50 protein-coding genes, 1 tRNA gene, 2 pseudogenes and 1 other annotated feature (1 of these 54 only partly in view) are annotated in these 57,204 nt (G+C 67.3%); of the genes and pseudogenes, 27 read left to right on the top strand and 26 right to left on the bottom strand.

Annotated elements, in window-relative coordinates; all coding sequences use genetic code 11:
* The 11 genes from murD to S2M10_RS20130 all read right to left on the bottom strand — a co-directional run.
* Positions 1-412, bottom strand: the 5' portion of a protein-coding gene (gene murD / locus S2M10_RS20180) for a UDP-N-acetylmuramoyl-L-alanine--D-glutamate ligase (RefSeq protein ID WP_168847670.1). 1,001 nt of this gene lie to the left of the window's left edge; the window shows 412 of its 1,413 coding nt (coding positions 1-412); its start codon is at positions 410-412; its stop codon lies off the left edge, out of view.
* Positions 409-1,482, bottom strand: coding sequence for a phospho-N-acetylmuramoyl-pentapeptide-transferase (gene mraY, locus S2M10_RS20175; RefSeq protein WP_168847669.1), 1,074 nt, complete (start codon positions 1,480-1,482; stop codon positions 409-411). The genes murD and mraY overlap by 4 nt, the downstream gene beginning before the upstream one ends.
* The gene (murF, locus tag S2M10_RS20170) at positions 1,470-2,855 is read right to left on the bottom strand and encodes a UDP-N-acetylmuramoyl-tripeptide--D-alanyl-D-alanine ligase (RefSeq protein ID WP_168847668.1); all 1,386 of its coding nucleotides are present in this window, start codon (positions 2,853-2,855) and stop codon (positions 1,470-1,472) included. The genes mraY and murF overlap by 13 nt, the downstream gene beginning before the upstream one ends.
* Before the next feature lie 262 nt (positions 2,856-3,117).
* Positions 3,118-4,533 carry a UDP-N-acetylmuramoyl-L-alanyl-D-glutamate--2,6-diaminopimelate ligase gene (locus S2M10_RS20165; protein ID WP_168847667.1) on the bottom strand — a complete coding sequence of 472 codons (1,416 nt, stop codon included), beginning with the start codon at positions 4,531-4,533 and terminating at the stop codon, positions 3,118-3,120.
* Complete coding sequence (locus tag S2M10_RS20160) at positions 4,530-6,233, bottom strand: penicillin-binding protein 2 (protein ID WP_168847666.1); 1,704 nt, start codon at positions 6,231-6,233, stop codon at positions 4,530-4,532. Before S2M10_RS20160 ends, S2M10_RS20165 begins: the two co-directional genes overlap by 4 nt.
* Positions 6,230-6,877, bottom strand: coding sequence for a hypothetical protein (locus tag S2M10_RS20155; protein WP_168847665.1), 648 nt, complete (start codon positions 6,875-6,877; stop codon positions 6,230-6,232). Before S2M10_RS20155 ends, S2M10_RS20160 begins: the two co-directional genes overlap by 4 nt.
* Positions 6,877-7,824 carry a 16S rRNA (cytosine(1402)-N(4))-methyltransferase RsmH gene (rsmH, locus tag S2M10_RS20150; RefSeq protein ID WP_168847664.1) on the bottom strand — a complete coding sequence of 316 codons (948 nt, stop codon included), beginning with the start codon at positions 7,822-7,824 and terminating at the stop codon, positions 6,877-6,879. Before rsmH ends, S2M10_RS20155 begins: the two co-directional genes overlap by 1 nt.
* Positions 7,821-8,303: a division/cell wall cluster transcriptional repressor MraZ gene (locus tag S2M10_RS20145; protein ID WP_168847663.1), complete on the bottom strand. Its 483-nt coding sequence runs from the start codon at positions 8,301-8,303 to the stop codon at positions 7,821-7,823. The genes rsmH and S2M10_RS20145 overlap by 4 nt, the downstream gene beginning before the upstream one ends.
* A gap of 488 nt (positions 8,304-8,791) precedes the next feature.
* Positions 8,792-9,112 carry a hypothetical protein gene (locus tag S2M10_RS20140; RefSeq protein WP_247650930.1) on the bottom strand — a complete coding sequence of 107 codons (321 nt, stop codon included), beginning with the start codon at positions 9,110-9,112 and terminating at the stop codon, positions 8,792-8,794.
* 61 nt (positions 9,113-9,173) lie between these two features.
* Positions 9,174-10,154 (bottom strand): cysteine synthase A, encoded by a 981-nt coding sequence (locus S2M10_RS20135; protein WP_168847662.1) that lies wholly within the window; start codon positions 10,152-10,154, stop codon positions 9,174-9,176.
* A 46-nt stretch (positions 10,155-10,200) separates the two neighbouring features.
* On the bottom strand, positions 10,201-10,530 hold the full coding sequence (locus S2M10_RS20130; protein ID WP_168847661.1) for a DUF962 domain-containing protein: 330 nt from the start codon (positions 10,528-10,530) through the stop codon (positions 10,201-10,203).
* Positions 10,531-11,276: 746 nt separating this feature from the next.
* Here S2M10_RS20130 and S2M10_RS20125 point away from each other — a divergent pair.
* Positions 11,277-11,795 (top strand): DNA-deoxyinosine glycosylase, encoded by a 519-nt coding sequence (locus S2M10_RS20125; protein ID WP_168847660.1) that lies wholly within the window; start codon positions 11,277-11,279, stop codon positions 11,793-11,795.
* Between the two features lie 109 nt (positions 11,796-11,904).
* On the top strand, positions 11,905-13,230 hold the full coding sequence (locus S2M10_RS20120) for an ATP-binding protein (RefSeq protein WP_168847659.1): 1,326 nt from the start codon (positions 11,905-11,907) through the stop codon (positions 13,228-13,230).
* A 30-nt stretch (positions 13,231-13,260) separates the two neighbouring features.
* Here the strand turns inward: S2M10_RS20120 and S2M10_RS20115 are convergent, their stop codons facing one another.
* Both S2M10_RS20115 and S2M10_RS20110 read right to left on the bottom strand, forming a co-directional pair.
* Positions 13,261-14,757, bottom strand: a complete 1,497-nt coding sequence (locus tag S2M10_RS20115) for a SulP family inorganic anion transporter (RefSeq protein ID WP_168847658.1) — start codon at positions 14,755-14,757, stop codon at positions 13,261-13,263.
* A gap of 57 nt (positions 14,758-14,814) precedes the next feature.
* Positions 14,815-14,870: a sequence feature (sul1 is cis-regulatory element that is thought to sense ions involved in sulfur or methionine metabolism; They are found in Alphaproteobacteria), on the bottom strand.
* Between the two features lie 87 nt (positions 14,871-14,957).
* Positions 14,958-15,467, bottom strand: a complete 510-nt coding sequence (locus tag S2M10_RS20110; protein ID WP_168847657.1) for a hypothetical protein — start codon at positions 15,465-15,467, stop codon at positions 14,958-14,960.
* A 220-nt stretch (positions 15,468-15,687) separates the two neighbouring features.
* Here S2M10_RS20110 and S2M10_RS20105 point away from each other — a divergent pair, with 220 nt between their 5' ends.
* The 3 genes from S2M10_RS20105 (at position 15,688) to aat (ending at position 17,643) form a co-directional block, all read left to right on the top strand.
* Positions 15,688-16,077, top strand: coding sequence for a hypothetical protein (locus S2M10_RS20105; protein WP_168847656.1), 390 nt, complete (start codon positions 15,688-15,690; stop codon positions 16,075-16,077).
* Positions 16,078-16,156: 79 nt separating this feature from the next.
* On the top strand, positions 16,157-16,897 hold the full coding sequence (locus tag S2M10_RS20100; protein ID WP_168847655.1) for a ParA family protein: 741 nt from the start codon (positions 16,157-16,159) through the stop codon (positions 16,895-16,897).
* Entirely contained in the window at positions 16,897-17,643 is a 747-nt protein-coding gene (gene aat / locus S2M10_RS22835; RefSeq protein WP_168847654.1) for a leucyl/phenylalanyl-tRNA--protein transferase, read from the top strand. The genes S2M10_RS20100 and aat overlap by 1 nt, the downstream gene beginning before the upstream one ends.
* Here the strand turns inward: aat and S2M10_RS22830 are convergent.
* The 4 genes and pseudogenes from S2M10_RS22830 to S2M10_RS20075 all read right to left on the bottom strand — a co-directional run.
* Positions 17,577-17,915 (bottom strand): annotated as a pseudogene (locus S2M10_RS22830) (DUF2155 domain-containing protein); the annotation flags it as partial. The gene aat and the pseudogene S2M10_RS22830 overlap by 67 nt on opposite strands.
* A gap of 182 nt (positions 17,916-18,097) precedes the next feature.
* The gene (locus S2M10_RS20085) at positions 18,098-18,490 is read right to left on the bottom strand and encodes an NADH:ubiquinone oxidoreductase subunit NDUFA12 (protein ID WP_168847653.1); all 393 of its coding nucleotides are present in this window, start codon (positions 18,488-18,490) and stop codon (positions 18,098-18,100) included.
* A gap of 81 nt (positions 18,491-18,571) precedes the next feature.
* Positions 18,572-19,075 (bottom strand): cold shock protein, encoded by a 504-nt coding sequence (locus S2M10_RS20080; protein WP_247650929.1) that lies wholly within the window; start codon positions 19,073-19,075, stop codon positions 18,572-18,574.
* A 147-nt stretch (positions 19,076-19,222) separates the two neighbouring features.
* Positions 19,223-19,765, bottom strand: coding sequence for a RecX family transcriptional regulator (locus tag S2M10_RS20075; RefSeq protein ID WP_168847651.1), 543 nt, complete (start codon positions 19,763-19,765; stop codon positions 19,223-19,225).
* A 122-nt stretch (positions 19,766-19,887) separates the two neighbouring features.
* On the opposite strand from S2M10_RS20075, the gene S2M10_RS20070 reads away from it, so the two are divergent.
* From S2M10_RS20070 to S2M10_RS20030, 9 genes are all read left to right on the top strand, one after another.
* A complete protein-coding gene (locus tag S2M10_RS20070; protein ID WP_168847650.1) occupies positions 19,888-21,654 on the top strand; it encodes a fatty acyl-AMP ligase in 1,767 nt (588 codons plus the stop codon).
* A 169-nt stretch (positions 21,655-21,823) separates the two neighbouring features.
* Positions 21,824-24,160 (top strand): EAL domain-containing protein, encoded by a 2,337-nt coding sequence (locus tag S2M10_RS20065; RefSeq protein WP_168847649.1) that lies wholly within the window; start codon positions 21,824-21,826, stop codon positions 24,158-24,160.
* A gap of 121 nt (positions 24,161-24,281) precedes the next feature.
* Entirely contained in the window at positions 24,282-24,830 is a 549-nt protein-coding gene (locus S2M10_RS20060; protein WP_168847648.1) for an FxDxF family PEP-CTERM protein, read from the top strand.
* A 143-nt stretch (positions 24,831-24,973) separates the two neighbouring features.
* A tRNA-Trp gene (locus tag S2M10_RS20055) sits at positions 24,974-25,050 on the top strand.
* Between the two features lie 141 nt (positions 25,051-25,191).
* The gene (locus S2M10_RS20050; RefSeq protein ID WP_168847647.1) at positions 25,192-26,010 is read left to right on the top strand and encodes a GDSL-type esterase/lipase family protein; all 819 of its coding nucleotides are present in this window, start codon (positions 25,192-25,194) and stop codon (positions 26,008-26,010) included.
* A 214-nt stretch (positions 26,011-26,224) separates the two neighbouring features.
* Positions 26,225-29,305: a TonB-dependent receptor gene (locus S2M10_RS20045; protein WP_348770643.1), complete on the top strand. Its 3,081-nt coding sequence runs from the start codon at positions 26,225-26,227 to the stop codon at positions 29,303-29,305.
* 110 nt (positions 29,306-29,415) lie between these two features.
* On the top strand, positions 29,416-30,915 hold the full coding sequence (locus tag S2M10_RS20040; protein WP_168847645.1) for a tryptophan halogenase family protein: 1,500 nt from the start codon (positions 29,416-29,418) through the stop codon (positions 30,913-30,915).
* A 79-nt stretch (positions 30,916-30,994) separates the two neighbouring features.
* Positions 30,995-32,530, top strand: coding sequence for a beta-xylosidase (locus tag S2M10_RS20035; protein ID WP_247650935.1), 1,536 nt, complete (start codon positions 30,995-30,997; stop codon positions 32,528-32,530).
* A gap of 254 nt (positions 32,531-32,784) precedes the next feature.
* Positions 32,785-32,952, top strand: coding sequence for a hypothetical protein (locus S2M10_RS20030; RefSeq protein WP_168847644.1), 168 nt, complete (start codon positions 32,785-32,787; stop codon positions 32,950-32,952).
* A gap of 21 nt (positions 32,953-32,973) precedes the next feature.
* Here S2M10_RS20030 and S2M10_RS20025 read toward each other — a convergent pair whose 3' ends face one another.
* Positions 32,974-34,911, bottom strand: a complete 1,938-nt coding sequence (locus tag S2M10_RS20025) for a glycoside hydrolase family 127 protein (protein ID WP_168847643.1) — start codon at positions 34,909-34,911, stop codon at positions 32,974-32,976.
* Positions 34,912-35,047: 136 nt separating this feature from the next.
* On the opposite strand from S2M10_RS20025, the gene S2M10_RS20020 reads away from it, so the two are divergent.
* From S2M10_RS20020 to S2M10_RS20005, 4 genes are all read left to right on the top strand, one after another.
* Complete coding sequence (locus S2M10_RS20020; protein WP_168847642.1) at positions 35,048-35,677, top strand: DedA family protein; 630 nt, start codon at positions 35,048-35,050, stop codon at positions 35,675-35,677.
* Positions 35,678-35,829: 152 nt separating this feature from the next.
* A complete protein-coding gene (secE, locus tag S2M10_RS20015) occupies positions 35,830-36,027 on the top strand; it encodes a preprotein translocase subunit SecE (RefSeq protein ID WP_168847641.1) in 198 nt (65 codons plus the stop codon).
* A 17-nt stretch (positions 36,028-36,044) separates the two neighbouring features.
* The gene (gene nusG / locus S2M10_RS20010) at positions 36,045-36,584 is read left to right on the top strand and encodes a transcription termination/antitermination protein NusG (RefSeq protein WP_121078389.1); all 540 of its coding nucleotides are present in this window, start codon (positions 36,045-36,047) and stop codon (positions 36,582-36,584) included.
* Between the two features lie 145 nt (positions 36,585-36,729).
* Positions 36,730-39,135: an ATP-binding protein gene (locus S2M10_RS20005; RefSeq protein WP_168847640.1), complete on the top strand. Its 2,406-nt coding sequence runs from the start codon at positions 36,730-36,732 to the stop codon at positions 39,133-39,135.
* Between the two features lie 65 nt (positions 39,136-39,200).
* Here S2M10_RS20005 and S2M10_RS20000 read toward each other — a convergent pair whose 3' ends face one another.
* The 3 genes from S2M10_RS20000 to S2M10_RS19990 all read right to left on the bottom strand — a co-directional run bounded on the left by S2M10_RS20000 (position 39,201) and on the right by S2M10_RS19990 (position 41,363).
* Entirely contained in the window at positions 39,201-39,809 is a 609-nt protein-coding gene (locus tag S2M10_RS20000) for a general stress protein (protein ID WP_168847639.1), read from the bottom strand.
* Between the two features lie 26 nt (positions 39,810-39,835).
* Positions 39,836-40,147, bottom strand: a complete 312-nt coding sequence (locus S2M10_RS19995; RefSeq protein WP_247650928.1) for a hypothetical protein — start codon at positions 40,145-40,147, stop codon at positions 39,836-39,838.
* Positions 40,148-40,331: 184 nt separating this feature from the next.
* A complete protein-coding gene (locus S2M10_RS19990; protein ID WP_168847637.1) occupies positions 40,332-41,363 on the bottom strand; it encodes a hypothetical protein in 1,032 nt (343 codons plus the stop codon).
* Between the two features lie 136 nt (positions 41,364-41,499).
* Between S2M10_RS19990 and S2M10_RS19985 the strand changes: the two genes are divergently transcribed.
* The 6 genes from S2M10_RS19985 to S2M10_RS19960 all read left to right on the top strand — a co-directional run bounded on the left by S2M10_RS19985 (position 41,500) and on the right by S2M10_RS19960 (position 49,964).
* Positions 41,500-42,585 (top strand): AI-2E family transporter, encoded by a 1,086-nt coding sequence (locus S2M10_RS19985; RefSeq protein WP_168847636.1) that lies wholly within the window; start codon positions 41,500-41,502, stop codon positions 42,583-42,585.
* A 163-nt stretch (positions 42,586-42,748) separates the two neighbouring features.
* On the top strand, positions 42,749-43,180 hold the full coding sequence (gene rplK / locus S2M10_RS19980) for a 50S ribosomal protein L11 (RefSeq protein ID WP_168847635.1): 432 nt from the start codon (positions 42,749-42,751) through the stop codon (positions 43,178-43,180).
* Between the two features lie 4 nt (positions 43,181-43,184).
* The gene (gene rplA / locus S2M10_RS19975) at positions 43,185-43,877 is read left to right on the top strand and encodes a 50S ribosomal protein L1 (protein ID WP_168847634.1); all 693 of its coding nucleotides are present in this window, start codon (positions 43,185-43,187) and stop codon (positions 43,875-43,877) included.
* A 266-nt stretch (positions 43,878-44,143) separates the two neighbouring features.
* Positions 44,144-46,774, top strand: coding sequence for a TonB-dependent receptor (locus tag S2M10_RS19970; protein ID WP_168847633.1), 2,631 nt, complete (start codon positions 44,144-44,146; stop codon positions 46,772-46,774).
* A 339-nt stretch (positions 46,775-47,113) separates the two neighbouring features.
* On the top strand, positions 47,114-49,612 hold the full coding sequence (locus S2M10_RS19965; protein ID WP_168847632.1) for a TonB-dependent receptor: 2,499 nt from the start codon (positions 47,114-47,116) through the stop codon (positions 49,610-49,612).
* 118 nt (positions 49,613-49,730) lie between these two features.
* The gene (locus S2M10_RS19960) at positions 49,731-49,964 is read left to right on the top strand and encodes a hypothetical protein (protein WP_168847631.1); all 234 of its coding nucleotides are present in this window, start codon (positions 49,731-49,733) and stop codon (positions 49,962-49,964) included.
* 103 nt (positions 49,965-50,067) lie between these two features.
* Here S2M10_RS19960 and S2M10_RS19955 read toward each other — a convergent pair whose 3' ends face one another.
* Together S2M10_RS19955 and S2M10_RS19950 are read right to left on the bottom strand one after the other, a co-directional pair.
* A complete protein-coding gene (locus S2M10_RS19955; RefSeq protein ID WP_168847630.1) occupies positions 50,068-51,759 on the bottom strand; it encodes a hypothetical protein in 1,692 nt (563 codons plus the stop codon).
* A gap of 274 nt (positions 51,760-52,033) precedes the next feature.
* Entirely contained in the window at positions 52,034-52,792 is a 759-nt protein-coding gene (locus tag S2M10_RS19950; protein ID WP_168847629.1) for a hypothetical protein, read from the bottom strand.
* Between the two features lie 592 nt (positions 52,793-53,384).
* On the opposite strand from S2M10_RS19950, the gene rplJ reads away from it, so the two are divergent.
* The 3 genes from rplJ to S2M10_RS19935 are packed head-to-tail and all read left to right on the top strand — an operon-like array spanning position 53,385 to position 54,576.
* Entirely contained in the window at positions 53,385-53,900 is a 516-nt protein-coding gene (rplJ, locus tag S2M10_RS19945; protein ID WP_168847628.1) for a 50S ribosomal protein L10, read from the top strand.
* 60 nt (positions 53,901-53,960) lie between these two features.
* On the top strand, positions 53,961-54,338 hold the full coding sequence (rplL, locus tag S2M10_RS19940) for a 50S ribosomal protein L7/L12 (protein ID WP_064313924.1): 378 nt from the start codon (positions 53,961-53,963) through the stop codon (positions 54,336-54,338).
* Between the two features lie 49 nt (positions 54,339-54,387).
* Entirely contained in the window at positions 54,388-54,576 is a 189-nt protein-coding gene (locus tag S2M10_RS19935; protein WP_168847627.1) for a hypothetical protein, read from the top strand.
* 18 nt (positions 54,577-54,594) lie between these two features.
* On the opposite strand, the gene S2M10_RS19930 is transcribed toward S2M10_RS19935, so the two are convergent.
* The 3 genes and pseudogenes from S2M10_RS19930 to S2M10_RS19920 all read right to left on the bottom strand — a co-directional run.
* Positions 54,595-55,113 carry a hypothetical protein gene (locus S2M10_RS19930; protein ID WP_168847626.1) on the bottom strand — a complete coding sequence of 173 codons (519 nt, stop codon included), beginning with the start codon at positions 55,111-55,113 and terminating at the stop codon, positions 54,595-54,597.
* 117 nt (positions 55,114-55,230) lie between these two features.
* On the bottom strand, positions 55,231-55,785 hold the full coding sequence (locus S2M10_RS19925; protein WP_168847625.1) for a hypothetical protein: 555 nt from the start codon (positions 55,783-55,785) through the stop codon (positions 55,231-55,233).
* Positions 55,786-55,951: 166 nt separating this feature from the next.
* Positions 55,952-57,079: pseudogene (locus tag S2M10_RS19920) on the bottom strand (CocE/NonD family hydrolase); the annotation flags it as partial.
* Between the last annotated feature and the right edge of the window lie 125 nt (positions 57,080-57,204).

Here is a 57,204-nt window from a genome sequence, read left to right as displayed (position 1 = left end):
GCTCGATGTCGCCGATCAACGGCACGCCGGCAGCACGGGCGTGCGCTGCGATCGGATGCCGGTTCAGCGGCACGCCGGGGGAGACGACCATGCCGGCATAGCCGGTGAGGTCGGAGTCCAGCGGGTCGGCAAGCACAAGATCCTCCCCGGAACGGGGAGGGGGACCAGCCGCAGGCTGGTGGAGGGGGGCCGCAGCAAGGGACGTCGCTTGTGGAGATTCCCCTCCACCACCGCCTGCGGCGGCGGTCCCCCTCCCCGTTCCGGGGAGGATCTGGAGCCGCGCCGCCTCGCTCGAATCCCACGCCAGCACCTCCGCCCCGCTGGCCAGCAGCGTACGCACGGTCGCCGCGCCCGAGCGTGCGAGCCCGAGCACCGCGAAGCGTTTGCCGCGCCAGGCGGGGCTGGTGATCACCGCAGCTTGAGCGTCGCCAGACCGGCCAGCGCCAGCACGAAGGCGATGATCCAGAAGCGGATCACCACCGTCGGCTCGGACCAGCCGAGCTGTTCGAAATGATGGTGGATCGGCGCCATGCGGAACACGCGCTTGCCGGTGCGCTTGAAGAAGAACACCTGGATGATGACGCTCAGCGCCTCCATCACGAACAGGCCGCCGATGATGCCGAGCACCAGCTCATGGTGGGTGGTGACGGCGATGGTGCCGATCGCCCCGCCCAGCGCGAGGCTGCCGGTATCGCCCATGAACACCGCCGCCGGCGGCGCATTGAACCACAGAAAGGCCAGCCCCGCCCCGATCATCGCGCCGCAGAAGATGGCGAGGTCGCCCGCCCCCGGCACGTGCGGAATGCCCAGATAGGTCGCGTAGATCTTGTTGCCCGCCAGGTAGGCGATCAGCATGAACGCCATGCTCGCGATCACCACCGGCATCGTCGCGAGGCCATCGAGCCCGTCGGTCAGGTTCACCGCATTGCCGAACGCCACGATCGTGAACGCCGCGAAGGCGATGTAGAAATAGCCGAGATCCGGATGCACCCAGCTGAGGAACGGCACGTAGAGCTGGGTATTGCCCTCGGAAAAGATGATGATCGCGCTCGCGATGCCGGCGATCAGGAACTCGCCGAGCAGCCGCACCTTGCCCGAGACGCCCGCAGTCTTCTGTTTCCGCACCTTGTCGTAATCGTCGAGGAAGCCGATCATGCCGAAGCCGAGCGTCACGAACATGCACGCCCAGACATAGGCGTTGCGCAGGTCCATCCAGATCAGCAGCGCCAGCGTGAGGCTGGTCAGGATCATCAGCCCGCCCATCGTCGGCGTGCCGCGCTTGGCGAGGTGGCTCTGCGGTCCGTCGGTGCGGATCGGCTGGCCCTTGCCCTGGCGCAGCCGCAGCCAGCCGATGAACCTCGGCCCGATCAGCAGCCCGATCAGCAGCGCGGTCGCCACCGCCCCGCCGGTGCGGAACGAGAGATACCGGAACAGATTGAGCACGCCGGGGAAGCCCAGCTGCTCCGCGATCAGATAGAGCATGTTTGCCTTTCCGCCAGCGCCGCGACGATCGTCGCCAGCCGCACGCCGTTCGACCCTTTGACGAGAACCGCATCGCCCGGCGCGAGCGTCGATTCGAGCTCGGCCTTCGCAGCTGCGGCATCGGCCACATGGACGAAATCCACCCGCCCCTCAAGCGCAGCGGCCAGTGGTGCCATCGCTTCGCCCACCAAAATGGCACGGCTCACCCGCGCCCCGGCGATCGGATCGGCGAGTTCGGCGTGGAGGCCATCGGAATGGGCGCCCAGCTCGCGCATCTCGCCCAGCACGGCGATGCGGCGGCCGGGCTCGGCGGCGAGCACCTTCAGCGTGGCGCGCATCGAGCTGGGATTGGCGTTGTAGCTTTCGTCGATCACCAGCGCGCTGCCGTCGCCCACCGGCACGGTCATCCGCGCGCCGCGCCCCGCGAGCCCGCCCAGATCGGCGAGCGCCAGGCCCGCGACTTCGAGGTCACCGCCCACCGCATCGACCGCGGCGAGGATGGCCATCGCGTTCGACACCCAATGCTCGCCCGGCTGGGAAAGGGTGAAGCTCAGCTCGCGGTCGCCGAAGCGCGCCATCACGAAGGTGCCGCCGCTGCGCGCGCGCATCGTCTCCACCGCGCGCACCCCGGCGCCCTCGCCCAGGCCGAAGGTGACGATCCTGGCGGCATGCGGCCGCGCGGCCGCGATCAGCCGGTCGCGATAGGGGCTGTCGAACGGCACGATCGCGGTGCCGCCGGGCTCCAGGCCCTGGAAGATCTCGCCCTTGGCGTCGGCGATCTTCTCGACGCTGTCGAAAAAGCCGAGATGTGCCGGCGCGATCGCGGTGACGATGGCGACATGCGGGCGCACCAATCGGGTCAGCTGCGCCAGCTCGCCGGCATGGTTCATGCCCATCTCGAACACGCCGAAGCGGGCGTCGCGCGGCATGCGGGCGAGGCTCAGCGGCACACCGGTATGGTTGTTGTAGCTCTTCACCGATCGGTGGGCGCAGCCCGGATCGCTCCGGTCGAGCGCGGCGAACAGCGCCTCCTTGGTGCCGGTCTTGCCGACCGAGCCGGTGACGCCGATGATCTTCGCCGAGGAGCGCTTGCGGGAGGCGGCGCCGAGCGCGTTCAGCGCGTCGGTGGTATCGGCGACGCGGACGCTGGGATGGTCGGTAGCATCGGACACCACGGCGCCGGCCGCACCCTGCGCAAAGGCCTGGTCGAGGAAGCGATGCCCGTCGGTGCTCTCGCCCTTGAGCGCGAGGAACAGGTCGCCGGGGCCGACTTCGCGGGAGTCGAAGGCGACGCCGGAAACGGCGAAGTCCGCCGAGGCGGTGCCGTGCGTGGCGGCGGCGATTTCTTCGGAGGTCCAAAGTGCGTTGGCCATCTTCACATCCTCCCCTGCAAGGGGAGTAGAAACGCATTCGAAATCTGCTGCCCTTCAGCGACCGATCCTCCCCCTTGACGGGGGAGGATAGCGTAGCTTGGCGCATTAGCGCCTAGCGAAGCTTGGAGAGGGTGAGCGGCTGCGCAGCAGCCGCGCGATTTGCGCCACGCAAATCGCCCCCCTCTCCCTCCCCCGCAAGGGGGGAGGGGCATAACGCAGCTGCGATCGCACTGCTTTGCAGGGGAGAGCCGAAGAAGCCCCCTCATGCCGCGCACTCCCGCGCCACGGCGACGTCGTCGAACGGCAGCACCATCTCGCCGACGATCTGCCCCTGTTCATGGCCCTTGCCGGCGACCAGCACGATATCGTGCGGCTCGGCCATCGCGATCGCCGCGCCGATCGCCGCGCGGCGGTCGCCGATCTCGGTCGCGTCCGGCGCGCCCTTCAGGATCGCACGGCGGATCTCGGCCGGGTCCTCGGTGCGCGGATTGTCGTCGGTGACGATCGCCACATCGGCGCCCGAAGCCGCCACCCGCCCCATCAGCTCGCGCTTGCCCGGATCGCGATCGCCGCCGGCGCCGAACACCAGGATCAGCCGACCCTCGGTATGCGGCTTCAGCGCCGCGATCGCCGCCTCCAGCGCATCGGGGGTATGCGCATAATCGACATAGACCGGCGCGCCATTGGCGGCGATCACCGCCCGCTCCAGCCGCCCGCGCACCGGCTGCAGCCGCGCGCAGTTCGCCAGCGTATCGCCCACGTCCCCGCCGGTCGCGATTACCAGCCCCGCGGCGGTCAGCGCATTGGCCGCCTGATAGGCACCGATCAGCGGCAGCCGCACGGTGTGGACCTTGTCCTCCGCCTCGATCTCCAGCGTCTGGCCGAGCAGCGAAGGCGTGCGGCCGACCAGCCGCAGCGTCTTGCCATGCTCGCCGACGGTGATCAGCCGGTTGCCGCGCATGCGCGCCAGATCCTCGACCTGCGGCGCATGGGGGTCGTCCGCCCACACCACCGCCGTGCCGTCCTCGGCCAGCACCTCGGCGAAGAGGCGCATCTTGGCGGTGAAATAGGTCGCCATGTCGCCATGATAGTCGAGATGATCGCGGCTGAGATTGGTGAATGCCGCCGCGCGCACCGGCAGCCCCTCGGTGCGATATTGCGCCAGCCCGTGCGACGAGGCCTCGAAGGCAACATGCGTCACCCCCTCGCGCGCCAGCCCGGCGACGTTGGAGAGGAAGGTGACGATGTCCGGCGTGGTCAGCCCGGTCGAGACGCGCTCGTCCGCCGTCGTCACCCCCAGCGTGCCGATCGAGGCGGCATGGAAGCCGGCCATCCGCCACAGCTGGCGGGTCATCTCGACGGTCGAGGTCTTGCCGTTGGTACCGGTCACCGCCGCCGTCACCGCCGGGAACGGCGCGAAGAATCGCGAGGCGAGGTTGGCGAAGCGTGCCCGGGCATTGGCATCGGCGATATGCACCGCGCCATCCACCCGCGCCTCGGGCCGCGCCACCACGGCGATCGCGCCGGCCTGCACCGCCGCCTCGATATAGTCCTCGCCGTTCACCCGCGCGCCCTCGAACGCGCCGAAGATCGTGCCCGGCGCCACCTTGCGATGGTCGATCGCGAAGCCGGTGACGACCGCGTCGTCCGCAGTGCCGATCAATGGTCCCAATTTCATTCGGCGGTCGCTTTCGGCTCCGGCGAGCGATCGACGAGCGGCAGCAGGTCGCTCTCGTCGATGTCGCGGGCATTGTCGGGCGCGATGCCCAGAAGGGCGCCGGTCCGCGCGATCAGGCGCGAGACGACTGGCGCGACGGTCCAGGCCGCGGTGGTCCGCGGCGTCGTGGCATTGGCCTTGGGCGAGTCGAGCATGGCGACCACCACATAACGCGGCGCGTCGATCGGGAAAGCCGCCGCGAAGGTGGAGACGTTGCGGTGCTTGTCATAGCCGCCCTCGCTCGCCGCCTCGGCGGTGCCGGTCTTGCCCGCCACGCGGTAGCCCGGCGCATCGCCCTTGCGGCCGGTGCCCTTGAGCACGATCAGCCGCAGCAGCTGGCGCATCCGCGCGCTGGTCGCTTCCTGCAGCACCCGGCGCCCCTGCACCGGATGCTCGGCATCCACCTTCATCAGCGTCGCGGGGTGCCACATGCCGCCATTGACCAGCGCGGCATAGGCGGCGGCGAGGTGCAGCGGCGTCACCGCGATGCCGTGCCCATAGGCGGTGGTCATCACCGTGATCCGCCCCCAGTTCGCCGGCCAGAGCGGACGCACCGCACCGATCTCGATGCTCGGCCGCTGGTCGAAGCCGAGGCGGCGGAACATGTCCTGCATCTTCTCCGCGCCCAGCTCGTCTGCGATCCGCGCGGTGGCGATGTTGGACGAATAGATCAGCGTCTCGGGGATGTTGAGCCAGCGAAACTGCTCGTCGCCCGGATCGTCATGGATGGTGAAGCGGCCGACCTTCATCGGCACGGTGGCGTCGAACCGCCGCGACATCGAAGTGATCGTGCCCGAATCGATCGCGGCGGCCACCGCGATCGGCTTGAAGGTGGAGCCCAGCTCGTAGACGCTCTGGGTCACGTTATTGCGCGGCGGCGGGCCGCCCAGCTGGTTGGGGTTGAAGCTCGGCAGCGAGGTCATCGCGACGACTTCGCCGGTATGCACGTCGAGCACCACCGCAGCGGCGCCGCGCGCCTGCAGATCGGTCATCGCGCGACCCAGCTCGCTTTCCAGCGCCGCCTGCACGCGCGCGTCGAGCGACAGCGTCACCGGCTTGCCGCGCCGCGCCGGATCGGTCAGCCGCGCCTCCAGCACCTTCTCCATGCCGGTGACGCCGCGCCCCTTGTCGTCGAGATAGCCGAGCACATGCGCGGCCATGTCCGACTGCGGATAGAGCCGGTCGGTCTCGCGCTGGAACTCGATCGCCGGCTCGCCCAGCGCGTTGACCTGATTGACCAGTTCGGGAAGCGCGCGGCGCTTGAGGAAGGCGAAGCTGCCGCCGCCATGGAGCAGCGCATAATATTGCGCCTGGCTGCGCTCGGGCATCAGCTCGGCCAGCTTCTGCGCCAGCGCCGCCTTGTCGCCGATCACCTGGTTGGGGTGGATCGCGATCGTCCAGGCATCGATGCTGCGGGCGAGCGGCGTACCATTGCGATCGACGATGTCCCCGCGCGCGGGCACCAGCGCGTCGGACAGGTCGCGCGGGCTCGCCGGCCCGGCCGACAAGGCGAGAAAGGCCAGCTTGCCGAGGATCGCCAGCACGCCCGCCCCGAACAGGATCGAGAGGATCATCAGCCGCAGTTGCGCGACGGCGACGAGCGCCTCGCGCCCGCCGCCCGAACCGCGCGCCCGCGCCGGGGGGGCGACGACGACGATCATCGCTGCGCCGTTTGCTCGCGCTTCGCCACCCGGCGCAGATCGCTGATCGTCGCGGCGCTGAGCAGCGGCCGATCCGGCTGGGCCAGTCGCGCCTTGTCGATCTTGCGGATCAGCCGGTCGAGATCCTGCACGGGCTTGGCATCCGCCTGTGCCACGCGCACGACGGTGGAAGGCGCCGGCTTGGCAGGCGCCAGCGACGCGGTCGCCACCGGCTTCGACGCCACCGCCTTGACTGGCGCCGCCGAGGCGGTCGCGACGGGCTGTGCGGCCGCCGCCGTCTCTACCGGACGCTGGCCGGTCGGGATCACGAGCGCAGCGGTTTCCACCTTGGCGTCGCCCGGCACGGCCGCCGCCGGCTGGTCGAGCGCCGCCAGCCCGCTGGCGCTGGCGAGATATTGCTGCGGCTGCGGCGCGTTCATCGCCAGCACGTCGCCGTTCCAGCGCTCGATCTGCGCCATGTTCGCGCGGGTGTCGAACTCGGTTTCCAGGCCACGGATGTCCTTGTGCGCCTGGACGATGGCGGAGTCCATCGCGCGCAGCTTCGCCCGTTCCGCCGCACCGTGCGACGTCACCATGTAGCAGGTCGGCGCGACGATGACGCCGCACAGGAACCAGCCAAGCCCCCTGAAGCCATGCACTGCCATCACACCTTGTCCTCACCCGACCACGGCGCCGCCCCGGTCCGCCGCGCGGCGCGCAGCGTGGCCGATCGGGCGCGTGGGTTACGCACCAACTCCGCCTCGCCCGGGCGCACGGCCTTGGCGGGCGTCTCGAAACTCGGTTCCGCCCGCGGACCCACCGCCGGGCGATGCCGCGACCCCGCCGGCGTGCTGCCGCTGCGTTCGCGGAAGAAGCGCTTGACCAGCCGGTCCTCCAGGCTGTGGAAGCTCACCACCACCAGCCGCCCGCCGGGCTTGAGCACGCGCTCGGCGGCGACCAGCACGTCGGTCAGTTCGTCCAGCTCGCGGTTGATGTGGATGCGCACCGCCTGGAAGGTCCGCGTCGCGGGATCCTTCTTGTCGTGCGGGCGATGGCCGAGCGCGCGGCGCACCACCGCCGCCAGCTCGGACGTGCGGGTCAGCGGCCGCGCCTCGACGATGAACTTGGCCACGCGCCGCGCACGCGGTTCCTCGCCGAAGTGGAACAGCACATCGGCGATCTCGCCCTCGTCGGCGCTGTTGAGCCAGTCGGCCGCACTCATCCCCTCGCCCGCCATCCGCATGTCGAGCGGCCCGTCCTGCTGGAACGAGAAGCCGCGCTCGGCCTGGTCGAGCTGCATCGAGGAGACGCCGATATCGAGCACCACGCCGTCCACGGGCGCCAGCCCGCGTGCGTCCAGCTCTTCGGCCAGACGGCTGAACGGCGCATGGATCAGCGTGAGCTTGCCGTCGCTCTCCGCGACCAGCCGCGCGCCATTGGCGATCGCGGTCGGGTCGCGGTCGAACGCCGCAACCTTCGCACCGGCGCCGAGCATGGCGCGCGTATAGCCGCCGGCGCCGAAGGTGCCGTCGACATGGGTTTCGCCGGGCGCAATCGCGAGCGCGTCCAGCACCTCGTCGAGCAGCACGGGGATATGGGGCGCGTCGGTCACATCGCCCCCTTTTGCTGCATCAGGTACAGGCAGATTTCCTTGAGTTCGGGATCGGCGGTTTCGCTCGCGAGCAGCTCGTCGGGCGCCCAGATGTCGAACGTGTCGCCGCTGCCGACGAAGAAGGCCCATTTCTGGATCTTGGCCTTGGCGCGGAAGAAGGGCGGCAGCACGAACCGCCCGCTGTCGTCGTACGGCGCCTTTTCGACGAGACCGAAGGCGCGGCGCTTGGGGCGCACGCTGGGCTGCTCGCCCCGATCGAGCGCCTGCTGGTCCAGCTTGTCGATGCGGTCATACTTGGTCCGCGACCAGCCGGTATCGTGCGCGGAGAGGCACGGATCCTCCGCATGCACGCCGACAACGATCTGGCGGACCTCCGAATTGCGCTCGGCGGCAGCGCGCAGGTCTGCGGGTATGGCGACGCGACCTTTCTGGTCGACCGCCTGGAGCGCAAATCCTTCGAAGAGCTCCCTGTCTGCCACGCCAAACCCCAAGCCGGGCACGACTCTCCCGCCGCCGGAATCGCGCGGATCGCGTTCCAGCTGGTGATGTTCGGGAGAAAGGGTTCGTGCCCCCCTTTAGTGTGCCCTTTTAATCACATTATAGCGCGGGAGACAACGGGACAGTTGGGGATAGCGCGGGAATTTCAGCCACTCATCGCCACCACCTGGCGCTTTTCTTGGAATGAACCTGTTTTGTTCTACATTCACCCCTGCCGATGCGGTTGCGGAGACGGTTAATCGCTGAAGGATGGCCCCAGCCGGCCTGCGACGCGCCGCAGCCCCGCCGCAGGTCGAAGCGCGCAAGGACTGCTCGCAAGATACTAAGATAGCAGCTTTTTTACCACATACACGCGAACGGCGGCATGGCCCGCCCCGTGGCATCCCGCAACGGTGGGGCAATTTCCCCGGCGCTCCCCGCAGCGTGATTCCGGTGGGACCATCTCCCCGATCGCGCCCGAGTCCCGGGGTTACTTGCCGGCGGCGTCCTGCTGATGCGCCTGTTCGCGCGCCTGCGCGGCGGCGGCGGGATCGTCGGTGCTGGGCGCGACGCCCAGCTCGGCAAGCGGCTCGTCATGGGTGCGATCCGCCGCGGCATTGTCGATGCCGGTCAGGTTGGCGACGACCGCGGCGTTGGAAGCCCCCGCCGCGCTTACCGGCGCTTCGCGGTTCGCCGAGGAAAAGATCGCGAAGGACAGCACCATCAACAGGATGACAGCCGCGAGTCCGGTCATGCCGACGCGGATGCGCTGCATGGCCTGGGCGTGGTCCTGGTGCGAGCCGATTTTCATGACTGTGGCATAAATGTAACGCACAAGCGCACGCTTGTCGAGCGAAGCCTCGACGTGCCGATCACGCTACCGGTGCCGCAAGCCCCTTCGCTTCCAGCCACGCCGGATTGTACAGCGTGGAGAGATAGCGGAAGCCGGTGTCGCACAGGATCGTCGCCACCCGCTTGCCCGGCCCCAGGGCACGGGCCAGCCGCACCGCGCCGGCGACGTTGATGCCCGAGGACAGGCCGAGGCACAGCCCCTCCTCCTTGAGCAGCCGCCGCACCCAGGCCATGCCCTCCGCGTCGGAGATGCGGAACTGGGTGTCGATCGGCGCGCCTTCGAGGTTGCCGGTGATCCGCCCCTGGCCGATCCCCTCGGCAACCGACGAGCCCTTGGACCGCAGCTCGCCACAGGCATAATATTCGTAGAGCGCCGCGCCATGCGGGTCGCTGAGCGCGATGGTCACCGTCTCGTCCTTGGCCTTCAATCCCAGCCCCACGCCCGCGATCGTGCCGCCGGTGCCCGCCGCGCAGGTGAAGCCGTCGATCCGGCCCTCCATCTGCGTCCAGATCTCCTCGGCGGTGCCGCAGATATGCGCCTTGCGGTTGGCGATATTGTCGAACTGGTTCGCCCAGATCGCGTTGGGCGTCTCCTCGGCGATCCGGCGGCTGGTATGAACGAAATGGCCGGGGTTCGAATAGGGCGCGGCCGGCACCAGCACCAGCTCGGCGCCGAGCGCGCGCAGCGTGTCCATCTTCTCGCGCGACTGGGTCTCGGGCATCACGATGATCGTGCGATAGCCCTTGGCATTGGCGACCAGCGCGAGGCCGATACCCGTGTTCCCCGCCGTGCCCTCGACGATCGTGCCGCCGGGCGCGAGCAGGCCGCGCTCCTCGGCATCGTTGACGATGTAGAGCGCCGCGCGGTCCTTCACCGAGGCGCCGGGATTGGCGAATTCGCACTTGGCGAAGATGTCGCAGCCGGTTTCGTCGCTGGGACCCTTCAGGCGGACGAGCGGGGTGTTGCCGATCAGCGCGAGCGTGTTCTGGGAAACGTGCATGGGCGCTAGATAGGAGGGCGCCCCCGCCGCACGCAAGCAACGCAATCTATTGGCCGACCCCGGCCTGCTTCAGATGCGGCCCCAGCCGCCCGCCGATCCACAGGAAGAACATCCGATAGTCCGAGAGGAGCGACCAGAGCGGATAGGTGAAGGTGGCGGGCCGGTTGCGCTCCACCCCGAAATGCGCGCCCCAGGCGAAGCCATAGCCGGCGAGCGGGATGGCGATCAGCCACCAGGCGTTCAGCAACAGGCCGGCGGCGAGCGCGGCGAAGGTCAGCGCGGTGCCGACATAATGCAGCCGGCGCGTTGCCGGCTTGGCATGCTCGCGCAGATAATGGGGCCAGAAGTCCCGGTAGCGGGTGATCGTGCGTACCATGGGCGCAGGATACGCCGTTTCCATCCGGGCGGAAAGCCGCACGATGCGGGAATCGCGTCCGGCGCTTTCCGCCCACTAGCGGAGGCACGTCATGCTGCTAGTCTGTCGCCATGAGACGCCCCCTAGCCCTCTTGATCGCCATAACCGCAGGCGGACTTCTAGCGTTGCTTTGCGAGCACTTAACCTCCGCTCCGCCGGAGGTTGGCGCAGGCCTTGCGGGTGTTTTAACGGTGGGCTTCTACGATCTAGCGCGACGCCGCTTGCGATGGGAAGCGTGAGACCAATAACGCCCCAGTATCCGACATACCGAATACGGCGTAAAGCACCGGTTATGTTCGGCTGGTTACGAAAATGGCTCGTGGGAACGTCGCCTCTGGCGGTGTGGATGGTCGATTTGGCTGGTGAGGACATCGTGACTAGCGATGGTCAGGGTGATGAACGAAGGTTGGCCATTCGTGATTTGCGTCGGGTTGTGGTGGCCACAGATGATAGTGGCCCTTGGGGCGCTGATGTAGTTTTCCTGCTGTACTCAGATCACTCTGATCCCGCTGCTATCTTCCCTCTCGAGGCGGCTGGTCGAGACAGGTTCGTCGATTGGCTAGTCGTCCAGCCAGGCTACCGAGACCGTGAGCTTGCCAGAGCGATGAGCTCTACGCAGGTCGCAAGCTTTGAGGTCTTGGTTGTCGAGCCGAACGGCAGCTAACCACCACTTCCCGCCCCGCGCCACCCGGTCTACCCCCAACCCCATGCCCGAACGCAAGCACAGCTTCCCGCACGTCGTCGCGCCCGACACCCGCGTCCTCGTCCTAGGCTCGCTGCCCGGCGAGCGGTCGCTGGCGGCGGCGCGCTATTATGCGCATCCGCAGAACCAGTTCTGGCAGCTGATCTCCCCCGCCGCCGGGCGCGACCTCGTGCCGCTGCCCTATGACGAGCGCCTCGCCGCGCTGCGTGCCGCGCGCATCGGGCTGTGGGACGTCGTCGCCAGCGCCACCCGCCCCGGCAGCACCGACGCCGCGCTGCGCGACATCGAGCCGCACGACATCGCCGCGCTCGCCGCCACGCTGCCGCAGCTGCGCGCAATCGCCTTCAACGGCGCCACGGCGTCCCGCCACGGCCTGCGCAACCTGGGCGCAGCGGCGGCGCGTTACACCATCCTCAACCTGCCGTCCTCCAGTCCGCTGCACACCGTCGGCCTTGCCGCGAAGGCGCCGAAATGGGCGGAACTCTCCATCTTCGCTGGGGCGATGGGCGATGATACTGATTAGCAGTAGCGTACATAATCGCGAGTGTCTCGCAACCCGCTGAGAGTCAGTAGCAATACGGAGTGGTGGCCGACACGGCCGAGGCATAGCCCTTTTTGCCAAGAGCTTAGCCATGCTGAACCGCCGTAGCGCCCTTTTCCGCCCCAGCGGCCAGGCCCCTAGCGCGGCGGCAGCGGACGCGCCGCCCTATCGCTTTCTCGAACTGCTCGCGGTCAGCGCCAGCGATCTGCTCCAGGCCGAGGACCTCGCGCCCGCGCTCGACCGCATCTTCGGTCTGATCCGCAGCGAAGTCGAGCTCGACGTCTTCTTCCATTACGCGTTCGATGGCGAGGGCCTCGATCTCAGCGCCTGGGCCGGTATCACGCCCGACGAGATCGCCGACAGGCAGCATGTGCCGCTCGGCATCGCGATCTGCGGCGGCGTGGCGGAGAGCCTGCAGCCGATGATCGCCCGCGATATCCAGCAGTCCGACGATCCCCGGCTCGCCTATGCGCGCGGCATGGGGCTGGACGCCTGTTTCTGCACGCCGCTGCTTCACAAGGACGTGCTGCTGGGCACGCTCGCCTTCGGCCGCCGCGGCCGCGGCGGCTTCACCGAGACCGAACTGCAGTTCCTCCAGACGCTGGCGAGCTATGTCACGCTGGCCAAGCATCGCATCGGCGTCGATCGGGAGTTGCGCGCCCGGCTGCAGGAGCGGGATCGCATGCTTGCCGAGCGGGTGACGATCGAGCGTCAGATGCTCGAGCTCACCCGCGCCAGCGCGCTCGGCTCGATCGCCGCGACGGTGGCGCACGAACTGAACCAGCCCCTGTCGGCCGCAGCCAACTACATGGCGGCGATCCGGCTATCGCCGGACAGCGACGAACGCACGCGCGACCTCACCACCGCCGCCGAACAGCAGTTGCAGCGCGCCGGCGAGATCATCCGCCGCATTCGCCGCATGGTGCGGCACGACGATCTGGTAATGGAGAACCGCTCGGTCGCGACCAGCATCGAGGAGGCGCTGCACCTCGTCCGTGCCGCCGCGCCGCTGCTGCTGCCGCCGGTGACGATCCGTGTCGCGCCAGAGGCCCAGTGCGCCCGGTTCGACAATGTCCAGATCGTCCAGGTCCTCGCCAACCTGCTGCGCAATGCCGGCGAGGCCTGCCAGCACCATGGCGGAGCGGCTATTCTCGTGACCGCGGAGAAGCAGGACCCCGCCGAAGTCACCATCCGGGTGATCGACAACGGCCCGGGCGTGGCGCCGGAACAGCGCGACATCCTCTTCCATCCCGGGCTCGGCAACGGTCGCTGCGACACGGGCAGCGGGCTCGGCCTGGGCCTCGCCATTTCCCTCCACCTGATCGAGGGGCATGACGGCCGCATCTGGGCCGAGGAGACACCCGGCGGCGGCGCCACCTTCGCGTTCACGATACCGGCGGCGACCGTCCTGCCCTAGCGCGGCGCGCGTCGCGGGGTGCCGCCGAACTCAATGCGGCGCCAACCCCATCTCGACCCCGGTCTTGTCGTGCAGCGCGAAGCGATCGACCAAGTCGGCGCTGGCGCGGTTATACCCGACCACGTCCACCGCCCGCCCCTCGCGGCGCAGTCTCGCGACGATCTTGTCGAGCGCGCCCACGCCCGAAATGTCCCAGAAGTGCGCCGCCGACACGTCGATCCGCACCGCGGGGGCGCGTTCCTCCACCTGGAAGGCGCGGGTGAAGCGATCGACGGAGGCGAAGAAGATCTCGCCGCTCACCCAGTAGATCGCGCGTGCGCCATCGTCGGAAAGGCTGCGTTCCACCGCGAACAGGCGCTGCACCTTGCCCGCGAAGAAGATGCCGGAGAGCAGGACGCCCGCCAGCACGCCCAGCGACAGATCGCGCGTGGCGACCACGACGATCACCGTCGTCAGCATCACGACGGACGACGGCAGCGGATGGCGGCGCAGATTGGGGATGGAATTCCAGCTGAACGTGCCGATCGACACCATGATCATCACCGCGACCAGCGCGGGCATCGGCACGCGCCCCACATAGGGCCCCAGCACGGCGAGCAGAAACAGCAGGAACGCCCCCGCGACGAAGGTCGACAGTCGCCCACGCCCGCCCGAGGTGACGTTGATGACCGACTGGCCGATCATCGCGCAGCCGCCCATGCCGCCGAACAGCGCGGCCACGATGTTCGCGCCGCCCTGGCCGGCGCACTCCACGCGCTTGTCGCTGTCGCTATCGGTCATGTCGTCGACGATTTGGGCGGTGAGCAGCGATTCCAGCAGCCCTACCGCCGCCATGGTCAGCGCATAGGGGAAGAGGATGCGCAGCGTCTCCAGGGTGAGCGGCACGTGCGGCAGCGCGAGGCTCGGCAGCCCCTCCGGCAGCTTCCCCATGTCGCCCACCATCTGAACCGGCGGCGCCGCGCTCAGGCTGATCGCGCTCAGCACCAGAATCGCGACCAGCGGTGAGGGCACCGCGGTGGTGATGCGCGGAAGCCCGTAGATGATGGCAAGTCCGGCGGCCACCATTGCATAGGTCTCCCAGCCGACTCCGATCAGTTGCGGCAGCTGCGCCAGGAAGATGAGGATCGCCAGCGCGTTGACGAACCCGGTGATGACCGAGCGCGAGACGAACTGCATGACAAGGTCGAGCCGCAGCAGTCCGGCGGCGATCTGGATCACGCCCATCAGGATGGTCGCGGCGAAGAGATACTCGACGCCGTGCTCGCGAACCAGCGGACCGACGACGACGGCGACCGCTGCCGTCGCGGCCGAGATCATGCCGGGCCTGCCGCCGATCAGCGCGATCGTCATCGCGATCGCGACCGAGGCGTACAGCCCGACGCGGGGATCGACCCCGGAGATCAGCGAGAAGCCGATCGCCTCGGGGATCAGGGCCAAGGCGACGACGATGCCGGCGAGGATGTCGCGGCGGGCGGCGGTACCGCCCGTGAACCACTGACGGCGGTATGCAGCAAAATGGAAGGTCATTGATGTTCCACAACAAGGCACCTGGCGCGGAGGCGCGCTTTGGAAGCTGGTGCGTGTTGTTGTCCGGCGGATCGGCGGCCGGAATAGCCACCCGGAATTGCACCGGGTCCATGCGAATGGCAGGCCCCTACGCGCTTTGTCGCGCGCAGGCAAGCCGCGGGGCCGGATGTCGCCGGCCCGCGCGCGACCGGCGCCGACGCTCAGTCCGCGCTGCTGTTGTTGCCCCCGTCATAGGGCACGGCGAGCGCCTCGTTATACATTTCGCGGTGGATCTGCTGGACGGTCATCCCATGCGCGCAGCCCTTGAGCAGCGTCGCGCCGATCCGCACCTCGGCGGCAAGCGTGGCGCCCTCGGCGCAGGCGGCGGGGCGCAGCGTGATCGTCACCGCGGTGCCCTCGGGGGTCTCGGTCGGATAGGTCGCCACGCCCGCGGCCAGTCGCGGCGAGACCGGGTAGAAGGGCATCTCCTTGGCGCCCTCCTGCTGGAACTGGATGCGGCCCGGCGCCAGGTCCAGCGCCCAGTCGCGTCCCGCGATCGGGCGGATCTGCAGCGGGGTGGAAAGGTCCACGCCGCCCAGCATCGGCCCCGGTGCTACCGCGGCATTGGCCGGATCCTCGGCGACATTCTCCGTCGTCGCGCCGCCGCACGCCGCGAGCAGCGCCGGCGCCACCAGGGCCGCGCCCCGTTTCCAGCAGATCCTCGGCTTCATGCACACTCTCCTCGGCCGTCCTCCTTCGCCCAGCTGCGCGCTTCGGGTCAAGCACGGTAAACGCCCCCTTTCCGTTCGCCTCTGCAACCTCCACGACTGTCGCGCATGTCTGGTTCCGCGCAGGATTGCGTCTGCTCCGTTGCGCCGCACCATTTCGTGTGACTCTATACCCCCTTTTCGCTTGACGATGATTACCGCCTAAGGAAAAGCACCTCACGCTATGAAAAACCCCTCCCCGATCGCATTTTCCGCCGCGGCGCTGCTTTCGCTCGCCGCTTGCAACAACAAGCCCGAAGTGGTCGACAGCCGCGCTCCGGATCCCATGGCTTCGCAGCTTGCGAACGCCGCGCCGGTGGAAACCCCGCCGTCGATCGAGAGCTCGGTGAGCTTCCGCTGCCAGCCGGGCAACACCCTGCTGTTCGTCGACTTCTTCTCCGGCGGCAAGATGGCCGCGCTGCGCGAGAAGAAGGATTCGATGAAGTCCACGCTGCTCAACGCGCCGGAAGCGGGCCAGCCCTTCACCGCCGAAGGCGGCTACAAGATCGACGGCAACGCCAAGGCTGCCAAGATCACGCTGGCCGACGGCTCGGTCCACACTTGCAAGGCGTAAGCCTGCTTTCCGTTACGAAAACAAAGCCCGGCGGGTATTTCCGCCGGGCTTTTTTCATGCCAGCTTGGCGCAGGAGGTGATGCGCGTGGCGACGATTGCGGTGTACAGCCTGAAGGGCGGCGTCGGGAAAACCACCCTGGCGATCAACCTCGCCTGGGCCTCGGCGATGCGCTCGGCCCGCCGCACGCTGCTGTGGGACCTCGATCCGCAGGCCGCCTCCACCTTCCTGCTCGGCGGGGACGAGGCCGGGCGCCATCCCGCGCAGGCGATCTTTTCCAAGGACATCGCCGCCGAGAAGCTGATCCGCACCACCGCCGTGGATCGGCTGGCGCTGCTGCCCGCGGACACTTCGCTGCGCACGCTGGACCACCTGTTCCACGCGCTCGACAAGAAGAAGCGGCTGAGCAGGCTGCTGGACGACCTCTCCGAAGATTTCGATCGCATCCTGCTCGATTGCCCGCCCGGCCTCACCGAGACGAGCGAGCAGGTGATGCGCGCGGCGGACCTGATCGTCGTGCCCGTCGTCCCCTCGCCGCTGTCGCAGCGCGCCTTTGCCGAGGTCGCCGCGCACCTTGCGCAGCGCGGCGCCCGCGTGCCGCTGATGCCGGTGCACGCGATGGTCGATCGCCGCCGCAAGCTGCACGTGGAGGCGCTGGAACGCCACCCCGACTGGCCGGTGATCCCGATGGCCAGCATCGTCGAATCCGTCGCGGTACGGCGGGCGCCGGTCGGTGCCTTCGCTCCCCGCAGCGCGGGCGCGCGCGCCTTCAACGATCTGTGGCAAGCGATCGAGCGCGCGCTTGCCGAGCGCCATCGCTGATGGTGGCGCATCGCCGCCAGCCGCCCAAGGAACTCGATCCCGCACTGATCCTGCGCGCCTATGCCATGGGCGTCTTTCCGATGGCCGATGCGCGCGACGCAGGCTCGGTCTATTGGGTGGAGCCCAAGCTGCGCGGCGTGCTGCCGCTCGACGGCTTCCACCTCTCCCGGTCGCTGCGCAAGGTGGTGCTGTCGGATCGCTTCCGCGTTACCGTGAACCGCGATTTCCCCGCGATGATCCGGCTCTGCGCGGAGTCCGCGCAGGACCGGCCGGACACGTGGATCAACGGCGTGATCGAACGCGCCTTCATCCAGCTGCACCACCGCGGCCATGCCCATTCGATCGAATGCTGGGACGGGGATCGGCTTGCCGGCGGGCTCTATGGATTGGCGCTGGGCCGCGCCTTTTTCGGGGAATCCATGGTCACCCGCGTCCGCGATGCCTCGAAGGTGGCGCTCGTCCATCTTGTCGCGCGGCTGCAGGCGGGTGGCTTCCGCCTGCTCGACTGCCAGTTCATCACCGATCACCTCGCCTCGCTGGGCGCGATCGAGATCCCGCGCGACGACTATGTCGCGTTGCTTGCCGCGGCGCTGGGCGATTCCACCGGGTCCACCGGGGCGACTGCATTGCCGTCCTCGGCCTCGGGCGATCTCTTCGCGCTCGATGCGCCGGGCGAGGAGGCCGGGACCGTATCCGGCCCGCTCTCGCGGAAGGTCATCGCGCAGCTCTTGGGCCAGACGTCGTAGATCGGCTGCTGGACGACGTTTAGCGCCGGCTGTTCCTTGTAGAGCCAGCCGGAAAAGACGCGGTGCCAGCGCCGGTCCTCGCGGCGCACGTCCATCTGCACGAAGGCGCCGGTCAGCCGGTCCTGCTCCCAGGGAGCCGTGCGTTCGCAGGCGCGCAGGCGGACGGTCACCTGCCCGTCGATGCGGGCTGCCTGGCCGGGCTTGAGGGTGATCTCGCGCTCCACGCCGTTGCGCTTGTTGAGCACGCCCAGCACCGCGACGCGCTCGCGCATCGGGGTCGCCGCAGCGTCGACGGTGGCGGCATCCGGACCGACGGAGACGGTATCGACACCCTGCGCCTCGTTGGCGCCGGTGATCACCAGCTCGTCCCCGGCATTGTCGCCGCCGGCAGCGTTGCCGCCCCCGCTACCCGAACAACCGGCCAGCGCGAGCGCGAGCAGCGCCGCCGCAGCCCTCATGCGTCGGGCGTCCACGCCTCGTAATCGCCGGTGGCCTTCACGCGGCGCGCGCCCTTTTCGAGCGCACCCGGCGGACGATAGGCCAGTTCGGTGCCGGTCAGGTTCGGCTCGGCGGGCTTTTCCCACACCCGCACCGGCGGCAGCGATTCGTCGGGCGCGCCGTCGATCTGGTGGTGCAGCCAGCTGAACCATTCCGGCGGAATGCGGCTGGCGTCGTTGGACCCCTTGTAGATCACCCAGCGGCGCGGAATGCCGTTGGGATCGCGCCCGCCCTCGAAATAGAGGTTACCGAGCGAGTCCTCGCCGATGCGCTTCTTGCCGCGCAGTCCCATGCGAGTGCCGAACGTGGCGCCGTTCCACCAGGTGAAGATCGGAAAAGGAAGTCCCATGGCCGTGCCCGATACCGCCAAGCGCGTCGCTCGGCAACTGTTCCGATGCGGGCAGCGAAAATGCCGCCCGGCGCCCGCCGCTCAGAGCGGCCGTTCGACCGCGACCGCCAAGGGGCCCTTCTCGCCATCGACGATGCGCGCGCGCAGCGGCTGGCCGGGCTCCACCTCCTCCACCGCGGCGCGGCGAAGCGTCTCCATATGGACGAAGACATCGGCGGTATCGCTGGTGCGCACCAGAAAGCCGTAGCCCTTCAGGCGGTTGAACCATTTGACCGACACCGGTTCGAACGGCCCGGCCTCGCCGATCAGCTTCAGCCGCTCCACCCGCTCGGTCGGACGCTTCACCGGCTCCACGGCGGTGGTGAGGTCGATCGACAGGACGGACTTTGCCTGCAGCCCCCGCTGCCGCTGCACCGCCACGCACTCGATCCGCGCCCCTTCCGGAACGCTGCGCCGGCCATGGTCCTGCAGGACCGAGAAATGGATCAGAATATCGCCGACGCTAGGATCGTCCGCGACCAGAAATCCGAAACCACGCGTCACATCGAACCATTTGATGACGCCACGATACAGCCGTTCGTCCATGGCGGAATCGCCGTCGAACCGAGCCTCACCTTCGGACGCGATCGGATAGTGTTCAGACGCTAGCTGTTGCTCAGCACGCATTATCGTTATCCCCCAAGCCAGCAACATTAACACAGCATTACCGTAGAGGGGAATCGCTTTGTGCGATTAGGAATGTCCCGCCGCGGGCAGGTCATCCGGCTCCTCTCCAGGTTGCATCTGCAATATTCTATGCACAATCTCAGGCGGATGGCCCGCCCGTAAAAATGCGGCGACTTGCTTTTTGCGAAGATCGCGATCCGGTGCCGAAGCGGCGAAAGGTCCGAATCGGCGGCGACGCGCGAAAATGAGCGCGTTTTTGAACGCGTCGGCCTCGATCGTCTCGGCCATCGCGGCGCTGTCCGCCGCGTCGATGCCGTCATGGCGCAACGCCATCTCGACGCGTCGCGCGCCCAGCCCCCGGCGCCCCATCGATCGCACCCGCGCTTCGGCAAAGCCGCGATCGTCGACATAGCCACGTGCCGCCATGCGTTCGGCGACGGCCATGGGATCGGGCGCACTCTCCCCTTCCCAGCCCCGCTCGCGCAGCTTGCGGGCGAGATAGGCAGCGAGGCGCGCGCGTGTGGTGGCGAAGCGCTCGACATAGCGCAGCGCCAGCCGATCGAGATCGGCGGCGACGAGCGGTGGCTTGGAACGGGACGGTTCGGGCATGCGCCTTGATTGTGCCACACTGCCAACCGATTTTGAACGATACTGCGTAGCAGAGCGCATATGGAAAAATTGCGTTGTGGGGGCACAACGACCTGCTACCTCACAGGGGCATGAGAAAAAGAATGGTATTGGACGAAACGGGATCGCTCGAAACAGTGGATATGGCAGCGCTTACGCCCACGCCCACGCAAGACCGTCTCCCGCGCCGTTTCGCTGACTTCGAAACGCTGGGCGGTGCGCTCGATTACGCGGCGCAGGGTGCGCGCGGACTGAACTTCCACGACGCGCGGGGCAAGCTGGTGCGGCCCTATCGCTTCGCCGAACTGCGCGCCGACGCGCTCGACCAGGCACGCCGCCTGATCGCCGCCGGCGTGCAGCCGGAGGATCGCATCGCGCTGATCGCGGAGACCGGCCCGGAATTCGCGTCGCTGTTCTTCGGCGTGATCTATGCGGGCGCCTGGCCGGTGCCGCTGCCGCTGCCGACCAGCTTCGGCGGCGCGCAGTCCTATATCGATCAGCTCCGCGTCCAGCTGGAAAGCTGCGACCCCAGCCTGCTGATCTATCCGCCCGAAATCGGCAGCATGTGCGCCGAGGCCGCGCGGCTGACCGAGGTTGCCGCGACCGACTGGACCGCCTTCTCGGCCAATCCGGCACCCGAGGCGCCGCTGCCGCAGGCCAAGCCGGACGACATCGCGTACCTGCAATATTCCAGCGGCTCGACGCGCTTCCCGCACGGCGTCGCGATCACCCACCACGCGCTGCTCAACAATCTCGCGGCGCACAGCCACGGGATGGAGCTGGTCGACGCCGATCGCTGCATTTCCTGGCTGCCCTGGTACCATGACATGGGGCTGGTCGGCTGCTTCCTGTCGCCGATCGCGAACCAGGTCTCGACCGATTACATGAAGACCGAGGATTTCGCCCGGCGCCCGCTGGCCTGGCTGGACCTGATCAGCCGCAACGAAGGCAACAGCATCTCCTATTCGCCGACCTTCGGCTACGATATCTGCGCGCGCCGCATGTCGAGCCAGACCAAGGCGAGCGACCGCTTCGATCTCGCCCGCTGGCGCATCGCCGGCAACGGCGCCGACATGATCCGCCCGGACGTGATGCAGCGCTTCGTCGACGCCTTCGCCGATGCCGGCTTCAAGGCGACCGCCTTTATGCCGAGCTACGGCCTGGCCGAGGCGACGCTGGCGGTCTCGATCATGCCGCCGGGCGAAGGCATCGTCGTCGAGCTGGTCGAGGAGACCCAGCTCTCCGGCGGCACCGCCCGCGCCGATCGCCCGCAGCGCTACCGCGCGGTCGTCAACTGCGGCAAGCCGGTGCGCGACATGGCGATCGAGGTTCGCGAGGAAGACGGCACGCCGCTTCCCGAAAAGGCGATCGGCAAGGTCTGGTGCAAGGGCCCGTCGGTGATGGTCGGCTATTTCCGCGACGACGCGGCCACCGAGGCGTGCATGGCCGATGGCTGGCTGGATACCGGCGACATGGGCTATATGTCGGACGGCTATATCTACATCGTCGGCCGCGCCAAGGACATGATCATCGTCAACGGCAAGAACCACTGGCCGCAGGACATCGAATGGGCGGTGGAGCAGCTGCCCGGCTTCAAGCAGGGCGACATCGCCGCCTTCGCGATCACCACCCCCGGCGGCGAGGAAACCCCGGCGGTGCTGGTCCAGTGCCGTACCTCGGACGAGCAGGAGCGGCTGCGGCTGCGCGACGAGATCCGTGAGCGCGTCCGCTCGGTCACGGGCATGAACTGCGTGGTCGAACTCGTCCCGCCCCGCACGCTGCCGCGCACCAGCTCGGGCAAGCTCAGCCGCGCCAAGGCGCGCAACCTCTATCTGAACGGCGAGATCAAGCCCTACGCGATCGCCGCCTGACAGGTTTTCGGCCGGGCCCCGCGCCCGGCCGGATGCCCCGCCCCCCTCAAAAATGGGGGGCGTGCCGCGATAATGGACCTATTCACCTCCATTTTCGCATCACCCTAACCTCTCGCTAACCAGCTCCCGCTATGAAGCCGGGGTGAGCAGCTCTTCCACGACCCCGTTGATGAAGCCGCGAGTCGATACGCGGGCGCTGCTCGGGCTGAGTGACCCCGGCGATGCGATCGACTGGCCGCGCATGCGCGCCGCGCAGCTCGAGGCGGGGCGGCGCACCGCCCTGCTGTTCTTCTCGGCCCATGTCGGTGCCGCCGCGCTGGCCGCACTGGCGCTTGCCCCGCTGGCATCCCACACCATGCTCTTCTGCTGGATGGCATTGACGCTGGGCGCCGCGCTCTGGGTGACGCTGCGCCGCCTCGGCTGGCAGGACCGGGACGTGCTCACCGCGACGCTGGCCGAGATCCGCCGCACCGCGACCGAGGGCGTGGTCATGGGGCTCGCCTGGATCATCCTGCCGCTCGCCTTCGGTGCGGTCGCCACCGCGCGGGCCAGCCTGGATCTGTGGGCGGCCACGACGATCGTCGTCATCGCCTCGGCGATGACGATGGGTGCGCTGCCGCTCGCCAGCCTCACCTTCATCGCCATGCTGGGCAGCGCCTCCATCGCCACGCTGGTCCTGGTAGGCGCCCCCTTCCTCGCCGTTGCCGCCGCCTTTCTGGTGCTGCTGGTCGCCGTCGCAAGCTTCAGCAGCGCCCGCGCGCTGGTGCTGCTGCGTGCCAACCAGATCGCGCTGGCCGAACGCGACCAGACGGTCAGCCTGCTGCTCCGCGAGTTCGAGGACGCCGGATCGGACTGGCTGTGGGAACTGGACGCCCAGCGCCGCGTCGTCCGCGCCAGCCCCCGCCTCGCGGCATCACTGGGGCTCGACCCCGGCATGCTCGGCGGCATGCCTTTCCTCCAGCTGCTCGCCGGCGCCGGCTGGGAGAGCGGGCAGTTCACCGCCGAACTCCATGATCTCGCCGAGAAGCTGAAACGCCGCGAGCCCTTCGCCGACCTCTCGATCCCGATCGACGTCGAGGGCGACCGACGCTGGTGGCAAATGTCCGCCAGCCCCAAGTTCGATGAGCGCGGCGCCTTTGCCGGGTTTCGCGGCGTCAGCTCGGACGTGACCGAGCAACGCCGGGCGACCGAGCAGATCTACCGCATGGCCCGGTTCGACACGCTGACCGGCCTGCCCAACCGCCTGCACATCAACGAGGCGCTGGCCAGCGCGATGGCGGAGGCGGACAAATGGGGCGCGCGCTGCGCCTTCATGATGATCGATCTCGATCGCTTCAAGGCGGTCAACGACACGCTGGGCCACCCGGTCGGCGATCGCCTGTTGCAGCGGGTCGCGCGCCGCCTGCGCGGGCTGGTCAGCGAGACCGAGATGATCGGCCGCCTCGGGGGCGACGAATTCGCCGTCGTGGTCCGCGACGCGCGCGACACCGCACGCGTGGAGGCGCTCGCCCAATCGATCATCGACACGATCTCGCGGCCCTATGAGCTGGACCAGCACACCCTCTACATCGGCGCTTCGGTCGGCCTGGCGCTGGCGCCGCGCGACGGCCGCACCGCCGAGACGCTGGTCCGCTCGGCCGATCTCGCGCTGTATCGCTCCAAGGACAAAGGCGGCGGCGTGTTCCACGCCTATGAGCCCCAGCTTCACGTCGCCGCCGAGGAGCGCCGCGTGCTGGAGATCGCCCTGCGCGCCGCGGTGGAGAAGGGCCAGATGCAGCTGGCCTATCAGCCGGTGGTCAACGCCCGCACGGGCGGTCTGCTCGGCTTCGAGGCGCTGCTCCGCTGGACCCATCCCGAACTCGGCAGCATCCCGCCCTCCAAGTTCATCCCGCTGGCGGAAGAGGCACGGCTGATCGGCGCGATCGGCGAATGGGTGCTGCGCACCGCTTGCCACGAAGCCGCGCGCTGGGAGGTTCCCGCCCGTGTCGCGATCAACGTCAGCTCCGAGCAGCTTCACAACCCCAGCTTCGCCACGCTCGTGGCCCAGGCGCTCGCCGCCTCCGGCCTGCCCGCCGACCGGCTCGAACTGGAAGTGACCGAAAGCGTCTTCCTGCGCGAAGGCACCGGGGCGGTGAGCGTGCTTGAGCAGATCCTCGATCTCGGCGTCCGCCTCAGCCTCGACGATTTCGGCACCGGCTATTCGTCGCTCGGCTATCTCGCCCATACCCGCTTCAACGCGATCAAGATCGACCGCAGCTTCGTCCAGAACGCCGCGCGGGGCACGCGCGAGGCAATCGCGATCATCCGGGCGGTGGTTGCGCTCGCTGAAAGCCTGGGCATGGCGACCACCGCCGAAGGGGTGGAAACCGAGCAGGAGCACGAGATGGTCCAGGCGCTCGGGTGCACGCGTGCGCAGGGCTATTACTTCGGTCGGCCGCTGCCGGTGCAGGAAGCCCGGATGATAGTGTCGCGAAACGGTAACGAAACGACCCGCGTCCGTGCGTGAGTTGCGGTGACCTGTTCCCGGATTGGGACATAAGCCCTTTTTTTCACTCGGAACTTTGGAACTCGCCAAGGGTCTCGCCTGCACTGCAATGGTTCACTTGCCGTTAAGGGAGACACCCCGAATGTATCGTACGCTTATGGCGGCGGCTGCCACCGCCGCAGCGCTTGTCGCTGTCGCACCTGCCCAGGCCCAGACCTATTTCGGTCCGTCTGACATGAACATCGCGCTTGCCGCAGATGGCTCGATCTCGACCAGCTTCGGCCAGTCGGGCATTTCTGCCGGCAACTTCACCCACATCTACCAGTTCACCCTGCCGACCAACGGTCTGGCGAGCGGTTCGCTGATCACCAGCGCCGTGACGCTGAACGGCGCGAACGACCTCGACCTCAAGTCGGTCTTCTTCAACGGCGTGCAGCTGACCGGCTTCTTCGGCAGCGGCCTGAACGAGTTCGTCTTCGCCAACTCGGTGCCGATCACCGCGGGCGTGCAGAACGAAATCACCATCAACGGCTTCTCGCGCGGCAATGGTTCGTACGGCGGCCAGGGCGTGTTCGTCCCGTCGGGCGTGCCCGAGCCGGCTGCCTGGGGCATGATGATCGGCGGCTTCGGCCTGGCCGGTGCAGCCATGCGCCGCGCGCGCCGCACGCGCGTCACCTACGCGAACGCCTAAAACAAAAAATCATCCTCGCCGTTGCAGAGGGGGCGCCGTCACGAAGATCGTGGCGGCGCTTTCTTTTTGGCCCCGCAATGCCTGCCGCGCGCATCTTGGCTCTTGCCCGAAGCGGAATCGGCCGATAAAGGGGCGGACCGCACAGGGGTGTAGCTCAGCTGGTTAGAGCGTCGGTCTCCAAAACCGAAGGCCCTCGGTTCGAATCCGAGCTCCCCTGCCACGGACTTCCCACCATCGCCGCATCTTACCGCGCGCTGCATCGCCGCGCTCCCTCCGCACGCACCTGGCATTTGTCCGCGAAAACCGCTTTCATCGGCAAACCCGCGCTGCGATAGCGCCCGCACCATCGGGAGGAGGGATCATGCCCTGTCAACGCATCCGGCTGCACGCCGTCGCCAGCCTCGCGGCCGCAGCGCTGCTGCTCGCCGCCGCCGCCGAGCGCGACCCGCCCTATCGTTCCAGCCCGGAACGCCGCACCGTAGAGGACACCCGCGACTGGGGCCGCTGGCTCGGGCCGTTCCGCGCCAGGCTGGTGCCCAGCATGATGCAGGATTTCGGCGAGCGCTATCTCTACGCCGCTGCCAATGCCGCACTGCCGCCGCCGCGCAAGGGCGAGCAACGCGTCGTCTTTTTGGGCGACTCGATCACCGATGGCTGGGATCTCGCGAAGAGCTTCCCGGGCAAGCCCTATGTCAATCGCGGCATCGGCAGCCAGGTCACCGCGCAGATGCTCGTCCGCTTCCAGCAGGACGTCGTCGCGCTGCACCCAAGCGCCGTGGTGATCCTCGCCGGCGTCAACGACGTGACCGGCTTCCTGCAGATCGAAAGTGCCGAGTCGATCGTCGCCAATATCGAGGCGATGGCAGACATCGCGCACGCCCATGGCATCGCCGTGGTGCTGTGCGCGATCCTGCCGGTGAACAACTATACCGAGGCCGCCCGGGCGGTGGTGGAGGAACGCAAGCCCGACGAGCTGCGCGCGATCAACGCACGACTCCGCGCCCTCGCCGCGCGCCGAGGCTTCGCCTTTGCCGATTATGACGCGGTGCTTGCCGACAGCGCCGGAAGGATGGGCGCGGCATTCACGCGCGACGGCATCCACCCCCTCCCGGCGGGCTATGCCAGAATGGCACCGGTGGCCTCGCGCGCGATCGCTGCCGCGTTGAGTGGCAATCACTAAACTATTGGTTTTATGACGTTATCACCTGTTAACGCTAACGCACTTTTATTCCTGAACCACAGTTTCACATAATTGTTGCGATAAATCGGACGCGATGGTAGCGCAAACATCGGATGCCGGGATCACACCGGCACTGCCGTGTGGTCGCCCTTGGATGAAGCGCCCCGGCTTCATCATCTGCACCGAGCGCAATGCGCGCCGAGGGAGGGGACTAGTGACCAACCGCTTCACATCATCTTCGCATGAGTCGTCGATCACCGCTTGGCTGCGCGCCGGCGCTTCGCTGGCAACGTTGTCACTGCTGAGCGTGCCGGGCGCCGCGCTCGCCCAGACGGCAGCGGCCGCGCCGCAGGGCAGCGAGTCCGCCACTCAGACCGGCGACGGCCAGACCGACGGCACGCAGGTCGACGACACCCAGGCGATCGTCGTCACCGGCATCCGCGCCTCGCTGCAGAGCGCGCGCAACCGCAAGCGCGACGCCGAACAGGTCGTCGACTCGATCACCGCGCAGGACATCGGCGCCCTGCCCGACCGCTCGGTCTCCGAAGCGCTGCAGCGCGTGCCGGGCGTGACGCTCCAGCGCACCAACGAAAATCGCGACCCCGCGCGTCTCTCGTCCGAAGGCGGCGGCGTCTTCGTCCGCGGCCTGTCCTGGGTCCGTTCGGAGCTCAACGGCCGCGACGTCTTCTCGGCGAACAACGGTCGCGGCCTGTCGTTCGAGGACGTCTCGTCGGACCTGCTGGTCGGTGTCGACGTGTTCAAGAACCCCTCGGCCGATCTGGTCGAAGGCGGCATCGGCGGCATCGTCAACCTGCGCACCCGCAAGCCCTTCGACGCGCCGGGCTATGTCTTCGCGCTGTCGGGCGACGTCAACTATGCCGATCTGCGCAAGAAGGCCTATTGGTCGGGCAACGGCCTCGCCAGCGGCCGCTGGAACACCCCGCTCGGCGAGATGGGCCTGCTGCTCAGCTACTCGATCAACAACATCGGCAACCGTACGGACAGCATCTCCAACGGTCGCTATGATCGCGGCACGCTGACCGCCGCGCAGGGCGGCCTGCCCGCGGGCAGCAACGTCTATATCCCCGCCAATATGGGCCTGCGCCGCATCGATTGGCAGCAGAAGCGTACCGCGTTCGACGGCTCGTTCCAGTGGAAGCCGAGCGACACGCTGACCTTCACCGCCGAGGCGCTGATCGCCCAGGCGACGCCGCGCGACATCGAATATGCGATCGGCGACAACGGCACCCCGCCGACCGACGACCCCTCCTACAAGTTCGGCCCGAACAACGAGCTCGTGTCCGGCGTCATCGCCAATCGCCAGCTCAACCTCGACACGCGTTCGGGCTACCAGCGCAAGCGCACCCAGGATTTCTCCGGCAACCTGCGCTGGACTCCCGACACGCACTGGACCGTGACCGGCGACCTGCAATATGTGAAGTCGACGGCGCAGGTGAGCAGCATGACGGTGTTCACGCAGACCAATACGCCGGCGACGTTCGACTTCAACTTCAGCGGGGACGATCCCAAGCTGGTGATTTCGCCGACCACCTCGGGCGGCTCGCTGACCAACCAGAGCGACTATTGGTGGGCCGCGGCGATGGACCATCTGGAAGACAATGAAGCGCAGGAATGGTCGGGTCGCGCCGATGTCGAATACAAGTTCGACGAAGGCTTCCTGCGCTCGCTCAAGGTTGGCGGCCGCTACACCGACCGCAACGCCATCACCCGCCAGACCGGCTACAACTGGGGCGAACTTTCGGCGCAGTATTGGGATCCCGGCACGCCGGTCTATCTGACCCAGACCGGATTTGCTCCCACCACGCCGCCCACCGGCTTTGCCGGCGGTGCGCAGAACCCCGGCCTGCCCAGCCAGACGCAGCTGATCAACTACAACAACTTCTTCCGCGGTAAGGTGGCGTCGCCGGGCGCCGGCTTCTGGTTCCCCTCGGCCGGCCTCGTCGAGCGCAGCCCCGCGGCGGCCTATGCCGACTATCTGCAATATGTGAGCAAGAGCTGGCGCCCCTATAACAGCGACGTCAGCGTCTCCGGCCTGTCGGGCGGCGGCGTCAACGACCAGACCGAGCGCACCTATGCCGGCTATCTGGTCGCGCGCTTCGGCATGGACACCAGCCCGATCGGCCATTTCGACGGCAATATCGGCGTGCGCGTGATCCGTACCGAGATCTCGGCAGTCGGCTCGGGTGCTTCGCTGCCCGCCTATCCGAGCGGCACCTGCGTTCCGGGCACCACCATCGTCGGCGGCCCGCGCGACGGCCAGCCGACCACCGCCGCCGACTGCGCGACCTTCACCTCGGCGCAGGCATTTGCCCAGGGCTCGCTGGGCGTGACCACCAGCGCCAGCAACGCCTATACCGACGTGCTGCCGACGCTGAACCTGCGCTTCTTCGTGAAGGACAATCTTCAGCTCCGCCTCGCCGCGGGCAAGGCGATCTCGCGTCCCACCTTCGCGCAGCTCAACCCCTATGTGCAGCTGGGCTACAACTTCGCGAGCACGCCCGATGCGGCGGTGGCGACGGGCACCGGGATCAACGGCCGCATCACGCCGTTCACCGGCACCGCGGGCAATCCGAACCTGAAGCCGACGCGTTCCAACCAGTTCGATGCCAGCCTCGAATGGTATTTCGGGCGCGCCAACAGCATCACCGTCGCAGCCTTCTACAAGGACATCAGCAACTATATCTTCGCCGGCACCACCGAGCGCCAGTTCACCAGCAACGGCCAGACGCTCACCTTCGACGTCACGCAGCTGACCAACGGCTCCAGCGGCAAGATCAAGGGCGTCGAGTTCAGCTACACGCAGTTCTTCGACATGCTGCCGGGTGCGCTGTCGGGCCTGGGCTTCCAGGGCAACTACACCATCGTCGATTCGTCGGGCGGCAGGAACACGGCGATCAACGTGTTCGACGCCAACCAGACCGCCGGCGCGGGCAAGGAACTGCCGCTCGAGGGCCTGTCCAAATACTCGTACAACGCAGCCCTGATCTACGAGAAGTACGGCATCTCGGCGCGCGCCGCCTACAACTGGCGTTCGAACTATCTGCTGACGACCTCGGCCGCGAACATCAACTTCCCGGTCTGGTCGGAGTCCTACGGCCAGCTCGACGCGTCGATCCTCTACTCGATCACGCGCCATGTGAAGATCGGCGTGCAGGGCACCAACCTGCTCAACTCGCGGACCTTCCTCGACGTGGGCGATCCGGATCTCAAGCCGCGCTACAGCTGGACGGATACGGACCGGCGCTTCGCCTTCCTGGTCCGCTCGGTCTTCTAACTTCCTCCACCTCCGCCCCCGGACGCCGCAAGGCCTTCGGGGGCGCATTTCTTTGTCGGCCGAACCCGCCTAGGCTGGCCGACACACGGCAGCTCGGGACCAACGTACACGTGGCGCAGCACATCATCATCGCGGGCGGCGGCAGCGCGGGCTGGATGGCCGCGGCGTTGTTTGCTCGGCTGCGGCCGGCACCGGACACGCGCATTACGCTGGTCGAATCCGATGCGATCGGCACGATCGGGGTGGGCGAGGCGACCATCCCCATCCTCCAGCATTTCAACCGGCTGCTAGGCCTGCACGAGCCCGATTTCGTCGCCGCAACGCAAGGCAGCTTCAAGCTCGGTATCGAGTTCGTCGACTGGGGCGAAACCGGCAATCGCCACTTCCACGGCTTCGGCGATTTCGGCCCGCCGATCGAGGGAGTCGCGCCGCACCATCACTGGCACCGGTTGCGCGCCGCCGGTCGCATCGCAAAGCCGATCGACGCCTGGTCGATGCCGGCCCGTGCGGCAGGCCAGGATCGCTTCGCGCCGCCCGAGGCGCTGCGCGGCGAAGCTGCCGAATATAGCTATGCCTATCATTTCGACGCCGGCCTCTACGCCCGCCTGCTGCGCGATTATGCCGAGGCACGCGGCGTAACCCGCGTCGAAGGGCGCATCGTCACCGCCGAGCGCGACCCCGAGAGCGGCGATCTGACCGCCCTTCTGCTCGAAGGCGAGCGTCGGCTTGCGGGGGACCTGTTCATCGACTGCACCGGCTTCGCCAGCCGCCTGCTGGGCCAGGCGCTCGATACGCCGTTCGTCGATTGGTCGCGCTGGCTGCCCGCCGATCGCGCGCTGGCGCAGGGCTGCGCGCGCGCCGGCCGCTTCACGCCCTTCACGCGCTCCACCGCGCATGCCGTCGGCTGGCAATGGCGCATCCCGCTTCAGCACCGCACCGGGAACGGGCTGGTGTACAGCAGCGCCTATCTGTCGGACGACGAAGCCGCCGCGCGGCTCGCGGCGAACCTCGATGGAGACGCGATCGGCGATCCGCGTCCGCTGCGGTTCACCACCGGCCGGCGCGACCGTTTCTGGGCCCACAATGTCGTCGCGATCGGTCTGGCGGCGGGGTTCATGGAACCGCTCGAATCCACCAGCCTCCAGCTGGTGCAGACCGGGCTCGTCGACCTGGTGGAATTGCTGCCGGGCACCGGGCGCGCCGATCCCGCCATCGTCGCCGAATATAACCGCAAGACGATCGGCCAATATGAGCGGATCCGTGATTTCCTGATCGCCCATTATTGCATCAGCCGGCGTCCGGAGCCCTTCTGGCGCGACATGGCGGCGATGACGCTGCCGGACAGCCTCGCGCACAAGCTGGCGCTTTGGGACGCGATGGGGCGGGTGCCGCTGTACGACCGGGAGTCGCACGCGGAGGCAAGCTGGGTGGCGGTGCTGCTCGGCCAGGGGCGGATCCCGCGTCATCATGAGCCCAGCGCCGACCGACCGCCGCTCGACGCGCTGGCGCAGCTGTTCGCGCAGCGCCGCGCGGTGCTGGAAGCCGCGCTCCCTCGCTTGCCCGCGCATGACCATTTGGTCGAGAAAACCTGCCGGGCTGATGCCGCGTGAAGCCGCCCGCGCTGTACCGATCCGAACGCCAGGAGAAGATGTCTTGACCCACTACGCATTGCCGATCGCACTCGGCGGCCTGCTGCTCGCGCTCGCGCCCTTGCAGGCAGCCGCCCAGGCGCCCACCCGCACCGTCCGCGTCGACGTCGCCACCGCCGCGGCGCCGGTCGACCGATTCTTCGATCTGTCGATCGGCTCGGATTATCCCGGCACGCTCCGCCGCGACGATTCGATGGCGCAGCTGCGCACCACCCGTGACGAGCTCGGCTTCCGCTATGTCCGCTTCCACGCGCTGTTCCACGACGTGCTCGGCACGGTGAAGCGCGAGAACGGCACGCTCGTCTACGACTGGCGCGGCATCGACGCGCTGTACGACAAGCTGCTGGCGCGGGGGCTCAAGCCGTTCGTCGAACTCGGCTTCACCCCGGAGGCGCTGAAGACGTCGGACAATTCGATCTTCTACTGGAAGGGCAATACCTCGCACCCCGAGCTCGGCGGCTGGCGCGACCTGATCACCGCCTTTGTCCGCCATGCGCAGCAGCGCTATGGCCGCGACGAGGTGCGCAGCTGGTTCTTTGAGGTGTGGAACGAGCCCAATCTCGACGGCTTCTGGGAAAAGGCCGACCAGAAGGCCTATTTCGACCTGTACGATGTCAGCGCCCGCGCGATCAAGGCGGTGGACCCCACGCTGCGGGTGGGCGGCCCCTCCACCGCCGGCGCCGCCTGGGTGCCCGAATTCCTTGCCGACATGCACAAGCGCGGCACCCCGGTCGATTTCGTCACCACGCACACCTACGGCGTCGACGGCGGCTTCCTCGACGAGCAGGGCAAGCAGGATACCAAGCTCTCCCCCTCGCCCGACGCGATCGTCGGCGACGTGCGCAAGGTGCGCCGGGAGATCGCCGCCTCGCCCTTTCCGAACCTGCCGCTCTATTTCACCGAGTGGAGCACCAGCTACACGCCGCGCGACCTGGTCCATGATTCCTATGTCAGCGCGGCCTATATCCTCACCAAGCTCAAGGCCGTGCACGGCGTCGTCCAGGGCATGAGCTACTGGACGTTCAGCGACCTGTTCGAGGAGCCGGGCCCGCCCACCGCGCCGTTCGAGGGCGGCTTCGGGCTGATGAACCCGCAGGGCATCCGCAAGCCCGCCTGGTTCGCCTACAAATATCTCAACGCGCTCCAGGGCCGCGAAGTCCCCACCGGCGACGCGCACAGCATCGCCGCGGTCGACGGCGCCAAGCTTTCGCTCGTGCTGTGGGACTGGCACCAGCCCCAACAGCCGGTGAGCAACCGCTCCTTCTACGGCAAGCTGGTGCCTGCAAAGGCGGAGGCGCCCGCGTCCGTCCAGCTCGCGCATCTGCGACCGGGGACCTACACGCTGCGCCTGTTCCGCACCGGCTATCGCCACAACGATGCCTTTTCGACCTATATCGACTGGCAGATGCCCAAGGCGCTGAGCGACGCGCAGGTCGCGCAGCTCCAGCAGCTCACTCGCGACCTCCCCGAGCGCGACGAGACCGTGACCGTGCCCAGGAGCGGCACGCTGACCGTCAAGCTGCCGCTCCAGACCAACGACGTGCTGCTGCTCCGGCTGGAACCCGCCCGGCGCTGACGACGCATGCTTCCGGCCGTCCCCGCGCCACGCTCCCTCGCGATCCGCAGATCGGGGGGCGTGGCGCTCGGCTCGCCGTTTGAACCGCGGTGCTCGTCGCGCGCGGCTTGTCTTGCCGATCCATCGGGCACAGCGTTCGCGAACGTCTTCATTCAGTGCGGCAAGGCACTGGAAACTTTCGATGAAGCGAACGTTAGATCCAGATCAATTCTGGGGAATGGATTTGTCGCAAGATGCCTGAAGGGGAACCCGTGGTGGCCGTAGCCCTTCTTACCCAACGCGACATCGAGCGGTATGGCGCCAATCTCAGCCGCTGTTACCGGATCGAGGAAACGCCCGATTTCGATGCGCTGCTGCACCTGATCGACCGGGCGGATACCGCGCTGCAGGCCCGCACCAGGCAGCGCTCCCCCACCGCCTAGCCGGCGCCCCTCGCCGCCGCCTCACGCCCGCGCGGGCGCCAGCTTCCAATAGGTTGCGTAGCGCTCGTGCGCGATGCGGTGATAGGGGATCAGCCGCACCGGCGCGCCGTCCGCGGCGGCGATGGTGAACTCTAGCGTTTTCGCGCCCGGCCGGATCGCCGCCGCCAGCGCGTGCGGGTCGCCCGCCAGCACCGGCACCTGCACGGGCCCGTCATTGTAGCGACCATATTCCCGCTCGCTGACCACGATGTCCGCGCCCGGCGCCAGCCCCTGGCGGCCGAGCGCCCCTGCCAGCACGAGCGGCCCGTAGGTAAAGGCGACCACGTCCGGCGCCGCCGGCGCATGCTCGACGCCGACGTCCATGGCGAGCTGCAGTTCCACCCGATCGCCGTCGCGCCAGGTGCGGTCCAGCGCGATCCGGCTGCCCGGCGCCACCGATCGCGCCGCCGGCTTGCCGTTGATCCGCACCGTGGCGGTGCGGCTCCAGCGCGGATGGCGCAGGGCGAGCGTCAGCGCGGTCGGCGTTTCCAGCCGCCAGCGCAGCGTCGTGCGCGGCTCGTCCGGGAAGCGGGTTTCCTGCACCAGCGTCGCTCCCTTGTCGCGCCAGCGCACCGTCGAGGGCAGGAACAGGTTCACGTACAGCACGTCGTCGTCGTGGAAGTAGATCGAATCCCGATACTTCACATGATTTTCCATGCCCGTGCCGGTGCAGCACCAGAAGCTGTGCTCGGGGGTGTGGTACAGCTTCATATAGCCCGGCCGCGCGCCCTGGAAATAGGTCGCCATGCCGCTGTCCGGATCCTGCGAGGCGAGGATGCCGTTGAACAGCGTCCGCTCGTAATAATCGGCATATTCGGGGCGCGGCTCGTGGAGGAACAGGCTGCGGGTGAGCTTGAGCATGTTGTGCTGGCAGCAGGTCTCCGATCCCTTGGCCGAGAAGACATGGTCCTCGAAGTCCGCCATCGCGAAGAAATGCTCGTTGTCGCCGTGCCCGCCGGTGGCGAAGGAGCGCGTTTCCGCCACCGTCTTCCAGAAAAAGGCGGCGGCATCGCGATAGGCGGCATCGCCGGTCGTCTCGTAGACGCGGTGGAAACCCACCACCTTGGGCACCTGGGTGTTGGCATGGAGCCCATCGAGACGATCCTGCCGCTTCGCCAGCGGCGTCAGCAGCGCCTTGTGCGAAAAGCGCTCGGAAAGCGTGCGATACTCGGCCTTGCCGGTCATCGCGTAGAGATCGGCATAGATCTCGTTCATCCCGCCATGCTCGGTCTCCAGCATCGCCTCGAACTGCGCGTCGGTGAGCGGCCGGCACGCCACCACGCCCCAGTCGGCAAGCCGGAGCAGCGCCGTCCGCGCCGGCGCGCTGTCCGCCAGCACCGCGCCGTCGCGCAGGCCCGCATACACCTTGTGCAGCGTGTACCAGGGCACGCCGCTGATCTTCTCGCCCCGCAGATGCGCCGCCACCACCGCCGCCCCGTTCGGAAACGCGGTGACGAGGCCGCTCTTCGCCGCGTCCTGGCAGGCACCCAGCTCGCTCGCGATATAGTCGATGCGCTTGCGATATTCCGGCGTGGCGGTCGCGCGAAAGGCGAGCGCGCAGGCCGAGAGATAATGGCCGAGCGTATGCCCCTGGCAGTGGATGTCGGCCCATTGCGGCTCCGATTCCCAGCCGCCATAGGCCGGCGCCTTGGGGCTGAGCCCCGCATTGACCCGGAACTGGTGGAGCATCCGGTCCGGCTCCAGCCGGAGCAGATAGGCCTCGGTCGCGCGCTGGGCATGGAGGAAGGGGCCCTCGCCCAGCGTCACATCGGCCATGTCGAAGGGCTGGAGCCGGGCGGGTGCGGCCGCCGCTGCCGGGGCGGTCTGCGCCGCTACGGGCGCCGCCGCCCCCATTCCGATCGCCATCGCACCGCTGCCCGATCCGGCCAGGAACGCCCGGCGTGACGTCTCGATACCCATGGCGCAACCTCTCCGTCCGATGCTATTTACTCCGGGTTATCAGACCCACCCCCGTGCGCCAAGCCGGAACGGCCGTGCTGCACCGCGCAAAAAAAGCGGCTTCCCAAAATCGTGTCGCTGCCCCAACCAAGCGCGCATGGTCGAAAAGATTCTGGGCGTGCTCGCCACCTTCACCATCTGGGTCATCTCGAGCGGCGGCTATCTCGGCATCGCCGTGCTGATGGCGATCGAATCCGCCTGCATCCCGCTGCCGTCGGAGATCATCATGCCGTTCGCCGGCTATCTGGTCTCGACCGGCCGGTTCGACCTGTATCTGGCCGCCACCGCGGGCGCGATCGGTTGCAATCTCGGCTCGATCGTCGCCTATGAAGTCGGCAAGCGCGGCGGCCGCCCGCTGGCGCTGCGCTGGGGCAAATATGTGCTGATCGGCCCGGGCGAGATCGATGCGGCGGACCGCTTCTTCGCGCGCTATGGCAGCATCGCGGTGCTGATCGGCCGGCTGCTGCCGGTGATCCGCTCGTTCATCGCCTTCCCGGCGGGCGTCGCGCGGATGAAGCTGGTGCCGTTCCACGTCTATACCTTCCTCGGCAGCTGGCCCTGGTGCTTCGGCCTCGCCTGGGTGGGCATGGTGCTGGGCGAAAAGTGGGACAGCGATCCCCGCATGAAGGCGGCGTTCCACAGCGCCGATGCGCTGATCGGCGTCGTGCTGGTCGGGCTGGTGGCGTTCTACATCTGGCACCGCGTGCGGGGCATGAAGCAGCGCTGAGCGCTTCGTTTCCGCCCCGCTTGCACAACTAGCGCCGATCCTCTAGATACAGCCCCCTAGCCGAAAGCGTGGGTGGATTGCACCGGTTCCTGCAAAGGACCGGGCAGCGGACCCATGCCCGAAGCGCCACTTTTCACACGAGGATAGCCCCAGTGGCGAAGACCAGCCCCGTCGAATTCGTGAAGCAGGTCCAGGCCGAGACCCGCAAGATCGCCTGGCCCACCCGCCGCGAGACGATCATGACCGGTGTCATGGTGATGATCATGACCACGCTGCTCGGCTGCTTCTTCCTGGGCATCGATTCGCTGTTCGACCTGATCGTCAACGCCCTCCTCCGCCTCGCGCAGTAAGAGAAAGACCAACACCCATGTCGCGCTGGTACATCATCCACGCCTATTCCGGTTTCGAGGGCAAGGTCCGCGACCAGATCCTGGCCGACGCCACCCGTCTGGGCCTCGATCGCCTCGTCGAGTCCGTCGAAGTACCGACCGAGACGGTCACCGAAGTACGCCGCGGCAAGAAGATCCAGTCCGAGCGGAAGTTCTTCCCCGGCTACGTCCTCGCCAAGCTCGAGATGAACGACGACGTCTATCACCTGGTGAAGAACACGCCGAAGGTGACCGGCTTCCTCGGCAGCTCGGGCAAGCCCCAGCCGATCAGCGAGGCCGAAGCCGCGCGCATCCTCAACACCAAGGAAGAAGCGGCCACCGCGGCGCCCAAGGCCAAGCTCAAGGTCGATTTCGACATCGGCGACACGGTCAAGGTGATCAGCGGCAACTTCGCCACCTTCTCGGGCGTGGTCGAGGAGCTCGACTACGACAAGAACCGCGTGAAGGTCTCGATCTCAATCTTCGGGCGCGCGACCCCGCTGGAGCTGGGCTTCGAGGACGTCGAACGCGTCAAGTAAGCCGGGCGGAACTGCCAAGACGAACGGGCCGGGGTGCGAACCCCGGCCTTTTTCGTTGCGAATCCGTAATTTACCCGAGCACCGATGGCGGTTGCATTTTGTCTATAATGAACCTGGCGCCCTTTTTTCGGCGCGCTGGGGGACGATGCTGCGAACCACGATCCTAGCCTGCGCGACCTTGTTGATCGCGGCACCCGTCCGCGCCCAGGTGCCGCTGGCGGAGGCGCGGCTCGCGCTCGCGATCGACCGGATGTTCGCCGATCCCCGCGCCGCCCTTGCCGCCGCGCGCGCCGCCGAGGCGGCCGCTACGCGTGATGCCGCGGCCGGGCAACTCGCGGTCAAGGCGCGCTGGCTCGAAGGCGAGGCGCTGTCGCGACTGGACCGCGACGCCGAGGCCGAACCGCTGATCGCCCGCGCGCTCGAACAGGCGCGTACCCGCTGGCCCCGAACGCGACTGCAGGCCGATCTGCTGATGACCTGGGGCGGCATCCAGCAGAACCGCAACCATGCCGCGGTCGCGCTCGATGCCTTCCAGCAGGCACACAACCTGTTCCGCGACCTGCACGAGCCGCGCAAGCAGGCGATCGCGCTGGTGATGATCGCCAGCCTCTACAACCGGGCGCGCGACAATGAATCCGCTCTGCGGTACTTCCAGGCCGCGCTCGACGCCTATGCGGGCGACCGCAACCTGCGCATGTCGATCTTCAACAATCGCGGCAATGCGCTGCTCGACATGGACCGTCCCGCCGATGCCGCGCGGGAATATCAGCAGGCGCTCGCCCTGGCCGTCGCCTCGGGCGAGATGGGGCTGCGGGTGCCGATCCTCAACAATCTCGCGCGCACCGCCCTGCAGCAAGGCAAGCTCGCGGCCGCGCGTCGCTATAGCGACGCCGCCGTCGTCGCGAGCGCCGGCCACAGCGCCGAATATGGCGGCAACGTCCACGCCCTTCGTGCCCAGATCGCGCTCGGCCGCGGTGCGGTGGACCAGGCGGTCGGCGAAATCGGCGAGGCAATCGCGCATATCGCCGATCCCAGTTCGCCGGTGTGGCGGGAGGTGCACGAGGCGGCGGTGGACATCTACACCCGCGCCGGCCGCCCCGCCGATGCGCTCGCGCATCTCAAGGCGCTGAAGCGGATCGACGACGCCGTCACCAAGGTCGCGGCGGATACCAACACCGCGTTGCTCGCGGCGCGGTTCGATGCGACCAACCAGCAGCTCCGCATCGAGAAGCTGCATACCAACGAGGCCAATCAGCGCGCCCGCTTCGCCCGCGATCGCGCGCTGTTCCAGCTGCTGCTGGTCGGCGGCCTGCTGTTCGTCGCGGTCGGCGGCGCGGCGCTGCTCGCCTTCGCGCTGGTCCATATCCATCGCAGCCGCCGCGAGGTGCGCATCGCCAACCGCGATCTCGCCGCGAGCAACACGCAACTCGGCAAGGCGCTCGCCGCCAAGCGCGAGTTCCTGGCGACCACTAGCCACGAATTCCGCACCCCGCTCAACGGCATCCTGGGGATGAGCGAGGTACTGCTCACGGACCCGACGCTGGGCGACGACGCCCGCGCCCGCGTTGCGGCGCTGCAGGACGCCGGCCGGTCGATGCAGGCGCTGGTCGACGACGTGCTCGACATGGCCTCGCTCGACAGCGGCGAGATCCCCCTCGCCCGCGCCCCCTTCCCGCTGCCCGATCTGCTGCGCGAGGCCGGCCGCCGCTGGGCGGACGAGGCGGCGCAGCGCGGCCTGCGCTTCACGCTGGAGTGCGCCGCCTGCCCCGCGACCCTCACCGGAGACGCCCGGCGGGTGGGCCAGATCGTCGACCATCTGCTGGCCAACGCGGTCAAGTTCACCCCCTCCGGCAGCGTCGCGCTCGTCGCACGCGCCCCTGCGGACGGGCGCAGCGGCGTGGAGATCACGGTGCGCGACACCGGCATCGGCATCGCCGAAGACCAGCAGGCCGCTATCTTCGGCAAATTCTATCAGGTCGATGGCGGCATGACGCGGGCCTATGGCGGCATCGGCGTGGGCCTCGCCCTCGCCCGCACCTTCGCCACCGCGATGGGCGGCACGCTCGACGTGCGGAGCACGCTGGGCGCCGGTGCGACCTTCCGGCTGTACCTGCCGGACGACGCGGTGGTCGCCACCGGTGCCGTGCCGATGGATCCGCCGGCCCCGCCCGGGGAGACGCGGCTGCTACTGGTCGAACCCAATCCGCTCGCGCGCGGCATGCTGCTCCATGGGCTGTTGCCGGCGGGGCTGGCCGTGGAGGCGGTCGGCACGCCGGCAGACGCGCTGGCCAGGCTGGACACCGGCGCGATCGAGCTGCTGCTCATCAACGCGGACGGCATGCCCGGCGCAGGCGATCTCGCTGCCGTGGTGGGCGCGGGACGGGCACGCGGGCTCCCGGTGGTCCTGCTGTTCGAACCGTGCGGCGCGTTCGACCGGGTCGGGATCGACGCGATGGGCGCGACGCTCGCCCTGGCCAAGCCGATCGCGGTCGACATGCTGGCCGAACGCCTGTCGGCGCTCGCGCCCCACCGTACGGATCTCGCCGCCTGATCACCGGCGGACACGAAAAAGCCGGGGCATCGGCCCCGGCTTTCCCGATTTGCTAGCGCCGCGGTTCAGAGCACCGTCGGCTCGCGATAGGCGCTGCGTTCGCGCTCGATCTCCTCACGCGTGTACGCCGGTGCATCGCTGTCGAAGCGGCTCCAGCCGGACTGGCGATAGGCCGCGCCGCGCGTGCCGGCATCGACACCGCGACGGTTGAGTACCGCCTCGGCTTCCGGCACCAGCGCGTCCGAAACCCGCGCGCTCACCAGCGTGCCGCCGCGGCGCACGCCTTCGGAATAGACGTTCGCGTCCTCCTCGCTCTCGCCCGCATTCTTCAGCGCGCCGACGATGCTGCCCGTGGCCGCGCCGCCGACGCCGCCGATCGCCGCGCCCGCCGCCGTCGAGGCGAGCCAGCCCGCCGCCACGATGGGCCCGAGGCCCGGGATCGCCAGCAGGCCGAGCCCCGCGAGCAGCCCGCCCACACCGCCCAGCGCCGCGCCGGTCGAGGCGCCGCGGCTGACATCGCCATGGGCGTTGACATCGCTCACGTCATGGTCGCCATGCGTGTTGTTGGCAATGATGCTGAGGTCGTCGTGCGGCACGCCCATGCGCTCCAGCTCGTTCACCGCGGCCTTGGCATCCGAATAGTCGTCGAACAGACGGGTAATGGTCCGGCTCATCGCATTTCTCCTGCAGAACTGTGGGGTTAGCGCGCGGTGATGTTGCCCTTATAGTCGAGCGTCACGGTCATCTTCTTGCCGTTCTTCATCGCCATCCCCTGCCAGGCGCCGTTGTCGGTGCCCTTCAGGCCGGTGATGCCGGTATAGCCCGCCTTGGCGAGGCGGCCCTTGGCCTGGTCCTCGGTGAAGGAGCTGCGACCCTTGGCAGGCGCGGCGACGTGATGCGCGGTGCCGTCCTTCACCACCGGGTTGTGCGAACCCGACTGACCGCTGCTCTGCGCAGCCGCACCCGTCGTCGCGAGCGCGAGGCCCGCGACGGCCATGATCATGCGTTTCATGCCCATTCCTCTCATACGATGGTCCGCCCGCAGCACGGCGATGCACCGACTGCGCGGACTTTGCTCAAACCGTTGAGGGACTTATTTGGTTCAGCGGCGCGCGACGAAGCCGATCGAAAGGCCCGTGGAACGCGATATCGATAGGTATCGGCGGACCATCCCGATCATCGCATCCCCTGGAAGCCTATGGATGCTTTGTTATGACAATCCCGAACGAGGTGCAGACAAACCCGTCGATGGATAGTTTCAGATGTGCCGGCGGCCCCAGCCGGTGTCGTTCGGCGTCCGGCAGATCGTGCAGCCAGGGCGGAAGGTCGATGAACCGATCCATCACCTGGCCGCCGAAATCGAAAGACAGCGGCATCACCTGGTGCCCGGCTGCAGCCATTTTCGCCGCGAATGCCTCGAGATGCTTCCGCTGGAACAGCACGGTGATCCAATTGTCGACGGTCGGCCCGTCGTCATCGATGTTCAGCTCCAGCGTGTGCACCGCGGTGCCCCCCGGCCGAAGGGTTTCCAGCGAGCGCTCGATGAAGCGCAGCCCCGCCTCGATGCTGCCGAGATGCTCCAGCGCACACATCGACCAGCAAAAGTCATATCCCTGCAGATCGGCGGGCACCGCGTTCATGTCGACCGTTGCAACCGTTACGAACCGATCGAACCGTTCGCGATCGACAAGGTGCGGCAGGAACGGCGATGCGGCCGAGCCGAGATGCTGCTGCGAGGCGATCCATCCCGCCGCCGCCGCCGCGTCGCCGGCATCGTCGCTGGCGGTGACGGTAATGCCCAGCGATGCCAGATAGCTCGGGATCGGTTCGGCCCCGCAGCCGAAGCCCAGCCCGCGCGCGCCCGGCACCAGATGGCCGTGCTCGAACAGCACCTGCAGCACATAGGCGCATTCCCACAGCTTGCGATGATAGATGACGGCGGTCTTCAGTTCCGCCGCCCAGTGCGCCATCCAGTCGCTTTCGATATCGGCCTGGGTGCAGGGCTTGGAGCCGAGCCCGATCAGGCGGGCCTGGCCATCCTCCCGCGGCGGCAGCGCGACCGCCATGCGGTGGGCGAGCGCATAGCCGAGCGTCTTCACGTTCAGCTCCAGGATCCGGACCTCCTTGACGATGTCATTGAGCGCATTGAGGTTTGGCCGCGCATCCGCCGTGACCAGCGCCAGCAGCCGCTTCAGCACATGCGCCTCGATCTTGGTCCGTATCGACAACCCCTCACCTCCTGAAGACCAGACACTGCGCCGCGCGCCGCACGGCAGGAAGGCGCGGGCGCCCGCCCGCCCTGCGCACCCCCTTGCCTAGCCGCATCCGTCCCGCCACTGTCCCCGGCAAATCCCCGGGGACCCCATGTCACACACCACCAAAGCCCAGACCCGCGCGCGCGTGGTGCTCGCCGCCGCCATCGCCGCCGCCGCCCTCTGGATCGGCCTCGCGTTCGTGCCCGCCATTCTCTGGGCGGGCGTGCTCGCGATCGGCGTGGAGCCGCTGCGGCTGTGGCTGAGCGCGCGGATGCCCGGCCGCCCGGCACTGGTCGCCGCGCTGCTCACCCTTGCCATCCTGCTGGTCGTGCTGATCCCGCTGTCGATCGCGATCAGCCAGGCGGTGATCGAGGCCCAGTCGGTCGCCGCCTGGATCGCCGATGCCCGCACGCACGGCGTTCCCCTCCCCGACTGGGTCGCCCGCCTGCCCTGGGGCCGCGAGCAGGTCACCGCCTGGTGGAACCTCCACCTCGTCACCCCGGAGGCCGCCGCCGCCGAGTTCGGCCGGCTCGACCAGTCGCTGTGGCGCAGCCATTCGCAGGCCTTCACGCAAAGCCTGGTGCGCCGCGCGGTGGTGTTCGCTTTCACCCTGGTCGTCCTCTTCTTCCTGCTGCGCGATCGCGACAACATCGTCCGCCAGCTCGAGCGCGGCGCCACCCGCGCGTTCGGCGATGCGGGGGACCGGCTCGGCCGGCAGATCTTCGCGGCGGTGCGCGGCGCGGTGGACGGCATGGTGCTGCTCGGCCTCGCCCAAGGCATCCTGATGGCGATCCTGTTCGCGATCGGCGGCGTGCCCCACCCGATCCTGCTCGGGCTGGCCTCGGGCTTCGCCTCGATCATCCCGTTCGGCCTGGCGGTGGTGCTGGTGCTGGCGCTGCTGCTGCTGCTCGCCAAGGGCGCGGTGATGGCGGCGATCGTCGTCGGCGCGATCGGTTACGCGCTCAACTTCGTGGTCGATCATTTCCTGCGCCCGAGCCTGATCGGCGGCACCACCCGCCTTCCCTTTGTCTGGGTGCTGATCGGCATCCTGGGCGGCGTGGAAACGATCGGGCTGCTCGGCCTGTTCGTGGGACCGGCGGTGATGGCGGCGCTGGTGCTGCTGTGGCGCGAATGGGTGGCCGAAGGCGATATCGGCGGGGCGGAAGCGGGGCAGACGACGGAACTGCATCCCTGATCCTCCCTGGCACGGGGAGGATCAGGTTCGCGGGGGATCCTGCCCCCTTGCCCCCCGCCCCGCTTTCCGCTAAGGCCGCGCGCTTCCAAGCACACAGCTCGGGAACCATGCGGGAGGCGGCCTCTGGTCGTCGCTTGTACCGCTCGACTTGAAAGAGAGTGACATGGCTAAGAAGATTACCGGCTATATCAAGCTGCAGGTGGCTGCCGGCGCCGCAAACCCCTCGCCGCCGATCGGCCCTGCCCTGGGTCAGCGCGGCGTGAACATCATGGAATTCTGCAAGGCGTTCAACGCCGCGACCGGTGACGTCGAGAAGGGCACGCCCCTCCCCACCGTCATCACCGTCTATGCGGATCGTTCCTTCTCGTTCGAGACCAAGACGCCGCCGGCGACCTATCTGCTGAAGAAGGCCGTCAACCTGAAGTCGGGCTCGAAGGAGCCGGGCAAGACGGTCGCAGGCAAGATCAAGCGTTCGCAGCTGTCGGAAATCGCCCAGGTCAAGATGAAGGACCTGAACGCGAACGACATCGAAGCCGCGACGAAGATCATCGAAGGTTCGGCCCGCGCGATGGGCCTCGAAGTGGTGGAGGGCTGATTCCATGGCAAAGCTGACCAAGAAGCAGAAGACCTGGAGCGTCGATCCGGTGAAGCTCCACGGCGTCGATGAAGCGATCGCGCTGGTGAAGCAGTACGCCACCGCCAAGTTCGACGAGTCGATCGAAGTCGCGCTGAACCTCGGCGTTGATCCGCGCCATGCCGACCAGATGGTCCGCGGCGTCGTCACGCTCCCGGCCGGCACCGGCAAGGACGTCCGCGTCGGCGTGTTCGCCCGCGGCGCCAAGGCCGAGGAAGCCAAGGCCGCCGGTGCCGATGTCGTCGGCGCGGAAGACCTGATGGAAGCCATCCAGGGCGGCACGATCGATTTCGATCGCTGCATCGCGACCCCGGACATGATGGGCCTGGTCGGCCGTCTCGGCAAGGTGCTGGGTCCGAAGGGCCTGATGCCGAACCCGAAGCTCGGCACCGTGACCATGAACGTCGCCGAAGCGGTGAAGGCCGCCAAGGGCGGCCAGGTGGAATACCGCGTCGAAAAGGCCGGCATCATCCACTCGGGCATCGGCAAGGTGAGCTTCTCGAACGAAGACCTGCGCCGCAACTTCGACGCGCTGGTCGACGCGGTCGTCAAGGCCAAGCCGTCGGGCGCGAAGGGCAAGTACCTCAAGAAGGTCGCGCTCTCCTCGTCGATGGGCCCGGGCGTGAAGGTCGACACCACCGAAGTCGCCACCGTCTAAGCCGTACGGCGCCAGACAAGCGAAAAGGGCCGGGGAGCGATCCCCGGCCCTTTTTCTGTGCCCGAATGCCCCGCGCGTTCTGGCATTGGTCGGGAAGGCGGAAGAAAAATGTCGCCAACGTACAAACGATTTCATTACCGTCATGTAACGGAAACAAAATACGCAGCGCGTGTCATCGTCCGGTCGCGGTAGCGCCACCGGATCGTTTCACCTTCGGCTTAGGGCCGCTCCCACAAGACCAATAAAGGTCCAGGGAGAATCCAAAGATGCAACCTTGTTCCGCGCTGCTTCGCGCGTCCTCGGCGCTCGCCCTCACGCTGGCGACGCTCGCCCCCGCTTTTGCCCAGACAACCCCGCCGCAGGACGAGACCGCCGGTGCGGACGAGATCGTGGTGAACGGCACCTATGCCCGCAGCCTCGCCGCGGCGACCGAGGCGAAGCGTCGTGCCGAATATGGCCTGGATTCGATCAGCTCGACCGATATCGGCAAATTCCCCGCCCAGAACGTCGCGGAGGCGCTCCAGCTCGTCACCGGCGTCGCGATCACCCGTCCGCGCGGTGAGGGCCTGTACGTCTCGGTGCGCGGCCTTGGTCCGCAGTTCCAGAGCACGCTGCTCAACGGCCGCCCGGTCGCGCTCAACGACCTGATCGAGAATGGCGGCGCCGCCGGCCGCCAGTTCCGCTTCGAGATGCTGCCCGCCGAATTCGTCGCCAATATCGACGTGGTGAAGACTCCCACCTCGGACATGACCGAGGGCGCGCTGGGCGGCAATATCGACGTGCGCACCTTCCGCCCGTTCGATGTCGGCAACAAGGTCACCGCCAATCTGCGCGGCACCTACACCACCCAGACCGAGAAGGTGAAGCCCAACGCCACGCTGCTCGGCAGCCACACCTTCGGCGACACCTTCGGCATCCTCGTCGGCGCGCAATATTGGGGCAAGGCGGTCCGCAACGATCGCTTCATGAATTTCGGCTGGAACAAGGACAAGTATCTCACCGCCGCGCAGGGCCAGCTGCCGACCGGGCTCTACACGCCCACCCGTACGCGCCCGACCATCGAGACCGAGGATCGCAAACGCATCTCCGGCCTCGTCTCCGCGCAGTGGCGCCCCACCCCCGAGCTCGAAACGACGCTCGACGTGCTCGCGACCCGGCTCGACGTCGCCTATGACGAGTTCGGCATCGACATCTATCCGGACGATCCCGGCACCGTGATCCAGCCCGGCTACAAGGTCAGCGGCAACACTGTCACCGCCGCGACGATCAACAATGTCCGCTTCATGGCCAGCCGCGAATACAGCCTCAACCGGCACGACCTGCTGACCATCGGCCTCCGGCAGACCTGGAACCACGATCGCTTCCACGTGACGGCGAACCTCAACTGGTCGTCGGCGCACAGCTTCCACTCGAGCAACGCCGAAGGCACCGTCCGCAGCCGCGCCTTCCTGATCGCGCCGCTCACCTATGATGCCTCGGGTGGCTACAAGGTCACTCCGACGCTCACCACGCCGGTCGACCTCACCAATCCGGCCAACTATGCGCTCTCCACCTTCAACATCGCGCCGAAGAACAGCAAGGATTGGGACAAGTTCGCTCGCCTCGACGGCGCCTATGACCTGGGCGACTTCTTCCGCAAGGTCGCGGTGGGCGGCGAATATCACTGGCGCAAGCGCGACTATTGGCGTCGCGACTACAACGTCACCCAGCCCGCCGGCAATCCGGCGCGGCTGACCTCGCTGGGCGCGGGTGCGTACCAGCAGATCCCCTATGACGACTTCCTGTCGGGCGTTGGTGGCAACAGCCCGCGCACCTGGCTGGTGCCGGTCACCTCGGCCTTCTACAACGCGCTGTTCAACGATACGATCGCCAACGCGCCGCTCACCGCGGGCGACCGCGCCTCGCTGTTCGTCACCACCGAAAAGACCGCCTCGGCCTATGCCCGGCTCGATTACGGCACCCAGCTGGGCGGCGTGGACATTCTCGGCAATGTCGGCCTGCGCTATGTCCACACCGATCAGAACGCCACCGGCTATCTGCGCACCGGCAACAATACCGCGCCGGTCGCCTATCCCAAGACGTTCAACGACTGGCTGCCCAGCTTCAACCTCAAGGCCGAGCTGACCAGCACGCTGGTCGCCCGCTTCGCCGCGAGCCGCGTGCTGACCCGTCCGAACGTGACCGACAGCGCGCCGCGCATCACCGTCTCCACCGACGCCCCCACCGCGAGCGGCGGCAACCCGCAGCTGCTGCCCTTCCTCGCCACCCAGTTCGACGGCGCGCTGGAATGGTATTTCAATCCGCGCGGCGCGCTCACCGGCGCGGTGTTCTACAAGGCGATGGACGACTATATCACCGCCCAGAACGTCAATATCGACATCCCCGGCCGCGGCACCGTGCTGCTTTCCACCCAGGTCAATGGCGGCAACGCCAAGGTCTACGGCGTCGAGGCGGGCTACAACCAGGTCTTCACCTTCCTGCCCGCGCCGTTCGACGGGCTCGGCATGCAGGCGAGCTATACCCACACCTCGGTCAAGGCCAACTACACCGCGGGCGCGCGGCCGATCGTCGACCAGCTGATCGGCCTGTCGAAGAACAGCTTCAACGTCGTCGGCTTCTACGAAAAGGGCCCGCTGTCCACCCGCCTCTCCTATGTGTGGCGCGACCGGTATCTGTCGGGCACCGGCAGCACCACCCAGGCGCCGACCTATACCGCGCCGTTCGGCACGCTGGACGGCAGCATCGCCTACAAGCTGCTGCCCAACGTGCAGCTCAGCGTCGAGGCGATCAACCTCTCGGGCGCCAGGCTCTACACCTATAACGATGATCCCAACCGCTTCGGCGAGATCAACTATTACGGCCGCACCTTCCTGTTCGGGGTGCGCGCCGAGTTCTGATCGGCACTGCAGGCACGACATGCGAAAGGGCCGGGAGCGATCCCGGCCCTTTTTGCGTCCGCGCCCACCGGCATCAACGGCGGCGATATGGGCTCGTCGTCCCGCCGCAATATCCTTTACCGGCAATTGTGCGGCATCGCTGACACGGCGTTAACCGCCGCTCGCGCTGGTTAAAGACCCCCTATCGAGCGCTCAGATAAAGTGCGGAGACGCTTGCCGCCCCACGAGAGGGCGGGCGCCCACGTTTATCATTTTAACCACTTTTTCTGAAATGCGACAGCCGATTGCGGAAACGTTTCTCCTACAATGCAGCATCGTTTCCCGTATCGGAGCAGAAAAATGAAAAGGGTTCGCTATCTCCTCGCCGTCGCGCCGCTCGCGCTGGCGGTGCCTGCCGCCGCCGAGCCGTCCACCCCGCCGCCACCCGCCGAGACGCGCGACGCAGCGCCCGCAGCGCCCGCGCAGGAGCGCGCCGCGAAGCAGGTCTTCTCGACCGGCGTCGCCAAGGGGCGCGACATCCTCGACAGCGCGATCTCGACCAGTTCGTTGGGCGAGGAGGAGGTGCACAAGCTCGGCGCGCGCTCGCTCAGCGAGATCCTGCGCACGCTGCCCGGCATCCGCGTCGAGGCCGCCTCGGGCGAAGGCAATGCGAACTACACCATCCGCGGCCTGCCGCTCGCCTCGGGCGGCTCCAAATATATGCAGATCGAGGAAGACGGCCTGCCCGTTCTCGAATTCGGCGACATCTTCAACGCCGCATCCGACATCTTCATCCGCGCCGACAACAACCTCGCGGCCATCGAGGCGATCCGCGGCGGCTCGGCCTCGACCTTCGCGTCGAACTCGCCGGGCGGCGTGATCAACCTGATCTCCAAGACCGGCGACGTCGAGGGCGGCTCGGTCGAGGCGACCACCGGCCTGGACTATGGCGAGAAGCGCGTCGATTTCGAATATGGCAGCAAGCTCAGCGAAAAGCTGCGCTTCCATGTCGGCGGCTTCTACCGCAGCGGCGAGGGCCCGCGCGACATCGGCTATAACGGCTATCGCGGCGGCCAGGTGAAGTTCAACGTCACCCGCGCCTTCGACAACGGCTTTGTCCGCCTCTACGGCAAGCTGCTCGACGATCGCTCGCCGCAATATGTCCCCGCCCCGGTGCACATCGGCGGCACCAACGACAAGCCGACCTTCACTCCCATCGCCAATTTCGATCCGAAGAAGGACGCGCTGAGCTCGACCCATATCGGCACCTTCCTCTCGCTCGATCGCAACAACCATGCGGTCGCCGAAAACTTCCACGACGGCATGCACGCCGTCTCCAGGTCGGTCGGCCTGGAGGCGCAGTTCGAGATCGGCGGCTTCTCCTTCACCGAACGCGCGCGCTATTCGGCCAATTCGGGCGACCTCTACCGCATGGTCCCCGGCAGCATCGCCCCGGCCGCGACGGTCGCGGCGGGGATCGGCGGCGCCGGCGGCACGCTGCACTATGCCTCGGGCCCGAACAGCGGCCAGCTGATCGCCAACCCCACCGCGCTGAACGGCAACGGCCTGCTCGCCAGCGTGTACATGGCGAAGGTCAAGCTGCACGCGCTCAACAACTTCACCAACGATCTGCGCGCCAACCGGGTGTGGAAGGTCGGCGGCGGCGACCTGACCGTCACCGCCGGCGTCTACAAGGCGATGCAGACGATCGACATGGACTGGCTCTATTCCACCGCGATCCAGGACGTGGTCGGCGGCGGCAACGCCGCGCTGGTCGATGTGAGCAACGCCGCCGGCACCAAGCTCACCCAGAACGGCTATGCGGCGTTCGCGATCAACAATCTCAGCCTGCTGCACCGTGCGTTCAACGTCGATTACGACATCACCGCGCCCTATGGCTCGGTCAATTATCGCTTCGGCAAGCTCGCGATCGGCGGCAGCGTCCGCTATGATGTCGGCAGCGTCAACGGCACCGTCTACGGCGCCGATCTGGGCGGCGGCCGCATCGGGCTGATCTCCTATGACTTCAACCATGACGGCAAGATCACCCAGGCCGAATCGCGCACCGCCGCCCTGCCGCTGACCCAGCCCTCGCCGGTCCATTACGACTATCGCTATCTCAGCTATTCGGTGGGCATCAACTATCGCATCGCCGAACCGCTGGCGGTGTTCGCCCGCTACAGCCGCGGCGCCCGCGCCAATGCCGACAAGATCCTGTTCACCTCGGCGATCAACTACAACAGCGGCGATCTGTACGATTCGAATTCGGCCTATGATACGGTGCGCCAGCTCGAAGGCGGGGTGAAGTTCCGCCGTCAGAACATCGCGCTCAACCTTGTCGGCTTCCTCGCCAATTCGGAGGACCAGAACATCCAGTCGGGCTCGGGCCTGGGCACCGCCCGCACCTATCGCGCCTATGGCGCCGAGTTCGAGGGCAGCGTGCGGCACGGGCCGTTCAGCCTCACCGCTGGCGCGACCTGGACCCGCTCGAAGATCACCAAGGACCTGCTCAACGCGGCGATCACCGGTCTCGAGCCGCGCCACCAGCCCGAATTCACCCTGCAGCTGATGCCGCAGGTGCAGACCAAATGGGCGACCTTCGGCGCCAGTTCGGTGACGATCACCGGCAGCTATGCGCAGGATACCAACCAGCTGCGCATGCCCGGCTTCACGGTGGTCAACGCCTTTGTGCAGGTGCATCCGACACAGCAGGTCCAGCTCAGCCTGAACGCGAACAACCTGTTCAACACGCTCGGCTATTTCGAGATTTCGCAGGCGACGATGCCGGCCAACGGCATCGCCTGGGGCCGCGCGGCCAACGGCCGCACGCTGTCCGGATCGGTACGCTTCTCGTTCTGAGCGCATCGTCCGGGCAACAAGGATGGGCCGCTCCCCTCCGGGGGCGGCCCTTTTCGCGTTGCGGGCAGGCGCCGCCCGCCGGGGAATTCCGCGCGTTGCCTGCCGGTAGTCGTTCGCGATGAAGCCGCTGCATGGCGGACGCGTCGCACTGCAAGATCGCGCGATGATCACAGATCGAATGTGCTTCCGTGCGGGCAGGCTGAAAGCCTCTGCGTTTTACGACGCCGCCTATCCGCTTGGGCGCAACATGGCGGCTCCTGGGACTTTCCCGCCATTCGAACACAGCATGTCAAACGTCGGGTTTCGTCAAAAGCTGACGCTCAACGCTCGCCTTCGCTTCGGCACGTTATGACTGAAACTGGGCAACCCGTTCTCACAATTCGGTGAGATGTCTCGCTCAACACCGCCGCTCGGGATCGAGGGACGAAATCGAGCTGTGTCAAAGACATTCCACATCATGAACCTGCGGCCGCGTCGGGTATTGGGGGCCAAACCCCCCAGTTCCGCAGTTTGTCCGCGCGCATCGGCGAGCGCGCAGCGATTTGTCCGATCGCTTCAGCCACGCGCGCGCTAAGCGCCTCGCTTCCCGCGTGCCGCGCAATTCGGCCAGCCCATTCCATCATCTCTTTGGCGTCGCCGGGATACTGATCAAACAGCCCCACGAGATCGTTCACGCTCAAACGGCCTAACCGTGCCGCATCCTCCTCCGGATTGAACCCACCGCTCTGTGCAATCTGCCGAAGCATCTCGGCTGGATCGCGTTCGTCAACTATCGCCGCCCGTCCAGCATCCATCGCCGCCTTGAACTCAGGATCGATCGGGTCTGCGCCGAGAAAGCGATCCCACTGCTTGAAGAAGTTTGGGGTCGACCGGTTAGCCTCGACATACGCTTCAACAAGCTCAGAAGCCTGCGTGTCTCGGCCGTAGCGACGCAGGAAGCGCACGCTTGAGTTCATGTTCACGGGCGTGATCGTCGTGAGGTTTTCACGGGCCCCGGCGTGCATGGCGTCAAGTACATCCGCATCGTCTACCGCAAGACTCTTGTGGTAGAGTTCCCACGCCTTGGAGTAGCTGTCCTCGCGGTCGGCATGTCGGCGCTTCTCTTCAATCACCTTTGCCGCGGCTCGGAGACGGCCCCCATCAAAATAGCCGACGAGGACGCCACCTAGGATCATCTCGTCCAGTTCGTCTGTTGAACCGTAGTTGTAAGCACGTAGTAGGTCCCGCCACCTCGCCTGTTGTGGTGGCTCCTCCTTAGGCTTGAACAGGCCGCTCATCGAATTGAACGACCGCACGAAGTCGAGCGTGGGAGCAAGGTCGCGCTGGAGAAAGCACCAACCGCACAGCACCACCGTGGCGGTCGCCTGCTCAAGTGTCTTCTTCTCACTGCCCGCTAGTTCCTGCTCTATGATGCGCGCCCATCGCTCAATCTTCTTCATGACCCGCATATTCGTGATGTTGAGGCTCGCCAAGCGTTCACGCAGCGTGTTTGCGACCATGTCCTCGCCGGCTATCGCTATGGCGGCAGCCTCCAAGCTGGTCGGCTCAAAGACTAGAAACGTGTCGACGACCTTCTCCAACTGCCGGTCGAGCTCCTCCTGTTGCTCCTTGTCCACGCGCTCCTTGTTCAAAAGCAGAACAACCTTGCAGTTGCGCTGCTCCCTCAGCATCGACGCCAGGCCGAGCAGATCGCGCATCTCGAGCGACTTCCCGGCACGCTCTAGATCATCGAAGCAAATCATCTGCCTTTGCACCGACAAGAACGCAGCCCGATATAAGGCATCCCCGGCATCTTTCATCCGAAAGAACCCGGCCGCGATGTCAATCGCCACCCGACTCTTGCGCGCAAGCTTCTCGCCTCGCCGCAGCATGTCATATAGGCTGTGCGCGTCGGGCGTCGCGTTGCCTCCAGCGACCACCGTGTTCTCAACGACGGCGCTGCGCAAGTCGGCCAGAGTGGCGAGACCAAACAGCGAGACATACGCGTAGCGCGACATCCCTAAACGCCCGTTCCGCTCTGCCTCCTCGTAGAACATACGCCAGGAATAGGTTTTACCGACGCCCCAATGTCCGGAAATGCACAGCACCTCGGGTTCTGGAGAGGAAAGAAAGCGCGCAATCTCTGCGCGGACGACTGCGGTGGACATAACCTCGGTATCGCATCAACTCATGTTGCTGTCGACACGGGCATTGCAAAGCAGGCTTCTACATGGAAGTTTGTTTACATGGATACGAGGCGTTCGCGTCTTCGCGCGAGATAACGGCAGGTTCCCACAGAAGCTGCCATTCGGGACGCATCCGGTGAACGACGCGTTTTGGTCGACTGCCGCCCCACGAACCAAACGGCAGTGCCGCACCCCTCGCAAGGGGGACCCTGCGGCACTGCCGGAGACGCGACGCGCCGGGCCCTGCGCGCCGCCCCTACCCCTTGTCCCGCTGCAACCGCCGCTCCACCCGGTCCAGCTCGCGCGACAGCCGCGCCAGCGCCTGCTCGCGGGGGATGCGCGGCACGCCGAAGCCGCTATGGGGCCGCCCCTCGACGATCTCCGGGCGGCGATAGCCGAGCAGCAGCAGCGCCTCGCGCGGAGTCATCAGGGTCAGCGGGTCGGTCTCGTCGACGGTCTCGCGCCAGTCGCCCAGGTCCTCGCCGCTGGGGTCCAGCGAGCGCAGCGCATTGTCGAGCAGCGCGAGTTCGAGCCGCGCATAGCCCTCGGCCAGCGCCGCCTCCATCGCCTGCGCAAAGGCCGCCGAGCGCCGGCGCCGGGCATAGATGGCGTTCGAGCCGATGCCGGTCGCCGCTGCCGACAGCCGCACATTGGCGGTGGCGGCGAGATGGGCGAGGAAGCGGCGCTCGCCCTCGGTGGTCAGCACCCCCTTGGGGGCGCGGCGCACCTGCACCGCGCGGCCGCGCGAGGCGCGCACGCTATACTCGCCGCCGCCGGTGCGCGCGGCCTCGCCCTCGGGGGTGGGGGACGGCGCCCCGGCGGCGAGCTGCGCCTGGGCATAGGCGAGGGCTGCGTCCCACGCCGTCGCGAAATCGGGGTTGCGCGCGCGGCGCTTTTGGAAGGTCTTGCGCGTCTGCCCCGCGGCCTCGGCGGCCAGCGTGACGTTGGCGGTGCGGCGCAGCGCCTTGAGGAAGCGCTGGTTCTCCCGGGTACGATCGCTTCTGGTGCCGCGCATGGGCATGCCCTCCCTGTTGCCCCCGATTGGTCGGCGGCGACATGGTTGTTCCTGTTATGTTCTACAAGCCCAGATCCTCCCCGGAACGCGGAGGGGGACCATCTGCGCAGCAGATGGTGGAGGGGGGCCTCCTCCTCGGACGCGGGTGACGTGGAGAGGTTGCACGCGGCAACGCCATCGCGCATCTGACACCGCGTCCCTTGCCGCGCTCCCCCTCCACCCCGCCGCTGGCGCGGCGCGGTCCCCCTCCCCGTGCCGGGGAGGATCTTTGCCACCCTTGACTCTGCGCCCGAATCCGCTATTGGGCGCGCTCCTTCTTCGGAAGGAATCCGTCCGAGACAGCGAGGGACCGGAATATGCCGGTCTTGAAAAACTCGCCTAGACGGGGACAGAATTTACCGGCGGCTTGGCCGGCCTCTTAGCGCGGATGCGCGGGCGGCCCAAGCGTTCCGGGTCACGCCCCAGGGACTAGCGCCCCGGCTTCGTGACGATCCTTCCCCTCGGACATTTTGAGCCTGGCCCGTGCTCGCGCGCGGGTCGTGAACCGGGGCCGTCCCTTCATCGGGGCAGCCTCATGTATGAGGAGACCGGCATGGATCGTTCCCAGAAGGCCGACGCCGTTGCCGAGCTGAACCGCACCTTCAACGAGGTTGGCGTGGTGGTTGTCACCCGCAATCTCGGCATGACCGTCAAGCAGTCGACGGACCTGCGCAACAAGATGCGTGCAGCCGGCGCGACCTATAAGGTCTCGAAGAACAAGCTCGCCAAGATTGCCACCCAGGGCACCGATTATGCGGTGCTCGCGGACCTGCTGACGGGTCCGACGGCACTGTCCACCTCCATCGATCCCGTGGCTGCGGCCAAGGTGGTCTCGGAGTTCGCCAAGACCAACGACAAGCTCGAGATCGTCGGCGGCGCGATGGGCAATGTGCTGCTGGATGCGGCCGGCGTGCAGGCACTCGCCTCGCTGCCGTCGCTGGACGAGCTGCGCGGCAAGCTCGTGGGGCTCATCGCAGCACCCGCGACCAAGCTCGCCACCATCACCCAGGCACCGGCGGCGCAGATCGCCCGCGTGCTTGCGGCGTACAGCGAAAAGCAGGCTGCCTGAGCTTCGGCTTCGAGCGACCTTTATTCTATCCCGAAACTATTGAACTGATTGGAGTTTATCATGGCTGACCTTAACGCGATCGTCGACCAGCTTTCCGCCCTGACCGTGCTCGAGGCCGCTGAGCTCTCGAAGATGCTCGAAGAGAAGTGGGGCGTTTCGGCCGCCGCTGCCGTCGCCGTTGCCGGCCCGGCCGCCGGTGGCGCCGCTGCCCCGGCTGCCGAAGAGCAGACCGAGTTCGACGTGATCCTCACCGGCGACGGTGGCAAGAAGATCAACGTCATCAAGGAAGTCCGCGCCATCACCAGCCTCGGCCTCACCGAAGCAAAGGCCCTGGTCGAAGGCGCCCCGAAGCCGGTCAAGGAAGGCGTGTCGAAGGACGAGGCCGAGAAGATCAAGAAGCAGCTGGAAGAAGCCGGCGCGACTGTCGAGATCAAGTAAGCACGTTACGACCTCTTTCAAGGTCTGAATACAGAAAGGAGGCGGCCCCGTGACGGGCCGCCTCTTTTTTCATGCCTTCAGTCATTTGCCGCCCAGTGTCGAAATTGGGTGGGTGGGTTGGGTGGCGGAAACCTTCATTGTCGCGTTGAGTGTGCGGCTGATTGTGCTTGTTCGCAGCGCACCGCGCCGCAGCGGCTTTCGGCGTGCCGCTGCGCTTCGAGGATCACACCAACTGTGACGCCGACGGTTGCGTCGGTCAGTTCTTGCCGCTGCCGCGCGTCGCCTCGGCGCGGATGCGCTGCGAACGAGCGCGTTCCATGCGCTCCATGCGTTCGCGTTCGATCCGCTCGCGCTCTTCGCGGTCATGCTCTTCGCGCTCACGGTCTTCCCGGGCCATGCGCTCGGCGATGCGGAGACGGATCGCCAGCAATTCGGGAGAGGCCTGCTCGCCACCCGCCAAGGTGCGCAGTGCGTTCTGACGCCCCACGGCCTCCTCGGCAGCGATCCGATCGGACCAGTGCCGGACAGGACGGTTTGCCTTTGCACGCTGCTGCAATCGCAGCCACGCCCGGCGATACATCCGGAACATCCTTCCCGCATGCAGCCCGGTCAACAGCGCCGCCATCAGCGCCACGCCGATGTACACGCTACTGTTCGGCTGCGGCGCGCGCAGCACCAGCAGCACCATCAGATAGCTCAGCAGCGTCATCAGCACGCAATAGGCGCCGAATTCCAGCGAGGTCATCAGATAGTGACGAACGGTTTCGGATTTCATGCGCGCAACCCCCAGCGGCGGCGCGTCGCATATGCCCACATGCCAGCGCCACCCTTTGGCACTGCATCATGAAGCAACCGCGTTAACGAATCCTAACCGGAGGTGAAACGACCGACCCTATTTGCGGAAGATCGGCGTCCCAGCCGCATCCTGCGCCTTGTCCTCCTTGTACAGGCGATCGGCGATCCGATCCCGGATCGCATCCAGCGACATGTTGGGATCAAGCGAAAAGCTGTCCTCGTCCTCTTCCGGATCGACCCCCAGCGTCGCGCATCGATCGCGATAGGCACGCTCCAGCGCTTCAAGGCGCTCCATCATCCGCACCCGCTCGGCGTCGCCGCCGCGCGCTTCCAGCCGCTCGGCCGCGAGACGCTCGGACCAGCTCAACGTGCGCCGCTCCTCCTCCGCCATGCCTGCCGGCTGTTCGGAGGACTCATCGGTCAGCGGCGCCAGACGGCGCATCGCGCGCCGGTACCGCAGGAACATCCGCACCGCGTAGACCCCGCTGAACAGCGCCATGGCGATGCACGTGTCGATGTACCAGCGGGAGTTCGCCTGGGGGGCGTAGTTGACGAGCACGTACATCGCCGCGCCGATAGCCGTCATGAACACGAAGTAGACGCAGAACTCGATGGTTTCGCGGAGATAACCTCGGACGGCGGCGACGTTCATAACCCTGCTCCTGAAACTACGCCGTTCGCGAACGTTCCACCGAGCAATCAACCGGAAACTACTTAAGCATTGATGTAGATTTGAAATATTTCCGGCCCTTGTCGACCAGCCGCCCCCTCTCCAGCACGCAGCGCCCGCCCTTTCGTCGAAAGGACGGGCGCCCTGGTCAGCGTGCGTTGGACGCGCGCTGGTCGACCGGTACGACCGGGAGCAGCACCGAACTGGACTGCTTGCCGCCGTACAGGATCGTGACCGTCGCCCTCTGATAGTCGCCAGGCTTCGCGAAGAAGATGTTTTCTACATATTTCTGCGGGTTACGATCATAGACCGGGAACAGGGTAGACTGGATCTGCACCATGATGCGGTGGCCCGGCAGGAATGTGTGGTTCACCGTCGGCAACCGAAACTTGTATTCCTGGACCTTGCCCGCAGGGATCGCCGACGGGTGCTCGAACGACGTGCGATAGCGTCCGCGGAAGATGTCCATCGCGATGGGGAGCTGGAAACCGCCCATCTCCTTGCTGGTGGCGATCTCCTCGGGATACACGTCGATAACCTTGACGACAAAGTCGCCATCGGTGCCGGTCGTCTTGGCGAAGATGTCCGCCAGCGGGGCGCCCGAGAGTCGCACCGGCGCCGTCAGCACCGGCGTCGCATAGGTCAGCACGTCCGGCCGCCCGTCGACAAAGCGCTGGTCGGTGACGAGGTAGGTGCTCCAGCGACCATCGCTGAAGTTGATCGGACGGGGCAGGTACGGGACCGGCTTGGCCGGATCGGAGACATAGCTGTCCTCCCCTGCCCCCGGCTTGCCGAACCCGGCGGCCTCGCCCGCGCCGAGATAGAGCGGCGTCAGTTGCGTCGCCAGCGGCCACTTGTTCAGAAAGTCCCAGTGGTTCTCGCCGGTATTGTAGATGCTGGCGACCGGCGGGGTATAGGCTGGCGCGCCGTCCTTCAGATGCGCGTTGAAGAAGGGCAGCAGGATGTCGCGGCGCGCCTGGAGCGCGGTGTCGCCTTCGAAGTTGAGTTCGCCCAGCTTGGAGCCGTTATAGTTGAAGCCCGAGTGCCGCCACGGCCCCATCAGCAGGAAGTTGTTGGCCGCTTGCGGGGTCTTCTGCAGTTCCTCCCAGGCGTGGATCGCACCGTACATGTCCTCGTGATCCCACAGCCCCTGCTCCCACAGCGTCGGTACGTTCGAGGGATTGGCGGCGAGGATCTTGTCGAGCGCCTGGCCCTGCCAGAAGGCGTCGTAGGAGACATGCTGGCTGAGCTTTTGCCAGAAGGGCAGCTGATCATAGACCCCATGACTGCCGGAGCCGCGGGGGCTCAAATCTGAGATGCTGACGATGGATTTGTCAGCACTGGAGGCGAGTCATGACGGAAGCAGTGAAATACGTCGGTCTGGACGTGCATAAGGAAACC

The sequence above is a fragment of the Sphingomonas sp. S2M10 genome (genome assembly GCF_012650175.1).
Classification (GTDB): Bacteria; Pseudomonadota; Alphaproteobacteria; order Sphingomonadales; family Sphingomonadaceae; genus Sphingomonas.
Note: the sequence above shows the minus strand (reverse complement) of the source record. Positions and strands in the feature narration are given on the sequence as shown.

Coding starts and splice junctions, on each gene's coding strand:
- murF (WP_168847668.1), bottom strand. CDS start 2,855: ATGGCCAACGCACTTTGGACCTCCGAAGAAATCGCCGCCGCCACGCAC.
- S2M10_RS20115 (WP_168847658.1), bottom strand. CDS start 14,757: ATGACCTTCCATTTTGCTGCATACCGCCGTCAGTGGTTCACGGGCGGT.
- S2M10_RS20140 (WP_247650930.1), bottom strand. CDS start 9,112: ATGAAAATCGGCTCGCACCAGGACCACGCCCAGGCCATGCAGCGCATC.
- S2M10_RS20130 (WP_168847661.1), bottom strand. CDS start 10,530: ATGGTACGCACGATCACCCGCTACCGGGACTTCTGGCCCCATTATCTG.
- rplK (WP_168847635.1), top strand. CDS start 42,749: ATGGCTAAGAAGATTACCGGCTATATCAAGCTGCAGGTGGCTGCCGGC.
- S2M10_RS19970 (WP_168847633.1), top strand. CDS start 44,144: ATGCAACCTTGTTCCGCGCTGCTTCGCGCGTCCTCGGCGCTCGCCCTC.
- S2M10_RS19925 (WP_168847625.1), bottom strand. CDS start 55,785: ATGAACGTCGCCGCCGTCCGAGGTTATCTCCGCGAAACCATCGAGTTC.
- nusG (WP_121078389.1), top strand. CDS start 36,045: ATGTCGCGCTGGTACATCATCCACGCCTATTCCGGTTTCGAGGGCAAG.
- rplA (WP_168847634.1), top strand. CDS start 43,185: ATGGCAAAGCTGACCAAGAAGCAGAAGACCTGGAGCGTCGATCCGGTG.
- aat (WP_168847654.1), top strand. CDS start 16,897: ATGGTGGCGCATCGCCGCCAGCCGCCCAAGGAACTCGATCCCGCACTG.
- S2M10_RS20060 (WP_168847648.1), top strand. CDS start 24,282: ATGTATCGTACGCTTATGGCGGCGGCTGCCACCGCCGCAGCGCTTGTC.
- mraY (WP_168847669.1), bottom strand. CDS start 1,482: ATGCTCTATCTGATCGCGGAGCAGCTGGGCTTCCCCGGCGTGCTCAAT.
- rplL (WP_064313924.1), top strand. CDS start 53,961: ATGGCTGACCTTAACGCGATCGTCGACCAGCTTTCCGCCCTGACCGTG.
- S2M10_RS20020 (WP_168847642.1), top strand. CDS start 35,048: ATGGTCGAAAAGATTCTGGGCGTGCTCGCCACCTTCACCATCTGGGTC.
- S2M10_RS20105 (WP_168847656.1), top strand. CDS start 15,688: ATGAAAAACCCCTCCCCGATCGCATTTTCCGCCGCGGCGCTGCTTTCG.
- rplJ (WP_168847628.1), top strand. CDS start 53,385: ATGGATCGTTCCCAGAAGGCCGACGCCGTTGCCGAGCTGAACCGCACC.
- S2M10_RS19965 (WP_168847632.1), top strand. CDS start 47,114: ATGAAAAGGGTTCGCTATCTCCTCGCCGTCGCGCCGCTCGCGCTGGCG.
- S2M10_RS19985 (WP_168847636.1), top strand. CDS start 41,500: ATGTCACACACCACCAAAGCCCAGACCCGCGCGCGCGTGGTGCTCGCC.
- S2M10_RS19930 (WP_168847626.1), bottom strand. CDS start 55,113: ATGAAATCCGAAACCGTTCGTCACTATCTGATGACCTCGCTGGAATTC.
- S2M10_RS20065 (WP_168847649.1), top strand. CDS start 21,824: ATGAAGCCGCGAGTCGATACGCGGGCGCTGCTCGGGCTGAGTGACCCC.
- S2M10_RS20120 (WP_168847659.1), top strand. CDS start 11,905: ATGCTGAACCGCCGTAGCGCCCTTTTCCGCCCCAGCGGCCAGGCCCCT.
- S2M10_RS20100 (WP_168847655.1), top strand. CDS start 16,157: ATGCGCGTGGCGACGATTGCGGTGTACAGCCTGAAGGGCGGCGTCGGG.
- S2M10_RS20165 (WP_168847667.1), bottom strand. CDS start 4,533: ATGAAATTGGGACCATTGATCGGCACTGCGGACGACGCGGTCGTCACC.
- S2M10_RS20025 (WP_168847643.1), bottom strand. CDS start 34,911: ATGGGTATCGAGACGTCACGCCGGGCGTTCCTGGCCGGATCGGGCAGC.
- S2M10_RS19955 (WP_168847630.1), bottom strand. CDS start 51,759: ATGTCCACCGCAGTCGTCCGCGCAGAGATTGCGCGCTTTCTTTCCTCT.
- S2M10_RS20135 (WP_168847662.1), bottom strand. CDS start 10,154: ATGCACGTTTCCCAGAACACGCTCGCGCTGATCGGCAACACCCCGCTC.
- S2M10_RS20080 (WP_247650929.1), bottom strand. CDS start 19,075: ATGGACGAACGGCTGTATCGTGGCGTCATCAAATGGTTCGATGTGACG.
- S2M10_RS20155 (WP_168847665.1), bottom strand. CDS start 6,877: ATGGCAGTGCATGGCTTCAGGGGGCTTGGCTGGTTCCTGTGCGGCGTC.
- S2M10_RS20005 (WP_168847640.1), top strand. CDS start 36,730: ATGCTGCGAACCACGATCCTAGCCTGCGCGACCTTGTTGATCGCGGCA.
- S2M10_RS20075 (WP_168847651.1), bottom strand. CDS start 19,765: ATGCCCGAACCGTCCCGTTCCAAGCCACCGCTCGTCGCCGCCGATCTC.
- S2M10_RS19995 (WP_247650928.1), bottom strand. CDS start 40,147: ATGAAACGCATGATCATGGCCGTCGCGGGCCTCGCGCTCGCGACGACG.
- S2M10_RS20085 (WP_168847653.1), bottom strand. CDS start 18,490: ATGGGACTTCCTTTTCCGATCTTCACCTGGTGGAACGGCGCCACGTTC.
- S2M10_RS20110 (WP_168847657.1), bottom strand. CDS start 15,467: ATGAAGCCGAGGATCTGCTGGAAACGGGGCGCGGCCCTGGTGGCGCCG.
- S2M10_RS20050 (WP_168847647.1), top strand. CDS start 25,192: ATGCCCTGTCAACGCATCCGGCTGCACGCCGTCGCCAGCCTCGCGGCC.
- S2M10_RS20000 (WP_168847639.1), bottom strand. CDS start 39,809: ATGAGCCGGACCATTACCCGTCTGTTCGACGACTATTCGGATGCCAAG.
- S2M10_RS20160 (WP_168847666.1), bottom strand. CDS start 6,233: ATGATCGTCGTCGTCGCCCCCCCGGCGCGGGCGCGCGGTTCGGGCGGC.
- S2M10_RS19950 (WP_168847629.1), bottom strand. CDS start 52,792: ATGCGCGGCACCAGAAGCGATCGTACCCGGGAGAACCAGCGCTTCCTC.
- S2M10_RS20070 (WP_168847650.1), top strand. CDS start 19,888: ATGGTATTGGACGAAACGGGATCGCTCGAAACAGTGGATATGGCAGCG.
- S2M10_RS20125 (WP_168847660.1), top strand. CDS start 11,277: ATGCCCGAACGCAAGCACAGCTTCCCGCACGTCGTCGCGCCCGACACC.
- S2M10_RS19960 (WP_168847631.1), top strand. CDS start 49,731: ATGAAGCCGCTGCATGGCGGACGCGTCGCACTGCAAGATCGCGCGATG.